Consider the following 57,671-nt stretch of genomic DNA (forward strand, 5'->3'; position numbering starts at 1 on the left):
CCGGATGGGTCACCATTTAATATGGGCGCATAGCTCAGCTGGGAGAGCACCTGCCTTACAAGCAGGGGGTCATAGGTTCGATCCCTATTGCGCCCACCATTTAAGTGCAGTTAACGGTACACGGTTACCGGTTGACGGTTCTTAGGGTGAGTATTTTGGGCCAAAAGCTCAAAAGATAGACCATAGTAATCAGCAACTGACAACTAATAACCGATAACTAAATACATGCGGGTGTGGCGGAATTGGCAGACGCACTAGACTTAGGATCTAGCGCCACGTGCGTGGGGGTTCAAGTCCCTCCACCCGCACCATTCACGCGGAAGTGGCTCAGGGGTAGAGCATCGCCTTGCCAAGGCGAGGGTCGCGAGTTCGAATCTCGTCTTCCGCTCCAATGTTTTTTTGCCATAGTATGGAGGGGTGTCCGAGCGGTTTAAGGAGCTGGTCTTGAAAACCAGTGACTTCGAAAGGGGCCGTGGGTTCGAATCCCACCCCCTCCGCCATCTATTTGCCCAGATAGCTCAGTCGGTAGAGCAGAGGACTGAAAATCCTCGTGTCGCTGGTTCGATTCCGGCTCTGGGCACCAAAAGAAAAAAATACCTGATACGAATTCGTATCAGGTATTTTTTATAATTTTTTGATTTACGCACCAAACTTGTCTAGGCGTTTAGCATTGGATAACAGCAGACCCATAAGATATTTGCTTTCAAAGAAGCCTAGGCTGCCAGTATTACATGCACTTTCATTGAATACCCTTACATCATCTACATCACAAAATTCACTATGGATAAGTGTCGGTACAGGATGCCAACTGTGTGCCCTCATTGAGCAGGGAGATGAATGATCTCCTGTAATGGCTAGTACGTCGGGTTTATGCTCTAAGAGGATTGGTAAAGCTTGATCTACTTTTTCGATACAACTTACTTTCCCATCAAAAGCACCATCTTCACCGGCTTGGTCAGTACCTTTAATATGAATAAAGAAGAAATCATATTTTTGGCGATGTTCCACATAGGTCTGAAATAGGTTTTCTATAGAATCAGGTGCAGGAAGTAACTGCATACCCAGTAAGGATGCAATACCCCTATACATAGGATAGGATGCAATGGCTGCGGATTCTAATAAATATTTATCTCGCATAGATGGAATTTTTGGCTTTCCAGAAAATCCTCGCATTAAAAAAGCATTGGCAGGATTTGTATCTTTTAATAAAGAAAATCCTTTCTCCATGAACTGATTTACAATGTGAGCTAGGAACTGAGAAGCATCATTTTGTCCTTTTGCTTTAAGGGGAGCTTTTCCCTCATTTAAAGGATCCGTATCATTAATAAGAGCACCCAATTCCTTGTCTTTAGATCGAAAGACCGTGACGAAGCGGTGTCCTTTGCCAGGTTCAATAATAATTTCTACACCATCAATTTCTTTGATTTCCTTTAGAATGTTACATAGTTCTATGGTTGTTTCAGTTGGGATTCGTCCAGCTCTTCTATCGGTGATAATGCCGTTGCTATCCATAGAAGCAAAATTGCATCGGGTGGCCACATCTCCAGCTTGTATTTCAAAGCCAATGCCTACGCCTTCCAATATACCCCTTCCAATGGTATGTATAAGGGGATCATAGCCGAAAATTCCTAAATGACCAGGGCCGCTGCCTGGTGTGATCCCTGGGAGGATAGGGATGGAACGACCGACGGCAGATGTTGCCGCTAGTTGATCTAAATTAGGGGTATGGGCGTATTCCAAAGGGGTTTTGTTTCCAAACTTTGGGTGACGAATATCGCCAACACCATCCATTACCAATAGTACAATTTTCGAGTTGTTTGTCTTAATCGTATCTGCGATTACTTGATCATAATTCATGATATCACCTCATTGTTTTAATTCTACACATACTTCTTATTAAGAAAGAGAATAAGTATACACTATGATTATCATGGTAAAAAAAATAGAAAAGTATACTTATCATATGGAGTTTCGCATGTAAGATATTTTTGAAGTATAGAGTATTTTTTACATACTACAAAATGTACGATGTTTCGTCATATTTCCCGGGCAATAGCGGGAAGTGTACGAATATGTAAAATTTATCGGATCATGACGATATGGTAGGGAAATAAGACGTATTGTTGATATTGGTAGGGGCGATTCACGAATCGCCCGTAGAACAAAACTCCCAATCCGCCGGCCTTCCTGAACAACGTGATGGATATCGTCTTATGTCTTTGAGATGCTTTTTTGCGCTCTGGATGGTGGCAATTGTGGCACTATCCATAATGGATATTCCGCTAACATTGGGCGATTCGTGAATCGCCCCTACAATTTTATTGATCTTGATCTATGCGACTGTGTCGCATCTTTTATTTATTGTGAACTATAAGCCTATATAAGAATAAGCTAGGGTATGCATCCTAGCTTATTCTTGTATAAATATTTTGAACTAAATAACGTTTTCCTCAAACTCGATAGCAGGTTTTGGTTCTTCGGTTAATACGATATTCAGCACAAGGGCTGCAATTGTACCTGCACTAATGCCGGAAGAGAAAAGGCTTTTTAATGCCTCGGGAAGTTGGGAAATGAAATCAGGTCTCACGGTAACACCAAGGCCTAAACCAAGAGAAATTGCCAAGATCAATAGATTTCTATTGGACATTTCCACGTCCTTAAGGGTCTTAATTCCAGAAGCAGCTACAACACCAAACATGATGATTCCAGCTCCACCCAATACAGGGTTAGGCATGATGGCTATGAGGGCACCGAATTTCGGGAAAATGCCTAAAAGCATTAAGATAACCCCTGCAACGACAACGACAAATTTACTCGCTACCTTTGTCAAAGGAATAAGTCCCACGTTTTGGCTAAAGGAAGTATTAGGCCCAGCTCCGAAGAATCCAGCAATAAAGCTTCCTACACCATCGGCCAAAATTCCTGCTTCAATCTCTTCACTGGTCAACTCTCTACCAGACGCTTCACCGATGGCCATGAGTACCCCAACCGTTTCAATGGTTGTTACCAGATAGGCAGTAATGAAAGGAAGTACAAATGCAAAGCTAAATGTTACACCAAATTTAAAGATTGAAGGGAAAGCAATCCAGCCTGCTTCCTTAATCGGTTCAAAATGTAGCAGACCTAAGGGTAAGCTTATGGCATATCCGAAAATCAGACCTAGAATAACAGCAGCAGAACTGACAATGCCTTTTCCATAGCGGTTTAACAGCATGGTGACGATCATAACAGCCATGGCAACACCTACATTTTTAATGCTGCCATAATCAGCAGCTCCGAAACCACCAGCTGCCCAGTCAATAGAAACAGGAAGCAGGGTAAGACCAATTAAGGTTACAACCGTACCTGTAACAATTGGTGGGAAAAATTTTCTTAATGGTTTAATAAATCGACTAAGTATAATTTCCACAAACGAACCTAAGATTGTAGCACCAAAAATTGCAGGCAAACCTCCTGCAAAGCCAACTGCGATAGAAGGACCTACAAAGGTAAAGTCTGTACCCATGACACAGGGGACTCTAGCACCACATTTACCAATTCCTTTTGCTTGAATAAACGTTGCAACGCCTGCCATAAACAATGCTGCACTGACAAGGTATGCCAAATCTGCAACTGGCAAACCGAGTACGCCTCCCACAACCAATGGAACAGCAACAATACCGCCAAAAGCGGCCATGATATGTTGAAATGCAAGAAGGATGCTTACCTGAAGGGGTGGCACGTCCTCGATCTTGTAAAGAACCTCAGAATGTACTGGTGCCGCGCGATTGTTATCCATAAAGTTACCTCCTGTTAATAAGTATTTTGTGAAGTTCTTTTAAGAGACCTCCTTTCTATGAAAAATAGACTTTTTAAAAAAATATGAATATTACATGTATTAGTTTCTGAATATTTAAAAAATACCTTCGTGTATAATTCATAATTTTATGTAGTAACATATATATTTTTTTATAAAACATATAAGAGAAATTGATGGAAATTCGGAAAACAGTACAAACTACAATTGTAGAAAGACTATAAATCGTATAATAAATAAAAATTATATGAATAGAATATGATTTATGATAAGATATCCATGTCATAATGTATATCTAAAGAAGATTGGAAGTGTAGGAGATCATGTTTGATAAAGTATTGCTATCGGAAAAAATTGCGAATAATATCAAAGCTTTAATCATAGAACAAAAACTGCAGCCTGGAGAAAAACTACCAAATGAGATAGACTTGGCAGGACAATTGAACGTTAGCCGTTCAACGGTTCGAGAGGCAATCAAAACATTGGTTTCAAAGAATGTTTTGGAAATTCGCAGGGGGAAGGGAACCTATGTATGTGAGAATCCTGGAATTGCAACAGATCCTCTAGGCGTTACCTTTATGAACAAAAAAGATCTGCTATTGTATCTTTTTGAAACGAGGCTAATTATAGAACCTGAGATGGCAGCCCTTGCTGCCCAAAGAGCCACAGAAAAAAATATTAAAGCCCTTGAAGAGGCATTCCATGTATTAGAAAACCAGATACTCGAGGGCAAAGACCATACAAAAGCTGATATCAAGTTTCATAATATCATTGCTAAAAGCACCCATAATCCGATCATTAGAAGAATCGTACCTATTATTAATGATTCCATTGTTGAAGGTTATCAGGAGACAAAAGATATACCTGAAAGTGGAGAAAAAGTGCTAGGTCACCATAGAAGGGTACTGGATGCGATTTTGGAAAAGGATGAAGCAATGGCAAGACAATATATGAGGGAGCATATCCAGAGTGGTATGAATCAAATCCTTCAAAAATAATTTACACAAGAATATACTTATAGCCTTTAATAGGTTGATATATTCCACATCATGATTGACAGTAAATAGCTACTATGGTAGTATGGTAAGGGGTCGTGTATAATAGATGAAATTATTCTTCTAGGGAAGTGAATATATGAATTTAGAAATAGAAAAGCAAAAAGATGGAACGTCAGTCGGTGATTATGTATATGAAGTCATCAAAAGAAACATTATTAACCTTAACATGGCCCCGGGGAATCGGGTGAGTGAAAAGGAGATTTCTGATCTTCTAAATGTTAGTAGAACGCCAGTCAGAGAAGCTTTTATTAAATTAGCCAAAGAAGGCTTACTCTACGTCCTTCCTCAGAGAGGAACTTATATTTCCTATATTGATTTAGATATTGTTGAAGATGCGAGATTTATTAGGGAGAGTTTAGAGAAGTCTGTACTTAAGATTGCTACAGAAAAGTTTCCAGAGGAGTTATTAGATGTTCTTCAAGAAAATATCAATACGCAAAAAAATCTAATAGAGCAGAGATTATTCTTTAAGTTTCTCGAGATGGATGAAGAGTTTCATAAAACGATATTTATTGGATGCAACAAAGCAAGAACATGGTCTTTTATAGAACAGATTAATTCAGAATACAAGCGTGTTCGGATGCTTTCCTTTATTGCAGATGTCAACTGGAAAAATGTCATTGGACAGCATATGCAGATTTTAGAGAGTATTAGAAATCATGATGAACAAATGGGACAGGAAGTAATTAGTAATCATATCAAAAAGCTGATATTTGATCAGATAGAATTAAAAGCAAAGTATCCTCAATACTTTAAAAGGGATTAAAAAACATACGAGCGTGTAAAATAAATGGTGTAAACTTCGAGGTTGATATCAAATTTAAATATCACTAAGGAGGGTACACCATTATGTCATTTAATGGATAAATCAACAAGTCAAAAGCATTAGACCTTATTGAAGAAGATAACTCGAGGATATTTCTGATGTCCAAACCATAGACCATGTACAATGCATTTTTAAAGAATTTATTGATGATATAATTGACTCAAGCATTCTAGTATGGTAGTATATATTATAGATGGAAATGTGGGATAAAAGATATTATGATATGTTAGATTTTAAGTGCATAGATTAGTGTATGGATGATTTAATTAAAACGTATAAGTGCTTTGTAGTAATAAAATAATTAACAAACGAATTCTGCTACAGGAAGTAAAGGACTTTTTTTAGATGTTAGAGAAAACGTTATCTTATGCAAACAAAAATGATTGGCATTTATGTAGAAATTCCTAGATGTGGGTACTGTTCTAAAGAAAATTTTTTTAGGAACTTTCTACAATGCAAATATTAAGTACAGAAAATAGGAGGGGGCAAAATGAAAAAAGGTTTTAAGTTATTATCATTAAGTCTTGTGCTAGTGTTAATTGTTGCAGGATTAGCAGGTTGTGGCATGAAATCACCAACAGAGCAGCCGGCAAAAGAAGAAGCAAAGCAAGAAGGAACAACAACAGAACCAGAGATTACCCTTGTATATGCAGAAGTTAATCCTCTAGATACGATTGTTGGTCAAACAGGCACTGCCTTTAAAGAAAAAGTTGAAGAACTATCAGGTGGAAAGATTAAGATTGATATTCAGGCAAGCGGTGTTTTAGGAGCAGAAAACGATGTGCTTGATGCGATGCTTGGTGGCGGCGGAACAATTGATATGTCCCGTATCTCAGCGTTTGCCCTTACACCTTATGGTGGAGAAAAATCAAAACTGCTTTCTATTCCTTATACATTTGTAAACCGTGAACATTTCTGGAATTTTGCTACATCTGACTTAGCGCCTGAATTCCTACTAGAGCCCCATGAAAATGGCAGCGGCGTTAGAGGTTTATTCTATGGAGAAGAAGGTTTCCGTCATTTCTTTACAACAAAAGAAGTGAAAGGCATAGAAGATTTAAAAGGCATGAAGCTAAGAGTATCAAATGATCCTGTTATGAATGGTTTGGTACAAGGACTTGGTGCTTCTCCTACAGTTGTATCTTTCGGTGAACTTTATTCTGCATTACAAACAGGGGTAGTAGATGGTGCTGAACAACCTATCGCTAACTATAAATCAAATGCATTCCAAGAAGTTGCACCAAACATGATTCTTGATGGACATACACTTGGAGCAGTTCAAGTAGTTATTACAGATGAAGCTTGGGATAAGCTTACAGAAGAACAGCAGAATATTCTTGTGGAAGCAGGTAAATATGCATCAGAATTTAACAGAAAAATTTCTGAAGAAGCTGAGAACAAAGTGTTAGAAGGTTTAAAAGCAGATGGTATCAATATTGTAGAAGTTAAGGATATCGCACCTTGGCAGGAAGCAGTAAAAGGTGTTATTGAAACTGAAACTGCAAAGCATAAAGATCTTTATCAAAAGATTGTTGATATGAAATAATATTCACAAAAGGATGGATTGTAACATAGTACAAGTAGCATGAATAGGATATGTTTATAGACACAGAGGGGGATTATACCCTTTGTGTCTAAATTTTTAAGGAGGTAAGGTATGCCTAAGATGTTTAATACAATTGATAGGATGAAACCAGCATATGATGTGGCTTATAAGGTGGTCCTATTCTTATGCAAGATACTTTTAGTAGTAGATATTCTTATTACTAGTTTTGCAGTGGCTGGTCGATATATTCCTTTTATTCCAGATCCAGCATGGAGTGAAGAAGTCGTTTTAACTTGTATGGCCTATATGGCAGTTCTTTCTGCGGCTTTAGCCATCAGAAGAAATGCACATATTCGTATGACGGCATTTGATAGTTATTTACCTAGAAAAGTGATCATTGCTTTGGATATTCTTTCAGATGTTGCTGTTTTAGCCCTTGCTGTGGTGATGATAACAGTAGGCTGGAAGTACGCAGTCCAAATCGGTTCCAAAGGATCTTATGTGAGTATGCCAGGTCTTTCTAGATTCTGGATGTATTTTCCAGTTCCGTTGGCTGGTATAGCTATGGTTCTTTTCGAAATAGAGATATTATATAATCATGTTAAAGGAATTTTTGTAAAAGAGGAGGATATGTGATGACTGCTGAAAGTATGGCAATATTGATTTTAATTGGTAGTTTTTTTCTAATGGTATTTTTAAGATTTCCTATCGCTTATGCAGTAGCCCTTTCATCGCTGTTCACTCTTTTGTACCAAGGACTTCCACTTACCACCATCGTTCAGCAGATGGTAAAGGGGATTAGTTCTTTCAGTCTTATGGCAGTACCTTTCTTCATCACAATGGGGGTTCTCATGGGGTCTGGTGGAATCTCAGAAAAGCTGATTGCCCTGGCCAATGCCTGTGTTGGCTGGATGCGAGGCGGTATGGCCATGGTAAACATCGTAGCATCATACTTCTTTGGAGGTATTTCTGGTTCTGCAGCTGCAGATACAGCATCCCTTGGCAGTATTTTAATTCCTATGATGGTAGACCAAGGCTACGATGATGATTTTTCAACGGCGGTTACCATCACTTCATCCTGCGAAGGGCTTTTGGTTCCCCCAAGTCATAATATGGTTATTTATGCGACGACTGCAGGTGGTATTTCCGTAGGAAGTCTTTTCCTTGCAGGCTATTTACCAGCCGCACTACTGGCAGTATCCTTGATGGTAGGTTCATATATCATTTCTGTGAAGAGAAACTACCCAAAGGGTGAACCATTTAGCGTGATGAATTTGTTAAGACAGCTTAGCGTTTCTTTCTGGGCCCTTGCAGCCGTTCTGATCGTTGTAGTAGGTGTAGTAGGTGGTGTTTTTACAGCTACAGAATCGGCAGCCATTGCAGTTATTTACAGTTTGATTGTTAGTGTATTTATTTATAAAGGTCTTGATTGGAAGGGTGTTTGGAAAGTGCTTGAAGATTGTGTGAATACACTTTCTATCGTGCTTATTCTGATTGCAACCTCTAGTATCTTTGGGTTTTTACTGACACGTTTGGGCGTTCCAACTTTAGCAGCAAAGGCAATTATCAATCTTACAGATAATCCAATTGTTTTGGCATTGCTTTTAAATCTTATCCTTTTGATTCTTGGATGTATTATGGACATGGCGCCGATCATATTGATTGCTACCCCAATTTTACTTCCAATAGCAACTTCAATTGGCATTGATCCTATTCAGTTTGGTATTATGCTTGTATTAAACTGTGGTATAGGTCTTTTGACACCACCCGTTGGGGCGGTACTATTTATTGGTTCTGCTGTTTCTAAAGTATCCATGGAGCGCGTTGTAAAAGCCACATTGCCATTTTATGTATGTATGATCATTACCCTTATACTCATTACCTTTATTCCTGGAATTAGTTTATGGATTCCATCGTTATTTAGGTAAAGAAAGATATGAAATATAGATTCACTTATCAAACAACAGCCTTCGATCTTTGGCAGTTATCCATGTATGGTATTTATGGTTCTATGGTAGGAGTATGTAATATTATATTTACAGTAGCCATGGGACTGCTAAGTGCAAAGTTTTGGGGAACTGTAAATGGCTTTATGAAAATAATTTTCATCATCGCAATTTGTCTATTTACGGTTATACAACCGGCAGTCATTTATATGCGGGCCAAAAGACAGGTAGCAACGTTCCCCCATGATATGGAGATTGGCTTTGATGACCATGGAGTTCATGTAAAAACTGAAAAACAAAGATCAGAATTAAAATGGAATACCATAAAAGCAGTATCAAAAAAACCGAGTATGATAGTTATATTTTCGACGACGAAACATGGTTTTGTACTAACGAATAAAGCATTAGGAAAACAAAAAGAAGCCTTTTATAGCTATGTAGTCTCAAAAATTAAAAAATAAATATATTTTCTAAGATATAAAGATGAAGCCGTACTTACAAAATATGTATTTACGACTTTGTTTTTATATGCTTTTAGAAAAATAGGATGAATAATAATGGAAGCTTCTTAGAAAGGTAGTTTATGAAATTAAGAATTATATAAAGGCATATTGACAAAAACACAGAAATATACTACCATACTAGTATATTTCTATGAAAATAGAGAGGAGATTACAAGCATGAAAATGACATTAAGATGGTTTGGAAGCAAACATGATACCGTAACCTTGGGGCAAATAAGACAGATTCCTGGCTGTGTAGGTGTTATTACCACTCTTTATGATACAAAGCCTGGAGAGGTATGGAGTAGAGAAGCGATCAGAGCCATGAAGGAAGAAATAGAGGCAGCAGGGCTTGAATTGAGTGGTATTGAGAGTGTAAATATCCACGATGATATTAAAATTGGTCTTCCTACAAGGGAGCAATATATTGCAAATTACATTGAAACCCTCGAAAATCTTGGCAAAGAAGGAATCGATTTAGTATGCTATAATTTCATGCCTGTATTTGACTGGACAAGATCAGATCTTGCGAAAGAAAGATCTGATGGGTCTACAGTTCTTTCTTATGATCAGGAGCTTATCGATAAGATTGATCCTACTAAAATGTTTGAAGAATTGGATGCTAATTCTGGTGGATTTGTTCTGCCAGGTTGGGAGCCAGATCGACTTGCAAGGGTAAAAGAACTATTTGAAATGTATAAAGAAATAGATGAAGAAAAGTTATTCCAAAACCTTGTATACTTCTTGAAGGCAATCATGCCGACCTGCGAAAAATATGGAATCAAGATGGCTATTCATATGGATGATCCAGCATGGTCTGTATTTGGTTTGCCAAGAATTGTAAATAATAAGGGAAATATTCAAAGATTATTAGATGCAGTTCCTGTAATGAATAATGGTCTTACATTATGTACAGGTTCTTTAGGTTCAAGCCCTCACAATGATATCCCAGATATGATCAGAAGCTTCAAGGGAAGAATTCACTTTGGCCATGTAAGAAACGTTATCCATCTTGCACCGGGTAAGTTTGATGAGGCGGCTCATTTATCTTCAGATGGATCTTTAGATATGTTTGAAATCATGAAGGCATTTCATGATATCGGTATGACTGGACCTATTAGACCTGACCACGGCAGGATGATTTGGGGAGAAAAGGCGATGCCTGGTTATGGTCTATACGATAGAGCTCTAGGTGCAACCTACCTACTCGGATTATGGGAAGCAATTGAGAAGTCAGCTAAAAAATAACCTAATGTAGATCAATCTATGGCTATATATTAAAAATTTAAAAACCTACCAGACATCTTTATTTTAGGAGTTGTTTGGTAGGATTATATGTATGGATATTACTTATGGATTTAATGGATAAGTATAACATGAGAGAAAGAGGTGGACTAAAATGAAGTTAAATTTAGATGCTTTAAAGAATGTTGCCGTTTGGGAGCATGCAGGATTTAAGCTCCCTAAATTTGATATTGAGAGAGTAAAAGAAAATACGATGACAAATCCTAACTGGATTCATTTTGGTGCAGGCAATATTTTCAGGGCACTTATGGCCAATGCCCAGCAAAACATTCTAAATGAAGGCAAAAGTGACAAGGGCATTGTTGTCGTAGGGGGAGAGGTCATAGAAAAGTTGTATCAACCCCATGACAACCTAACAGTTCTTGTTAAAATAAAGGCAGATGGAAGCATGGAAAAGACCATCATTGCTAGTATTATGGAATCATTGGTTTCTGATATAGAAAATAAAGAAAGCTGGAGCAGATTAAAAGAAATCTTTGAAAATCCTAGCCTGCAAATGGTAAGTTTCACCATAACTGAAAAAGGATATAGCTTAAAGGATGGTAAAGGTGAATACTTGCCCGATGTGACGGAGGATTTTAAAAATGGTCCTCGAAGTCCAGTCAGTTATATGGGTCAAGTAGCATCCCTGCTTTATGAAAGATATCTACATGGTAAACAGCCTCTAGCCCTAGTAAGCATGGATAATTGCTCCCATAATGGGACAAGACTTTATGAGGCAGTCAGCGCATTTGCGCAAAAGTGGGCGGAAAAGGGCCTAGTGGATGAAGGCTTTGAAGCCTATATGAGTGACCCCAAATCAGTATCTTTCCCATGGTCCATGATTGATAAGATTACACCACGACCTGATCCAAGTGTAAGAAAGATGCTGAAAGATGTTGGTTTTGAAGATGTAGAGGATGTAGTCACATCAAGAAATAGCTATGCAGCTCCCTTTGTAAATGCAGAGGAGCCCGAGTACTTGATTATAGAGGATCTATTTCCTAACGGAAGACCGAATCTTGAAGCTGGTGGTATCATTTTCACAGATAGGGAAACCGTTGGTAAGGTAGAGCAAATGAAGGTTTGTACTTGCCTTAATCCTCTTCACACAGCACTTGCCATATATGGGTGTCTATTAGGGTATAATTTGATTTCAAAGGAGATGGAAGATCCTGAATTAAAGACCCTAGTGGAGAAGATTGGTTATGTGGAAGGATTACCTGTAGTTGTGAATCCAGGCATTATTGATCCGAAGAAATTCATTGATGAAGTACTTCAAGTAAGGATTCCAAATCCATTTATGCCGGATACACCCCAGAGAATTGCAACAGATACTTCTCAAAAATTAGGTATTCGCTTTGGACAAACAATAAAGGCTTACACAGAAAGGGTCGATCTAAACGTTAAGGATTTAAAGCTTATTCCCCTTGTGTTAGCAGGCTGGTGCAGGTACTTAATGGGTATTGATGACAATGGAAATAAAATGGAGTTAAGCTCAGATCCGCTTCTAGCGGAAGTAATACCTTACGTAGCGTCTATTTCACTTGGAGATAAAGGCCCGTTCCATGAACAACTTAGACCTATCTTATCCAATGCTGCTATTTTTGGTGTAGACCTATATAATGTAGGGTTAGGCGAAATTGTAGAAAACTATTTTGAAGAGTTAGTAGCATCAAAGGGTGCAATCAGAGAAACATTAAAGAAATATGTTTATTAAACTATATAGTAGTTGGTAATTGTATATATTGTAACGAACAGAGGGCTGCCGAATAAGGCAACCCTTTTTATGAAATCAAGAAGTAAAAAGATCATCTAGATATATGAGGTTGCCATAGAGAATCTAAAGGATAGTGTGTCGCTTAACGTACAGGAATAATGGCGCCTTTTGCTGCGGAATTTACAAGCTTACCGTAGGAAAAGAGGTAACCTTTGAATTTTGTATTGGTATAGCACTGCACATCCTTACATCTTTCAGCGAAGTCTTCTGCTTCTACCTCGATGGTTCCTTGATTTACATCGATGGCAATGATGTCTCCATTTCTTACAGCACCTATAGGACCTCCCTCTGCTGCTTCAGGGGCAATATGTCCCACAAAGCAACCGTTATTTGATCCAGAAAAACGTCCATCTGTTATTACGCAAACCTTACTGCCTAGATTCATACCAACCAAGAGCTTCATCGCCTTATACATTTCAGGCATACCAGGACCGCCTTTTGGTCCTTCATTTCTTATGACAAGGACATCACCTGCTTTTATCATACCAGAAGTGATACCTTTTAACGCATCCTGCTCGCTCTCAAATACTACGGCAGGCCCTCTAAATGTATGGGCTTCCTTTGGAATTGCAGAAGGCTTCGTTACAGCCCCTTCCGGAGATAGGTTGCCTTTCAATACCGCAATACCGCCATTTATGTTGGATGGATTGCTCAAGTCTCTTATAACATCTCTATTTTTTATTCGTATCCTGCCAATATTCTCTTCCACAGTTCTACCTGTTAATGTAATGACGTCTAAAGCCAATGACGCTTCTAGTGACTTCATCACTGCCGGTATACCTCCTGCTTCGTGCAGATCAAGGAGGGTATAGGGACCGCCTGGAATTAATGGGGTAATATGGGGAACTTCTCTACTGATTCTGCCGAAGTCTTCAAGACTTAAGTCAATCTCAGCTTCATAAGCAATGGCCAATATATGAAGCACTGCATTGGTAGAACCTCCAATAGCAGAGTTCACTTTAATGGCATTTTCTAAAGAATCCCGAGTGATGATCTTTCGTGCAGTTAAATCATTCTTGATCAGCGACATGATTGCTTGTCCGCTTTCATAGGCTGCTGCCATGCGGGCGCTATATACTGCTGGAATAGTAGACGTACCAGGCAAAGTCATTCCCAAGGCTTCTGACAGACAGCCCATGGTATTGGCAGTGCCTAACATAGCGCAGGAGCCGATGGTCGGCACAGCATGATCTTCCAGCCATAAATAGTCTTCTTCGCTCATTTTACCGGATTGTAATGAGCCTAAAGATTGTTGGATGATAGAATGATCCACATATTCTCCACCATATGGGTTATTGGTCTTCAGCTTACCGGGCAAAGTGGGGCCACCATTTACCAAAATGGCAGGGATGTCTAGCCGAGCTGCTGCCATCAACATACCAGGAATAATTTTATCACAGGAACCCAGTAATACCATGCCATCGAAGCGATGGGCCTGCATCATCATTTCAATGTCATTTGCAATAAGTTCCCTTGTTGGGAGAACAAAGCGCATGCCGTCATGGCCCATGGCCATGCCATCACAGGCACCAATGGTACCGAATTCTACAGGGGTTCCGCCAGCAGCACGGATACCTTCTCTCACATGCTGGGCCAAACTTCTTAAATTAAAATGGCCTGGGCATATGGTACTAAATGAATTCACCACAGCGATGATCGGTTTTGATAAATCATCATCTGTATAGCCGCTTGATTTGTAAAGTGCCCGAACATTTGACCATTCAGGCTGACTAAGAATATCTTTACTTCTCCAATACATGGTTATACACATCCCCCTTCAGCTTTTACTCACAATATAACATAGGCATAGTTGTAATACAAGATGGATTACAAATTATTGAATAAATCACAGTTTTTATAATAAAATTTATATGAATGGATAAAAAAATAGGGTTAAATAAGAAAAAAATAACAAAAATGCTAATTGACAGCAGCAAAAGCATCATATAAAATGAAAACAAGTTATAAGTTGTCATACATGTTGGAGGGCGTTATGGAGCGGAGAAAATTAAACACTAGTGATATTGTCTATAGAACAATAGAAGAAAAGATATTAAAGCAGGAATGGACACAAGGGATGAAAATAGCTTCTGAAAATCAGCTGGCACAAGACTTAGGTGTTAGCAGAATCTCAGTACGTGAAGCGATAGAAAAGATGGTTGCCCTAAATGTTCTTTCAAAAAGGCAGGGAGAAGGAACCTTTGTCAATGAACTCTCCCCATCGATCTATTTAAACAACCTAATCCCCATGATTCTCCTTGAAAAGGATAATTTAATCGATATTTTGGAGTTCAGAAGATTAATGGAGGTTGACAGTGCACGGCTCTGTGCGGAAAAATGTGATGATGAGACCATTGAGTTTCTAGAGGAGTGCTATGAGGAGATGTGCAATAGCAAGGATGAACCCTTAAACTTTACCTATGCGGATTATAATTTTCATATGGGGATTGCAAGAGGTACTGGGAATTCATTAATTATTAAGGTAAATAGTATATTAATGGATTTATGGAAATTTCATCAGCAGGAAATTAATCGCTATCTTGGACCCTACGGCGGTCTGCATGAGCATAAAAAAATTCTAGATGCTATCAAGGACAGAGATCCAGATTTGGCAGCACTATTTATGAGGAGACATATTGAGCGGACGCTCACAGAGATTCGAAGAATAAAAGCTGCTGAAACCGACTCATCGGCTGTTACCGGACTTTAAAAGGGGGGGGATGTATATGAAGAATATCATGGTCAAATTCCCTAATTATACAGTTGGGGAAAACGTTTTGACGGATATTGGCAAGGTAACCAAAGCATATGGCAAAAGGATTATGGTTATAGGAGGAAAGACCGCCTTAGAAATGACACGTAATGAAATTCAGTGTGGACTTGAAAAAAACCAATTAAGCATCATTGACTTTCATTGGTATGGCGGAGAGTGTACAAATAAAAATATAGATCGTGCAGCAGAAAAAGCGAAGCAGGAAGGTGCGGAGGTTATCATAGGAGTTGGGGGCGGAAAGGCCATAGACACAGCCAAAGGTGCAGCTCAAAAAGCTGGATTGCCTGTAATAACTGTTCCTACCATCGCAGCAACCTGTGCTGCTACTACGGCCCTTTCCATTGTCTATACGGATAAAGGAGATTTTGAATCCCTGTTTCATTTGACTGAACCTCCTGTACATATTTTTATGGACAGCAGTGTAATTGCCCATGCACCGACCAAGTATTTACGGGCTGGCATTGGAGATACCATTGCAAAATACTATGAGGTGGGTATTACAACGAAGGGGAAAATGCTTTCCCACAGTGCTGCCATGGCCAAGGAACTGAGCAGTATGTGTGCATTTCCGCTTATAAAATATGGGGCAAAGGCTTTATCAGACAGCGAAAATAAGGAATCCTCTTTTGAACTAGAGCAAATCATCTTAAACAATATCATCAGCACTGGAATTGTTGCTATGCTGGTTGGTGATGAGAACAATGGTGCCGCTGCCCATGGACTATTCTATGGACTCACCCTATTAGAAGAAATAGAAAAAAATCACCTGCATGGTGAAGTAGTAGCCTACGGGGTATTGGTGCTCCTAGTGATGGATGAACAGAAAGAGGAGTTTGATAGGTTATATCCTTTCTACAAGCAGATTGATCTTCCAACCTGTCTAAAGGATATCGATGTGAAGAATGACAGGACATATCTGGAATCTGTATTAGAGAAGGCGGTTAATGCACCAGATATGTTGAAAATGCCGTATACTGTGACAAAAGATATGCTGTTTAATGCCATACAAGCATTAGAAAAACTAAATGATTAAATCTGGTTTAAACAAGGTACGCTGCGAAAAACCTAAAAGCTTCTGGTTTGATATGCAAAAGGAAGCTTTTAGGATTGTACGTAGAAAGCCTGTTTAAAAATAAAAACATTAAAAAGTGGGAGGGGTTCTTAGTGAAAAGAAGTTTGGCGATTTTATTAACGTTGATGCTAGTGGTAGGTCTTTTTGCAGGATGTACACCTAAGCAGGAACCAGCAGCAGAAACTGGCAGCGCACCAGCAGAGAGTAAGCCAGTTGAGAAAAGGGTTATGAGAATTGGTATTGGTCTAAATGAAGATCATCCCCAGTTTAAAGGCTTAGAGAAGTTCAAAGAAGAATTAAATAATAGAGTAGATACCATTGATGTTCAATTATTTGCGAATAGCGCACTAGGTGATGACCGTGCCATGATGGAAGGTCTACAGTTAGGAACACAAGAGGGCACATGTCCTTCAACGGCTCCAATTGGTAACTTCGTAGAGGAATTCAAAGTATTTGATTTTCCATACTTATTCCCAAATGAAGCGGCTGCAGATAAGATTCTAGATGGTGAAATCGGTCAAGAACTGCTAGATTCTTTATCAGCAAAAGGAATCAAAGGACTGGTTTACTGGGAAAATGGATTCAGACAATTGACAAACAGACAGGTAGAAGTAAAAACACCTGAGGATATGAAAGGCTTAAAAGTTAGAACAATGGAAAATCCAATTCACTTGGCTGCTTTTAGAGCATTTGGTGCAAACCCAACGCCAATGGCCTTCGGAGAGTTATTTACAGCATTACAACAAAAGACAGTAGATGGTCAAGAAAATCCAATTGCAACAATCTACTATAATAAATTCTATGAAGTACAAGGATATACGACATTAACGAATCACTTATATTCACCATTCGTATTTATGATTAGCCAAAAGTTCTGGGATGAATCAACACCAGAAGAGCAAGAAGCAATCATGGAAGCAGCAAAGATTGCAAGAGACCATGAAAGACAGTTAAACAGAGAAGCAAACGAAACACTATCAAAAGAACTAGAAGCAAATGGCATGAAGGTAGTAGAATTGACACCAGAAGCACTACAAGCATTCCAAACAAAGGCTCAAGCAATCTATGGTGAATTTGCCCAGGGTAAGATTGCAGAATACTTAGATAGAGTACAAAAAGAATTGGCGAAATAATAGGACTATGGACAGATGAAAAATTGGGTTGAATATAGCAGTATATTCAACCCTTTCATCTAGGAAATGGTGATGGGGATATTACTTTACAAGACCATTTGTGAGGAGCGATAAAATGAATCTATTAAAACGTATAGATGATAAATTTGAAGAATATCTTGCGGCAACACTCCTTTCTTTTATGACTGTTTTTATTTTTTTTCAAGTTGTATCAAGGTTTGTTTTTGATATGCCTCTGGCTTGGTCTGAGGAAGCAGCAAGGTTTGTATTTGTATGGACGATCTATATTTCTGCAGCCCTTGCGGTGAAGAAAAGAGAGCATATCAGCGTAGAAGTAGGGATTATGTTTTTAAAAGGCAAAGCAAAGAAAATAGCCCATGTGTTTGCAGATATGATATTTTTAGTATTTACCATGTTCTTATTAAAGGATGGACTGTATTTGGTTGAGCATCTAGGTGCAAATCGACAATTATCACCGGCCATTGGCCTACCAATGAATTTTGTCTACATGATCATTCCTTTAGGTTACGGACTAATGATGTTAAGACTGATTCAAAGAATTATCTTTGATGTACGACATTTGAATGATCCAACTGAAGAAAATGATGATGATAATCAAAAAACAAGTTTAAAAGTTTAAGGAATGGGGTGAGACCGTGTCAATATCATTGGTTTTATTTGGAGGTTTAACGATTTTCTTATTATTAGGGGTTCCAATTGCAATATCTATTGGTTTTGCTTCCCTATTAGGACTTATATTTAGTAAAATGCCTACGGTGTATTTGGCCCAAGGGTCATTTGTGGCGGTGGACTCCTTCCCATTGATGGCTGTACCTTTTTTCATCCTCGCAGGAAATTTGATGGAGACAGGGGGTCTGTCCAAAAGATTGGTAAGGGTGGCCAATGTACTGATGGGTTCGTATACAGGAGGATTAGCAACGGTAACGGTTATTGCCTGTGCATTCTTTGCAGCCATTTCTGGTTCTGGTCCTGCTACAGTGGCAGCCATTGGTTCAATTATGATTCCGGCGATGATCAAAAAGGGATATAGTAAAGATTTTGCATCTGCTGTGGCTGCCTCTGGCGGTGCATTGGGAATTCTGATTCCACCAAGTATCGTTATGGTTGTTTATGGAGTTGTAGGAAGTGTTTCTATCGGAGATTTATTTATCGCTGGGATAATACCTGGTATAGTCATTTCAGCAGTATTGATTGCAGTAGGCTATGTAATTTCTAAAAAGAATGGATACAGCGGGACAGGAGAGAAATTCTCGTTTAAAGAATTTGTAGTCGCCTTAAAAGATGCATTTTGGGCGTTACTGGCACCCGTAATTATATTAGGTGGTATTTATGGAGGGGTCTTTACACCGACGGAGGCTGCCGTAGTGGCCGTGGTCTATGGTTTTGTGGTAGGTGCCTTTATCTACAAAGAATTAAAATTTGATCAGATTTATAACTCTCTTTACAAAACCGCTATTACCGTGGGTTCAGTAATGATTATTATAGGGGTTGCCACAACCTTCGGGCGATTGATGACCATGTACCAAATACCTCATAAGATGGCAATGTTCTTGTCGACAATATCACAAAATAAGTATGTCATCTTAATGCTGATCAACCTATTCCTTCTATTCATTGGAATGTTTATGGAGACACTGGCAACCGTAATCATTTTAACACCGCTGTTGTTGCCTGTGGTTACAAACTTAGGGGTAGATCCAATCCATTTCGGTATTTTATTGGTTGTTAACTCTGAGATCGGTTTCTTAACGCCGCCTTTAGGGGTAAACCTATTTGTTGCTTCGAATATCTCAAAGATTTCAATTGAGAAGATAACAAAAGCGATTTTACCATTTATTATCGCCTTATTTGCAGCAGTTACTTTGCTGACATTCGTACCACAAATTTCAACTTTCTTACCAAGACTGTTGAAATAGGCATGTAGATGACAGCTATACTAGGAGGACTTCATATGTTAAAAAGCCAGAAAATGAGAAGTGTAGCCGTGGAAATGGATGCACTGAAAATGGGCATGGGATGGAGCAGTGGGGATTTAGATAAAACCCAAATCTTTCTTCAAAGTACTTGGGGGGACAGTCATCCAGGCAGCGTCCATTTAGATAAGCTGGTACTTGCAGCAGAAGAAAGATTGAACAAATTAGGCGCCAAGCCTGCGAAATATACAACAACAGATATCTGCGATGGTATTGCCCAGGGCCATGACGGCATGAACTATTCACTGCTTTCCCGGGAGATGATCGCCAATATGATCGAGATCCAAGCATTGGCTACGCCCTTTGATGGCGGGATGTTTATCTGCAGCTGTGACAAAGGGGTGCCTGCCCACTTAAAAGCCATTGGAAGGTTAGATATGCCATCCATCATCTTTACTGGAGGCGTAATGAAAGCAGGGCCAGATATGCTGACATTGGAGCAGATCGGCACCTATAGTGCTCAACTGAAGCGGGGAGAAATCACCGAGGAAGCCTTTAAAGAAAAGCAGCATACAGCCTGTGCATCCTGTGGTGCCTGTGCATTTATGGGAACAGCAGCAACCATGCAGGTTATGTGTGAAGCCTTGGGAATGACCCTGCCAGGAACGGCAGTAATGCCTGCAACCCTCCAAGAGATGGAGAATGAAGCCCAAAGGACAGCTGAACAATTGCTTGAAGTAATAAAGCTTGATATCAAGCCTTCACAGATCATGACCATGAAAGCCTTTGAAAATGCCATCATGGTCCATGCGGCAATTGCTGGTTCTACAAACAGTCTATTACACCTTCCGGCGGTTGCCCATGAGTTAGGATTAGAAATTTCACCAGATCTATTTGATGAGATCCATCGAAGAATCCCTTACCTGGCCAATATACGACCAAGTGGATTTTTCCCAGGGCAGTACTTCTGGTATGCAGGGGGTGTGCCTGCCATCATGGAAGAAATCAAAGAATTCCTTCACCTAGGTGTGATGACAGTGACAGGAAAAACATTAGGGGAAAACCTGGAGGAACTAAAGGAAAATGGCTATTATGAAAGATGCAAAGACTACCTAAAGGAACTGGGTGTAGAAAGAGAAGCTGTGATTCGGCCAAGGAACAATCCGATCCAGCAAGAGGGTGCTGTGGCAATTCTAAAGGGAAATCTTGCCCCTGAGGGTGCTGTTGTAAAGCATTCTGCTGTGGCAAAAGAAATGATGGAAGCAGTGCTAACGGCTAGACCCTTTGACTCAGAAGAAGAAGCCTTTGAAGCAGTGATTAGCAAGAAAATTAAGCCTGGAGATGCGGTATTTATCCGCTATGAAGGACCTAAGGGAACTGGTATGCCTGAGATGTTCTACACCACAGAAGCCATCGCCACAGACCCTGAATTGGTATCCTCCATCGCATTGATTACCGATGGAAGATATTCCGGTGCTACAAGAGGACCAGCCATAGGCCACGTATCCCCTGAAGCCATGGAGGGGGGACCTATTGCTTTGGTGGAAGAGGGCGACTTGATCAAGGTGGATATTCCAAATCGAACCCTCGAGATCATTGGCATCAAGGGCCAGGAGATGGCTCCTGATGAAATCGATAAGATATTAGAAGAAAGAAAAAAGCATTGGATCAAACCAGAACCAAAATTTAAAAGGGGTGTATTGTCCCTATATACGAAATCAGCAGTATCACCAATGAAGGGTGCATACATGGAATAGTACTTTCTAAAAATAGCCCGTCATAAGTGATGGGCTATTTATATTTTCACATCTAGGAGGAAGCATTATGAAAATAACAAAGCTAGAGTTATTTACCGTTGCACCAAGGTGGTTATTTTTGAAGATTGAAACAGATGCTGGCATTTGCGGGTGGGGAGAACCTGTAGTAGAAGGACGGGCTCATACGGTGAAAGCTGCTGTAGAAGAGTTGAGAGATTATCTTATAGGTAAAGATCCTTTAAGAATAGAAGATCACTGGCAAGTGTTTTATCGGGGTGGATTCTACCGGGGAGGACCTATCTTGATGAGTGCCATCGCGGGCATTGACCAAGCTTTATGGGATATCAAAGGAAAATACTATAATGCCTCTGTGCATGAACTGTTGGGCGGAGCATGCCGGGATAAGATAAAAGTCTATTCATGGATAGGTGGAGATCGGCCAAACGATGTTGCAGAAGCTGCATTGGAGAAAAAGAAAGCCGGATTTACTGCCATAAAGATGAACGCAACAGAGGAATTACATTATATCGATAGTTACGAGAAGGTCGAGGATGTCATTCAAAGAGTAGAGGCCATTCGAAAGGTGGTAGGGAATCATTTTGGCATCGGGATAGACTTTCATGGTCGCGTGCACAAGGCCATGGCAAAGGTATTGGTAAAAGCATTGGAACCCTATAACCTTATGTTTATCGAAGAACCCGTACTCACAGAAAATTTAGATGCCTTGAAGGCCATTGCATCCCACACTTCAACGCCTATCGCCACAGGAGAAAGAATGTACACCCGCTGGGACTTTAAAAAGATATTCGAGGATGGATATGTAGACATCATTCAACCTGATCTTTCCCATGCTGGGGGAATCACTGAGTGCAGAAAAATTGCTGCCATGGCCGAGGCTTATGATGTGGCAGTGGCACCCCATTGTCCACTGGGGCCAATCGCTTTGGCTGCATGCCTGCAACTGGATGCATGTACGCCAAATGCATTTATTCAAGAACAGAGCCTAGGCATTCATTACAATGAAGGCAGTGATCTGTTGGATTACCTGACAGACAAAACTGTTTTTCAGTATGAGAATGGATATGTGAATATTCCCACAGGGCCGGGACTCGGGGTGAATGTCAATGAAGAATATGTAAGGGAAGCAGCAGCAAGGGGACACAATTGGAAGAACCCAATATGGCGAAACGAAGATGGTACCGTAGCCGAATGGTAAACAGTTAGAAAAGCATAGATATACTTTGAATAAGGAGAAAGAACGATGGGAAAACAAGATAAGTTGAAGAGACTGGAGCATGAGGGGATCGTAGCAATATTAAGGGGCATCGAGGAAACGGAAGCAATGAACATTGCAAAGGCTTTGTATGAGGGTGGGATTCGATGTCTGGAGGTTACGTTTAATACCCCTGGTGCCAAAGAGATGATTTATAGAATGAAAGCAGCCTTTGGAGATGATTTATTGGTGGGAGGGGGAACCGTACTAGATGATGTAATAGCCAAGGAAGCTATTGAAGCAGGAGCAGAATTCATATTAAGTCCCAGCCTCCATCGTGAGGTTATCGAAATATGCAATCAGCATGGTGTAATCTCAGTGCCGGGCGTTTACACACCTACAGAAATGGTACACGGATATAAGTGGGGTGCTGACATTGTAAAAATCTTTCCAGCAGATATTCTGGGCCCTAAATATATCCAACAAGTAAGAGGGCCGCTTGAGGATATTCCAATCATGGCAGTTGGTGGAATAAGCTTACAGAATGCTGCAGCATTTATTGGTGCAGGGGCAATGAGTATTGGCGTGGGAAGTACATTGATCAATAAAAAGTATATAGAAGAAAAAAGATATGAAAAGATTACGGAATTAGCATCAGCATTTACAGCCATCGTCAGGACTGCGAAGGAAAAATAAAAGTATGGGTAAAGAGGTGCCGATTTATGGGTTATATAACAATTGATGTAGGTACAACCAATACGAGAATCAGATTTATCGAGGGCCAGGAGATTCTAGGAGAATATAAGGAGCATACGGGTGTAAGGGATACGGCCATCACCGGCAATATAGAAAAACTGAAAACAGCATTAAAAGATGGAATTTCCCATTGTTTAAGGGTTTGCAATAAAACGTTGGGAGATACAGAGAGGATTATTGCTTCGGGGATGATTACATCAAATTTAGGGCTCATGGAGATTCCTCACTTGGAGACACCAGTAAGCATAAGTGATTTGGGAAAAGCCATAAAAAGCCAAGTTTTTCATGATATTGTGGATCATCCAATATACTTTATTCCAGGTGTAAAAAATAAGGTAAAGTCTAGAGATATAGATAATTTTGAGGAAATAGATATGATGCGGGGGGAGGAGGTAGAGGCATTCGGTACTTTACAATTATTAGAAGAAAAAGGAAATATCCTGTTTGTTTCGCCAGGCTCTCACACCAAATTTGTTTTCATTGATGATAGACAGAGAATAGAAAAATGCAGTACTACCCTCATGGGCGAATTATTGTGGGCTCTATCGAGGGAGACAATTTTGGCGGATTCTATTCCAAGAAATCTTGTAACTTCAATAGATCAAGAATATGTTGAAAAAGGAGTTAAGGCTGCAAGAAAGTATGGTTTTTCAAAGGCATGTTTTTTGGTAAGAATTCTAGACTTGTTTACCGATGCTACTGAAAATCAACGGGCAAACTTTATTGCAGGGGCCGTAAGCTACTATGACATAGAATCTGTAAAAGAATATTTACAAGAGGGGCATCTGAAAATATTGATTGGTGGAGCTGTAATACTCAGGGACCTATATTGGGAGGCATTGAGAATCCAAGGCTATGATATGAAACAGGTGTTAAGGGTAGATCAATGGATTTTGGAAAAGTCCAGTGCAATTGGGGCAATAAAAGCATTTGAGTGGTATGAAAAGCTTAACCGTGAAAACAATAAAAATTAGCGTGGATTTTATGGATTTAAATAAAAAGTTTGCCATTGATTTTTTTGGGATATATTATATAATATAGTTATACGATGTCAGACAACACATCACTCAATTTCGGAGGTGTTTTATGAAAAGGATTGAAACGATTCAAAAGATCGTAGAGAGCGGCGTTGTGGCAGTTATCCGCGCTGAGTCAAAAGAACAAGGTATGAAAATTATCGAAGCAGTAAAAAAAGGCGGTATCAAGGCTTTAGAGATCACCATGACAGTGCCTGGAGCAGTAGATATCATTAAGGAATTATCTGAGGTTTACAAAAATGAAGATGTGATCATTGGTGCTGGAACAGTTCTTGATCCTGAGACTGCAAGGGCGTGTATATTGGCAGGTGCAAAATACATCGTTAGTCCAAGCTTAAATGTTGAAACTGTAAAGCTATGCAATCGATATAGAATCCCGGTAATGCCTGGGATCATGACCGTAAAGGAAGCGATCGAAGCACTTGAGTACGGCGCTGAGATTGTAAAGGTATTCCCTGGAAATGCGTTTGGTCCATCTATTATTAGTGCATTCAAAGGGCCTTTGCCTCAAGGAAACTTTATGCCTACAGGTGGTGTGAGCCTAGATAATGTGAAGGATTGGATCAAAGCGGGTGCCATTGCTGTAGGAACTGGCGGAGATTTAACGAAGGGTGCCAAAACGGGAGATTACGATTTGGTAACTGAAACTGCAAGAAAATTCGTTGAAGAAGTAAAAAAAGCGAGAGCATAGGGAGGAACATATAATGGCTAAAAAAGTAGTAACCATGGGAGAAATCATGTTAAGACTTTCTGCTCCTGGGTTTAAAAGATTTTCTCAATCAGATTCTTTTGATGTAGTATATGGAGGGGGAGAGGCAAACGTTGCCGTATCCTTGGCAAACTATGGCTTAGATGCACATTTCGTAACAAAGCTTCCAAAACATGAAATTGGACAGTGTGCTGTAGACAGTTTAAGAAAATTTGGTGTACAAACGGATTATATCGCCCGCGGCGGTGATAGAGTAGGTATCTACTTCTTGGAAAATGGTGCTTCTATGAGACCTTCCAAGGTGGTATATGATAGAGCGAATTCAGCGATTGCAGAAGCAGAAGCTAGTGATTTTGATTTTGATGAGATTTTTAAGGATGCAGAATGGTTCCACTTTACAGGAATTACACCGGCATTAGGTGAAAAAGCTGCCCAGCTTACGGAAGAGGCCCTAAAGGCTGCAAAAAGACATGGGGTAACTGTAAGTGTAGACTTAAACTATAGAAAGAAATTATGGACACCAGAGCAGGCAAAAAAGGTAATGACGAACCTTATGCAGTATGTAGATGTATGTATCGGAAATGAAGAAGATGCAGAAAAAGTATTGGGCTTTAAGCCAGGACATACAGACGTAACAAAGGGTGAATTGGAGCTAGAAGGCTATAAGGATATCTTCAAGCAAATGAAGGAGCAATTTGGCTTTAAATATGTTGTAACAACATTAAGAGAAAGCCATTCTGCATCAGACAACAGCTGGTCTGCCCTTATTTATGACGGTAGCGAGTTCTATCATTCAAAGAGATATGATATCCGAATCGTAGACCGTGTAGGCGGCGGAGATTCCTTTGCTGGCGGATTAATCTATGGTCTTATTTCAGGAAGAGACTTTAAGCAGGCATTAGAATTTGCAGTGGGTGCTTCTGCATTAAAGCATACAATCCCTGGAGACTTTAACCTTGTATCTGTTGAAGAAGTAGAAACACTCATCAAGGGTGATGCATCAGGAAGAGTACAACGATAATCACAGAGTGAATGGGGATGAGCACATGAGAACATTAGAACATGTAGGAATTTGTGCAAAGAATACAATCGCATTGAAAGATTGGTATGTAAAACTATTTGGGTTTAAGGTAGTATATGACAATAAGAAAGAGAATCCCACTTTCTTCCTTTTGATGGAGGATGAAAGCATGATTGAAATCTATCCTGCTGATGAGGATGGAACTGTGGTTTCAAATAAGCACCAAGGCGTTCGTCATTTGGCCTTTGGGACAGATCAGATCGAAGAGGAATATAAAAATTTACAGAGCGATAATGTAGAAATCATCGAAGAACTAAAGGCTAATCCAAATGGTGTAAAAACCGTGTTTTTCAGAGATATCGAGGGGAATATTCTTCACTTTATCCAAAGACCGGAAAGCCTATATTAAGTACTTTTTCTCCCTAAATATAGATATAGATGAAAGAAGAGCCTGGTGCATGCACAGGCTCTTCTTTCTTTTAGGTGATGGTTTAAAATGGATTGGGTAGTTAGGAACAGAATTGTAGGGAAATACGACACAAGACAGAGATTAGTATTTAGGTTGAGATTGTAGGGGTCGCATAGTATGCGACCCGTAAGAATGCCATAAAATCTAGGCGGGTTGCATACTATGCAACCCCTACGTTGAAAATCATGATCTGCCACATTTATGTCGCAACCTTTATTAATTACGAGAACCAAAAACTTGGTAAATACTTACTTTGATTGTTAAAAAGTAAACACAAAATAGTGATATGAATAGGTTGACGAAATAAGGAGAATAATATATAGTTTATATTGTGATATATCAGTGATATATCACAGAGATATTTGATATTATTTGTGGAATTATATTCCAAATTGTGCTGTATGCTGCAGGTCATTGTTCTAGTAAAAGATGGGGAGATACCCGTTTTTTTAGAGCGGTATGCAAACGTTTTTTTATCGGAAACAGAGACCTATGAAAGATTAAATTGTTTATATGCGCCCTGGCGCATAAATAAATAAATAAAAGAAAGGTAGATGAAGATGAAAAGAAAGATTGCATTTTTAATGGTAGCTATTATGATGTTGTCGTTATTGGCAGCATGTGGTGCTCCAGCAGCACCACAAGGAGATACTGCAACAGAGGAAGCTAAGCCTGTTGTTATTCAAATCGGTTATGAGAATAACCCTGGTGAACCCCTTGATCTAGCAGTAAATGAGTGGAAAAGACTTGTAGAAGAGAAAAGTAATGGAACAATGAAGGTTGAAGTATTTCCTTCAAGTCAGTTAGGATCTAAAAATGACATTATCGACCAGATGTTAGCAGGAGACTCTGTAATTACATTGGCTGATGGTGCTTTCTATGCAGACCGTGGCGTACCTGATTTCGGAATTGTCTTTGGACCGTACTTATTTGAAACTTGGGAAGATGCATGGAATCTTACGAAAAGCGATTGGTATGCAGATCAAAGTGCTAAGTTAGAAGAACAAGGATTAAAGATCTTAACTTCTAACTGGATGTATGGAGATCGTCACACCCTTACAAAAAAGCCAGTGAGAACACCGGCAGACCTTAAAGGCATGAAAATCCGTGTACCAAACAACACAATCCAAATCAAAGGCTTTGAAGTTCTAGGTGCAACACCAACACCTATGGCATTGGGAGAAGTATACACTTCTTTACAGCAAGGTACCATTGATGGACTTGAGAATCCACTACCAGTGTTATATAATGGAAAATTCCATGAAGTTGCTAAATATTTAACATTAGATGCCCACGTGAAAAACTTTACAACTTGGATTTGTGGTACAGAATTCTTTAATTCTTTAACACCTGAACAGCAGCAAATCTTAATTGAATCAGGAAACGAAGCTGGTATCTACAACAATGAAGTACAAGAAAAGGTAATGGCTGAGACTTTAGAGAAATTCAAGGCTGAAGGCGTAGAAATCATTGAAGTAAACCAAGATGAGTTCAAAAAAGCAGCTGAGTCTTTCTACTCTCTTCCAGTATTTACATCTCAGTGGTCAGAAGGATTATATGAGACTGTAAAAGAGAACATGAAGTAGTAAATACCTGAAAACTGGATAAAATTATTTTCTATCCGGAGGCAAGTACTTGCCTCCGGACTATATATTGAAAGGAGTACAAAATGAAGACAGAAAATAAAGCATTGAACTACCTGTTGAATTTAGATCTATTTATTACAGGGATTACCTTGGTTGTGCTTATTGCCGTTACTTTTACAGGCGTGATCACTCGATATTTTTTAAACAGTCCCTTTATGTGGTTAGAGGAAGTTCAGCTTTGGTGTTTTGTATGGATTGCCTTTTTTGGTGGGGGAGCAGCGTTTCGTACACATAGCCATGTAGCTATAGATGTTCTAGTAGATATGTTTCCTTCTAGTTTGAAAAAAATGATTGAAGTGTTTATTTATATTGTCGTGATGGGTGTTCTTGCGTACTTTATGATTCACGGAAGTAAACTTGTTGGACAATTGCTGAGAACTGGCAGATTGACAAACATTTTAGATATACCGTACCCTGTGATATATTCAGCATTCCCAATTGGTTGTGGGCTGATGATGATCAATTATACAATGATGACAATACAGTCAATTTTCGTTTCAAAGAATGATGTAAAAGGAGGCGAGTAAAAATGGGTATAAGTGTTGTGGGTCTTGCGGCCATTGTTATGCTGGCTTTTTTGTTTCTAAAGGTTCCCGTATTCATTTCAGTTTTTGCCGGGTCAATTACCTATTTTGCTTTAACGCCTAATGTTCCGACACAAATTATTGCACAGCGTGTTATTTCAGGAATAGAGAGCATTCCACTTTTGGCAGTCCCTTTCTTTATGTGTGCCGGCGTATACATGAACTATTCTGGTGTTACAAAGCGAGTGATGAACTTTGCTGAAGCATTGACGGGTCATATGAACGGTGGTCTTGCCCAGGTGAATGTATTGCTATCAACTTTAATGGGTGGACTATCAGGATCAAACCTTGCTGATGCGGCTATGCAGTCAAAAATGCTGGTACCAGAGATGGAGAAAAAAGGTTTTTCAAAGGAATTTTCTTCAGTGGTTACGGCAGCTTCAGCCATGATTACACCGTTGATTCCTCCAGGAATTGCCATGATCATTTATGGATCTATTGCCAATGTTTCCATCGGTAAGCTATTTATTGCAGGAATTGGACCAGGTGTTTTATTGTGTGCTTCGATGATGATTCTCGTTTCGATTATTTCCAAGAAACGTGGATACAAGCCAGTGAGAGAGAAGTTTATTGCGCCAAGGGAGTTCGCTTCTGCTTTAAAGGGTGCAGCCTTGCCTCTGCTGTTGCCGATCATTATCATTGGTGGAATTCGTATTGGAATGTTTACACCAACGGAAGCTGGTGCTGTTGCCATTATTTACTCATTATTCCTTGGTTTTGTGTATCGAGAAATGGGCATGAAGGAAGTTATTGCGGGATTAAAAGAAACCATCACCAGTACATCTTCTATTATGCTCATCGTTGGCGCTGCTTCTGCCTTCGCATGGATTCTTACAAAGGAAAGAATTCCCCAGCAGCTTACGGAAGTAATTATCAATACCATCTCCAATAAGTATGTGTTTCTGATGGTTGTTAATGTATTTTTGATCTTCGTAGGAATGTTTATCGAAGGAAATGCATCTATGATTGTATTGGTACCATTGTTGGCACCCGTGGCAAAAGCCTATGGCATCGATGAAATTCATTTTGCCATGATATTTATCTTTAACAGTGCCATTGGTTGTATTACACCGCCTATGGGAACTTTAATGTTCGTTACCTGTGGAATTACAAAATGTAAAATTAAAACATTTATCAAAGAGGCAGTGCCTTTCTACATTCTTCTATTTACATGTTTAATACTATTAACTTTCTTCCCAATTTTTTCAACCGGAGTCGTAAACCTATTTTATTAAGAGAAGGGGTTAAAATTAGCTTTTAAAATTATAGGATAGGCAGGATGTGGGCTATTCATCAGAGAATAATAAATAGTCCAATAGTGAATTATGGGCGCATAAAGAAAATAGAGGATGTATTTTAAATTTATGTAGCTAGGTGGGGTCATTCATGAAGAATACAAAAGAGAAGCAGTTGCCTTTAAAGGAAAAAGCATATACACTCATCAAAGAAAAAATAGTTAAATGTGAGTGGATGCCGGGTAGTGACATATCAGAAGCTCAAATTGCTGAAGTACTGGGGATTGGTAGAACACCCGTAAGAGAGGCAATTTTACGACTCAATCAGGAAAAGTTTATAACCATCTACCCTAGAAAAGGGATGATCGTTTCTCCTATATCTGCGAAAGACATCCATGAGGTATTCCAAATAAGAGAAATGGTTGAGCCATATATGGCAAGGTTAGCCTGTAAAAATATGTCTACAGAATATCTGCTTGGTTTAAAGGAAAAATTTGAAAATGTTAAGCTCGATTTAGGCAAGCCCATTGACATAAAGTATTTTGACCTAGATCTTGAGTTTCATAAATATATTGTTGAAGCTGGAAATAATCATCATCTTATAAGATTTATCAATGAGATATATGATCTAGACTTTAGAATTCGCGTGATGTCTACTTTAGAAATAGATGACATTGAAAGAAGATCGAGACCCGAGCATTTTGCGATCATCGAAGCTTTAATTGCAAGGGATGAAGAAAAGATAGAGGAAACCATACGGGAACACTTATCAAATGCTCGGGAAGCAGCCCTGATGAAAATCTATTAGTATAGAAAGTCACAGATAGGAAGTGTTGTATCTATTGGGCTGGGCTTAATGGGCAGTACAGGAGGAAAAATATGGAAAAAATGAAAGTGGTTCATATAAAAGAAGCGGGTAAAATTGAGGTTGTAGAAATAGATAGGCCTATTCCCAAAAAGGGAGAAGCCCTCTTAAAAATAAAATATTGTGGCATTTGTGGTTCGGACATCGCAACTTATACAGGTAATCAACCTTTTGCAACCTATCCACGAATTCCAGGTCATGAATTTTCTGCTGAAATCGTAGAAATTGAAGCGAATGATTTCGGTTTAGAAAAGGGAATGCATGTAACGGCAAATCCATACTTTAATTGTGGTTCCTGTTATTCCTGCCAGAGAGGAAAGGTAAACTGCTGTGAGTCCAATGAGACCATGGGTGTTCAAAGAGACGGCTCCTTTGCTGAATATATTACCATGCCTATAGAACGAATTTATGATGGGAAAGGATTATCAGCAAAGACGTTGGCATTGATAGAACCTTTCTCTATCAGCTATCATGCCGTAAATAGGGGAGATATACAAAAGGGAGATAACGTATTGGTATTTGGAGCAGGTGCCATCGGTATTTTTGCAATGATTTCTGCAAAACTAAGAGGTGCAAAAGTATATATTACAGATGTGTTTGATGGAAGATTAGAGCATGCAAAAATGATGGGCGCTGACGGAGTGATCAATAGTGCCAAAGAGGATTTAAAAGAAAAAGTCACAGAAATTACGAATGGCAATGGTATGGATGTATGTATCGAAGCAGCAGGATTACCTCAAACCTTTTTAAATACCATTGATTTTGCAGCTTTCGGTGGAAAAAGTATACTCATCGGCAACGGGAAAAAAGAAACCACCTTCAATCATTCTATTCTACTGAAGAAGGAATTGGATGTATACGGTTCAAGAAATAGTCTAAATGATTTTGTGCCATTGATTGATCTGGTATCCAGTGGTGCAGTAGAGATTGATAAGATGGTGACGGATGTATTTGCGTTAGAGGATGTTATAGATGCATTTGAAGTGTTAACAAATAATGATGGATCTAAGCTAAAGGTGCTGGTGAGATTTGACTGATGAACAAATGGTATATGAATAGAGTCAGAGCAAAGGCGTGTTCTTTTGAATATTCAAAAGAACACGCCTTTTTTCAAAAGAAGATACAGGAATTGTCGAAAAAGAAAGAGTGATAATTCGGATTATTTTTGAAATGAGCAGGAATTTCAGCCCAAAGCTTAGAAATGTATTAATAGGAGATAGTTAAGTTAATCACATGCCTTGATATAAAAATCTGATAGCTAGGGGTGTAGCTATGATATTACAGGAAAGTGGTATTACTATTCGGCAGGCCATGGAAATGGATTGTATGGATAAATCCAAAATCATCGCTGGATATGGAGGGATTGACAATACAATTACACGATTGAATATCATGGCCGACCCAGACATTCTCCATTGGGTAAATGAAGGAGAACTGCTGCTGACAACAGCATATTCCTTTCAGAAGGATGATATAGAGCTCCAGAAAAAGCTCATCAAGGAATGTAGTAAAAAAAGGTTGGCAGGTATTGGGATTAAGATATATCCCTACATTGATGGTCTTTCAAAAGAAGTAATGGATCTAGCAGATTCATTGGGATTTCCCATCATAGACCTTCACTATGCTACCGCGTTTACGGATATTATGACACCTATTTTTAAAGAAATATTCAATAAACAGGCAACCCTTCTGCAAAAGATGGAGGCTGTTCATAACGACTTAATGTCAGTGGTGTTAAAGGGTGGGGGTATTCGAGAAATCATTAAGACACTGAAACAAACCATTAAGAATCCTATCGTCGTGAGAGATCATCATTTTGATGAATATGTTTATCATGTGGATAAAAATGAAAGCGTAGACTATAAGCGTTTGATTGAACAGTGTACGGTATTTTTCGAAAATAACCATGAAAACAGAAAAATTGATATAAAGACAGAAAAGATGGATTTATTGGATGAGCATCCAGTGAAGAAAATGGTAATTCCAATCATTGTGAAAGGAAATATCCAAGGGCATATTTTGGTATGGGATACCATTCGACCCATTAGCAATTTGGATAAAGTGGCATTAGAATCAGCATCTACAATTATCGCATTGGAATTTTTGAAAAAGAGCTCCGTATATGAAGTGGAGCATCGATATAAGGTGGAATTCTTTGAAAGTCTCATTTCAAACGATGAGAGACGAAAAACTGCTGCAGTGAGCAGAGGAAATATCTATAAACTGGATATTGACGGGTATTATCAGATCATAAAAATTCACTTGATTAATGGGTGGGATGGAGATAAGAAAAAGAAGCAAGAGTCATTGGATAGCTTGAAGGCAAAGTTTATTTTAAATCTTGACAAGGTTCTTCTGAGTGAACAATGGCACGGGTTGATGATTAGCAAAGAGGATAAAGTATTCATACTGACCATGTTTTCCAGTGAGAAAGAAGCCAAACAGCGTATGAAGAAGCATGGCAGTAAAATTGAAAAATTATGCAAGGAGATTTTTAAAGAAGGGAACATTATTGTTGGCGTAGGCAGGAATTACAGGGGATTAGAGCAGGTATATAAGAGCGTGAAGGATGCGGATCGAGCGATTGAGGCTGGAATGCTCTTGAATAGAGATAAAATGATATATTTTGAAGACTTAGGTGTTTATAAAATATTATGTCATGATGGTTTAAAAGAGGAACTGAACAGCTTCTATCAGCAGACGCTAGAATCCCTCGTAGAATATGATCGATGCAAGAATACAGAGCTTTTAAAAACCCTACAGGTTTACTTTGAAACCAATGGCAACCTAAAAAAAATGTCAGAGGTATTGTTTACCCATTACAATACCATCTTATATAGGGTACAGCGGATCAAACAGATTACAGGCCGAGATATGGATAATGCAGAGGATCGATTTGATTTAGAAACAGCATTAAAAATCATGAAGATATTAAAATGTTCATAATTAATAATAAATGCCCTTGCTCTTTTCGAGCAAGGGCATTTGCTTGCTTATTCTTCAACCAAGGCAATAGCTCTTATAGGTGAGCCAGAACCATCTCTGATTTTTAGAGGCAGACCGAAAAATAAGAATCGCTGATTAACTACTTTATCTAGATTACAAAGGTTTTCAGTATTGGTAATGTCATATTCACCGCATATCAAATGTCCTGAAAAATCAATGTCGTCGGGGTGGTCGATGGCAGGCGCATCTACACCAATGTTTACGACCCCTTGCTCAGCCAGCCATTTGGCGCCTGCATAGCTTAGACCAGAATAAGTGGTCTGCCATTTATCCGTGTTAAAATTCCGATCGTAATGACCTGTATATAGCAGAATGATATCGCCAGATTGTAAGGTTTGACCAGATTTTGATACGGCTTTTTCCAAATCTGCTGGTTCGATAGATCGGCTTGGAGGCACGTGGGAAACATCGATACAGATCGCGCTGCCCCAAAAATGCTGGAGAGGCATTTTGTCAATGGTTAATCCTGAGGGTTTGTACTCCCATACAGCATCACAATGGGTGCCTCCGTGCTCACTGATCAATAGATTCCTCGCAGAAAAGCCCAGTTTTTTACTGCCAGTCATAGACATATTTTCCTCATGGCTCATATTGGTCATGATAAATGTTTTTTGGTGCATTGGAAAAACGGACATTCCTTGATAGATTTCTTGAGAAAGATCAATCAATTTTAGACCCATGGTTTCTCTCCTTCCTTATGGTATGATTGCGAAATACGCGGGTTGCATCATATGCAACCCCTACGTTTACATACATTCGTGTTCATATATAAGTATTAGATGGAATCAAATAAATTCCTGCTTTATGGTAAAAACCCAGGGAGTAGAGAGGGTTTACAAAGAAAGCAAAAATAAAATATTAAACCATTGGAATCAGCATTATTATGGGTATGTTGATGGGGAAAACACGACAAAAAATGCTATGAAATTTATAGAAAGAAAACAAAAAATAGCGATGTATATTTAGGTATCATGAGTGTCTTTTGTAAAAAATCTACAAAGGGTTTTAAGTATATTTTGAGAATTCAATAAATATATAAAATTATGAAAACTAAACAGATAAGTTAAAAGGAGGACTATAGAATGAATGAGAAACAGTATATCTTGGCGGTTCCTAACTTTAGTGAAGGAAGAAGAAAAGACGTGGTAGAGTCCATTGTAGATGCGGTTAGGAATATAGAAGGCGCTAGATTGGTCAGTTACGAGCCGGAGCATGACTTTAACAGGACTGTAGTAACTTTGATTGGAGAGCCTGGGCCGATAAAAGAAGCCCTTCTTGCTTTGGCTGGAAAGAGCTATGAGTTAATCAATATGGAAGAACAACAAGGTACGCACCCTAGAATTGGGGCCCAAGATACATTACCAATCTTTCCGTTTAAAAATATCACATTAGATGAGTGTAAGGCATTGGCGGAAGAAATCGGGGAAGAAGTATTTAAGAGATATGAGGTACCTGTATTTTTTTCAGGAGCAAATGCAAGAAACGAAGAACGAAAAGCACTTTCTTTTATTCGTAAAGGACAATACGAAGGCTTAAAGCTGGTAGCTCACACCGATGAAAGAAAACCAGATATTGGTCCTGCTGCTTTACATCCAACAGCTGGAGCAACCATCGTCAGCGCTGATTTAGAAGGATTAACAGCGTACAATGTGTTTTTGGCCACAGAGAATCTTGATGTAGCAAAAGCAATCGCCAAAGGCGTAAGGGGACCAAGCGGTGGATTCTCTACAATCAGAGCAGTTGGTATCAAATTCCCTGAAAGAGAAGGAACCGTTGTATCCATGAACATGTTTGACTGCGGTGCAACACCTCTCTATCGCGCTTACAATTTTGTGAGGGATGAAGCTGCTAGATATGGTGTAGCTGTCACAGGCTCCGAAATCGTAGGCCCAGTGAAGCTTGACTACCTATTGAATTCCTTGGAGTATTACCTAGGGCTAGAAAACCTAAGAAAAGAACAAATCTTAGAGACCCATTTGATGAAGTAAAGGACAGATCGAGATCAAGACTGAGATTGAGTAGAAGGCAGGTTAAGGCTGAGGTTAAGGCTAAAAGTGCTTGACATGATTGTATCTGCAAAATAAAATCCCGCTAACCGCTAACCGCTAACCGCTAACCGCTAACCGCTAACCGTGCACCGAGGATCAGAATCTAATTGCAGATTAAGTTCGTTACTTAAACTAGACCAAATTATATAGTACCGAATAATAAAAAGGGGGATACAAAATGAAATTTGATGTAATTGTTAAAAATGCGAGGATACCAAAGGGCGAAGACACAATCGTAACAAATATTTTGGTTGCTGATGAGAAAATTGTGGGATTTCTTCCAAACATCGAAGGCATTGAAGCGACAGAAGTCATTGATGCAGAAGGGCATTTAACCATTCCAGGCTGCTTTGACTCCCATACTCACTTTATGGATCCGGGATTCACCCATCGTGAAAACTTTTTAACAGGAACTTCCTCAGCTGCTGCTGGCGGACTTACCATGATCATGGATATGCCATGCTGCTCAAAGCCATCGGTTAGAGGTGTTGAAGAATTAGAATCAAAATTAAATGCAATCAAAGATAAAGCGATCATCGACTATGCAATGTGGGGCGGCGTAACGGGTGAGGATATCCGTGCAGGCAAGAAAAACATTATCAAAGAACAAGCGGACTACGGGGTATGTGCCTTTAAGGTATATATGACACCATCCGTACCAACCTATGAAAGGGTAACTGACCCTGAAATGCTAGAGGCCTTTAGATGGATAGCTGAAGTAGGATTACCAGTAGGAATCCATGCAGAGAATTTCGCGATGTGTGATTACCATGTAAAGAAATTCCAATTAGAAGGTAGAATGGATGGTCCAGCTTGGGCTGAAGCAAGACTTGTAGAAGCTGAGCAAGCTGCAATTGAGCTAGGTATAAACTTCTCAGAAGCAACTGGAGCTAGGTTGCATATTGTACATATGAGCTCCGGAATAGGCGCAAAATTGGTAGGCGCAGCAAAAAAGAGAGGTTTACATGTTACCTCAGAGACTTGCCCACACTACTTGATGCTTAACTATCAAGATGCTATGACAGAGCATGGGGCATTTGCTAAAATTGCACCTCCCCTTAGAACAAAAAAAGACAACGAAGAGCTATGGGAAGGCTTGCAAAATGGAAGTGTAGACTTTATGGCTACTGACCATGCCCCATATGAGATCGAAACAGAAAAAGCAGCTGAAGGCATGAACATCTGGACAGCTTTCCCTGGCATACCTGGTGTAGAAACTTTGGTACCAATTTTGGTTAGTGAAGGCTATAACAAAGGAAGATTGACCTTGACAAGACTGGTAGAGGTACTAAGTACAAGTCCAGCGAAACAATACGGATTATATCCGAAAAAAGGTGCAATGTTAATCGGATCAGATGCAGACTTTACAATCATCGACCTTGAAAAAGAATGGACCATTGATCAAAAGAAAACCTACTCCATGGCGAAATACAATCCGCTCCATGGAATTCAGCTAAAGGGTAAGCCTGTAAAGACTGTGGTTCGTGGAAAGCTCGTTTATGATGATAAAGAAGGCATTGTTGGAAAGGAAGGCTACGGCCAATTTATTAGAAGACAAAGCATTCAAAAATTAGATAAAACAATAAAGTTTTAAAGGCTATTCGCCACTCGCTGCTCGCTTCTAGCAAAATACGTCTTTTAAAAGGCGAGAAGCCAGTAGCCAGCAGCGAGGAGCGAAATCAGATCCAAGCAGTCTAAAAAAAGGAGGAATTGTAAATGCCAAGACATGCCATTTTGGTCATTGATATGTTAAATGATTTCGTAGGGGAGAAGGCGCCACTGCGCTGCCCTGGCGGGGAAGAGATCACACCAAACTTACAAAAACTTTTTGAATGGGTTAGAACCCGAAAGGACGACGATATTCATCTTGTCCATATTCAAGAAGCCCATCGTAAAAATGATGCAGACTTCCGGGTAAGACCTGTCCATGCTGTAAAAGGAACCTGGGGATCAGACTTTATTCCAGAGCTTTATCCACAAGAAGATGAGTATATCGTTCAAAAGAGAAGACACAGCGGCTTTGCCCACACAGATTTAGACTTGTATCTGAGAGAAGAGAATATGGATACAGTCGTCGTAACAGGGGTTTGGACCAATGTATGCGTGAGAAGTACGGCTTCCGATGCCCTATACAATGCATACAAAGTCATTACCCTAAGTGACGGGTGTGCATCTAAAACGAAGGAAATGCATGAACATGGGTTGGTGGATCTCAGCATATTTACAAAGGTTATGACCATTGATGAATATATTCAAGCTTGGGAGAATGGTGAAGATCCATGGATCGGCGGTGGAGATAAGGAAAACAAGGTAGAATAGACACAGAAGAAAAGAGGGATTTGAATCATGCGACTGGTTGTAGGAATAACTGGAGGCAGCTGTGCCATTTATGGCGTAGCACTGCTAAAGGCACTGGAGCAATTAAATATAGAAACCCATCTGGTGGTTTCTAGAATGGGCGAGTATGTGGTAGAGCATGAATGTGATATGAAGCTGGATGAATTAAAAAATCTTGCTGCTTATTACCATGACAATAATGACTTAGCAGCACCAATTGCCAGCGGTTCCTTCAGAGCTGACGGAATGATTATAGCACCATGTTCCATGAATACATTGGGCGCCATTGCCAATGGCATCTCAAACAATCTGGTAACCAGGGCGGCAGATGTAACCATCAAAGAGGGAAGAAGGCTGCTGCTTCTTCCCCGGGAAACACCCCTTAGTGTGATTCATTTGGAAAACATGCTAAAACTGGCACGTATTGGGGTAAAAATTATGCCTGCTGCACCTGGATTCTATCATCAACCGGAAACCATTGGAGACTTGGTTAATATTATGGTTGGACGTACATTGGATCAGATGGGTATTGAACATCGACTATCGAAAAGATGGGGCGAGGATTAAAAGTAGAGAGGAGGTAGGAGATGGAGAAACAAATGCTTAGGGCCAGTTTAGAGAGGTTGGAGAAACAGGGACATTTAATGTTATGCAATACACCTGTAGATCCAAAATTTGAAATGGGTGCCGTACTGAAGTACTTTAAAAATGAAAAACCGATGATGTTCAAAAAAGTAAAGGGAAGTAAAATGCCAGTGGTTGGCGGTTTGTTCGGAAATCGAAGTATTTATTATGAGATGCTGGGTATGACCCATGAAGAGAGGATCGGAAGAATTGCCAATGCCATAGCCAATCCAAAGCCTACAAAGCTCCTGAAAAATGGCCCTGTAATGGAGAATATTATCACAAAGAACATTAATCTTCCAAGCATGATGCCAATTCCTACTTTTCATGAAAAGGATTCTTCAAGCTTTATTACTGCGGGAGTCATGGTTGTAAGGGACCCTGAGAGTGGTAAGCGATATATTTCAGTTAGACGGTTTCAAATGAATGGCGGCAATAAGATGAGTGCCCTGATCGCATCACCGATGCTCACCAAGCAGTTTGAAGAGATGGAAAAGTTGAACAAGCCCTTGGAAGTAGCTGTTGTCCTTGGTTATGATTATTCGTTACTGTTGGCCTCACAAATCAGCAGCGAAACCTATGGCATTGATAAATATGAAATAGACAGTGCCCTTCGGGGTGAACCATTGGAATTGGTGAAATGTCATAGTGTCGATCTGGAGGTGCCAGCCTATGCAGAATTTGTATTTGAGGGCATTATGCCGCCGAATAAACGGGAGGACGAAGGACCCTTTGGGGAACTCATGGGATACTACGGGCCAAAGGGAAGTCATCCAATCATAGAAATAAAGACAGTGATGCATCGAAACAATCCTATCTTCCAAACCGCTTTTCCATGTAGAGAAGAACATTTATCCAATGGATTGATTCGAGAGGTGGAGATGTTCAGTGACTTAAAGCGTCTGGTAGATGTAAAGGATGTGAATGTAACCGTCGGTGGTGGCTGCAGATTCCATGCGGTAGTTTCTATTCATAAAAGATTTGAGGGTGATGGAAAAAGCGCAGTGATTGGTGCCCTCAGCAGCAGTAAGGATGTAAAGCATGTGGTGGTGCTTGATGATGATTTGAATATCTTTGATAAAGATGATGTGGAGTTAGCCCTTGCCACAAGGGTCCAGGCGTCCAAAGATGTTACCATTATCCCAGGTGCCTTAGGATCCGGATTAGATCCTTCCCATCACTTGCAAGGAATGACCGATAAAATGGGCATAGATGCAACAAAACCTTTAGGAGAAGAAGGGGTTAGATTTCATCGGGCGATCATCCCACAGTTTGAAAAGATAGATATCAACAAATATTTTCCCAGTATAAGCTTATGATAGACCGTAAGTAAACATAGGGTTTTATACTTTCTATACCATATAAAAAAGGTGGTTAATGAGGATGAAACAAGCCTTAGGAATATTTGAAGTGAGAAGTATGCTGGCAGCCATTCAGGCAGCAGATGCCATGGTGAAAGCAGCAAGTGTAAAGATTGTAGATTTTAACTTTGTGGGTTCAGGGATTGTTTCCGTCATCATCGAGGGAGAGGTTGCAGCGGTGAAGGCTGCTGTTGATAGTGCCATAGCATCAGCGGGGCATCTAGCAGAAGTAATTTCCACCAATGTGATTGCTAGACCCCATGATGAAGTGGAAAAAATCCTTGGATAGAATGATGGGGTGTTGATATGGCAAATCCATTGGCAAAATCAATTCTAGGCAACATTTCAGAAAGGTTAGAGGCGACAGCAGAGGGTGTCTCAGAGAATGGCGGAAAACTCAACCACAGAGAAGAAGAATTGTTAAAAGAGATCATTCACAAAAGCAATGTTTCCACAAGAAAAGTTGGCGTGATGAAACCGCTGAAGTGGGATGAATACCTTGAACACCACGACAAGGAGAATAAAGCAATCCAGCTAGAACCGCAGAAACAGCATAAAGTGACGATGAGCCTAGAGGAGTTTGGTAAACTATGCAGCAAGGGTGGAGGTGTAAAATGAGAGGTGCAGCTTTAGGATTAATAGAAACCATTGGTCTTTCCACAGCTGTTACAGCCTTGGATGCGGCTTGTAAGACGGCCGATGTAACCCTTGTAGGATATGAAAAGGTGATTGGCGCAGGGAAAGCAGTAAGCGTTACGGTACAAATCGTAGGGGATGTAGCTGCAGTACAGGCCGCGGTAAGTGCAGGCGCTGCAGCTGGTGAGCGAGTGGGCAAGGTTTTAGCTGCTAGAGTCATACCACGACCCCATGAGGAAGTGGATGAATTAATAAAACGATTTGAACAGAATTTAAAAAAAAGGGATAAAGAGGAGGAATAAATATGAGTCAAGCATTAGGTATGATTGAAACAAAAGGTTTAGTAGGTGCGGTAGAGGCTGCTGATGCCATGGTAAAAGCAGCGAACGTAACTTTGGTAGGCTATGAGAAAATTGGCTTTGGTTTAGTAACCGTAATGGTTAGGGGAGACGTAGGTGCAGTAAAAGCTGCCACTGATGCAGGGGCAGAAGCTGCTAGAAGTGTAGGAGAGCTTCACTCAGTTCATGTAATTCCAAGACCTCACGCAGAAGTTGAAAGAGTAATCCTAAAATCTGAATAATTCTTTAGATAAATAAAAAAGCGTATTGATTTGTATATAGAAAGAATTTCAACCGCTAACGGCTAACTGCTAACCAATGGGGGATTTACCTTAGACCGTGAACTCGTGAATGAGGGGTGATAAATCAAAGGCTATGTAGTCATATAAAGGGGTGTTTAAAGTATGAGCCGTCATCTTGTGAAGGAGATACTTACGGATATAACCAATCGCATTACTGTAGAGGAAGGTAAGAAAAATGGGCAGGGTATCCCGGCAGTTCTCCGAAAAAAGAAAGTCTGTGTCCTTTTCACAGGTTATGGTGAACCCTTGGATCAAATCCTGCTTGAGCTAAAAAAAATCAAAAGATATGGATATCAATTAATGATCGTTCTTTCAAAAGAGGTAGAACGGAATATGGGCATAGACTTTTTTCGCAAAGGCGTTTATCCCCAGCAGATCATCACAGAAGGTGATCAGGAGTACCTAATGACGCTGATGGAAGAGATGGATATGCTTCTTATGCCTACACCATCGCAAAATGTGGCAGCGAAGCTGAAACAAGGTATACAGGACTCCCTTGAGTCCGTGCTGCTTTGGAAAGCACTCTGGGATGGAAAACCTGTATGGACAGATGGTCAAAGAATGAGACTGCTCCATGGCAAACAAAGCATGAACCCGATATTAACAAAAATTGTTGAAGAAAATATACTATTTCTAAAGGAATCCGGTATTCAATTTATTGGAGAGCAGGGTTATATGAAGGAAATCATCGCTTTTTCTTCGGGGGAGGCCCAATCAGGTGCTGAAGTCCTAAACCCAATACCAGAATTCGAGGGAAAACAGGTGATTACGGAAAAAGATGTTTTAAATGTTGTAGGAAAGGCAGACCGTATTGCCATTTCAAAAGAGAGTATTATCACGCCGTTGGCCAAAGATACTGCCAAGGCAAAGAAGATCAAGCTGATAAGAACCTAATTTCCAGAGAAACACAAACAGAAGCGTAGTTAGGGAAGGGGAAGGGCCATGAAGATTGGAAAGATTATTGGAACAGTTGTGGCTACGAGAAAAGATGAGCGATTGACAGGACACAAATTGATGATTACCCAAGGTTTAGATTTAGAAGGAAATCCGGAAGGGGAAGCTGTCATCGCCGTAGACACAGTAGGTGCTGGAATTGGGGAATTGGTGATTTTCACTACGGGTACGGCAGCGAGATACGCTGCAGACAAGCCCCAATCCCCCATTGATGCAGCTGTTGTAGGAATCATAGACAATATCGATGTCTATGGAGAGCTGCTGAAAAAAGGGGATCGATGAAATAAGGAGGGGGATAGATGTTTAATGCTTTAGAAATAAAAAAAGCCATTGAATATAGAGAACTGATTGATGTACTCATGGGGGATAAGGTATTTGCGGATATTGTCTTACGGGGAGGCAATGTAATCAATGTTTTAACCAGGGAATCCTATATGGGAGATGTGGCCATAAAGGGAAAGTATATTTTGATGGTAGGAGATGCATCGAACCTGATCGGCAGTGATACAACGGTGATCGATGTGTCAGGAAAATATATTTCTCCTGGATTTATAGATTCCCACATGCATTTTGAAAGCAGTATGCTGACAATTTCTGAGTTTTCAAGGCTGTCTGTTCCTTCAGGGACTACTACTTTAGTGGCAGATCCCCACGAAATTGGCAATGCTCTGGGTCCTATAGGGATGAAAGCCATGGCTGAGGAAGCCAGCGTCGTACCAAATCATGTGCATTTGGTTGTACCTGCGTTAACACCAGATTGTCCAAGCTTGGAGACGGCTGGATATGATGTTACATCTAAGGATATGGAAGAAATACTAAATTATCCAAATGTCATTGGTATTGGAGAACTACAAGGTTTTAGCAATGCAAGACATGTTTATAGAAATACGCCGGAAATCATCACGGACTTGGTGGCATCCACCATCTATGCCCGCAGTATTGGGAAGATTGTAGATGGTAATGCACCAGAGCTCTTTGGCAATGAACTGGCTGCCCATATCATTGCCACAGGCGGAAAATGCTCTTGCCATGAAACCACCACAAAAGAAGAATGTGTGGAAAAGCTGCGGCAAGGGGTTTACGTGTTTATGCGGGAAGGTTCTACCCAGAAAAACATGGCAGAGTGCATCCGAGCCGTCACCGAAGAGGGATTGGACTCTAGAAGATGTATCCTGGCTACCGATGATATGGTGGCAGAGGACTTGGAAAAGCTTGGCCATATGAACGAAATCGTACGAAGGACCATTGCCCAAGGGGTAGATCCTATCGAAGCCATTCAAATGGTAACGATCAACCCAGCTACATATTTTGGCCTTGAGGATCGAGGCTGTTTGGCACCGGCAAAGCTGGCGGATATTGCTATCATCAGCGATTTGACCAACATGACCGTTGAAGGCGTATTCTTAGAAGGGAAACTGGCGGCGGTACAAGGAAAGCTACTTTTGGACATTCCAAAGTATACTTATCCAGATGCTGTAAAGCAGTCAGTGAAAAGAAAGCCAATATCAGAAGAAGATTTGGCAATCCAGGGAAATGGCGCAAAGGCAGATATACGATGTATAGAGCTAATCCCTGATCAAAACCTATCTGAATGTTTGGAGTTTGAACTGAACGTACAAAAAGGATTGGTGCAGTCCGATATTCAGAGAGACATTCTATACATTGCCTGCTTAGAAAGGTATGGCAGAAATGGTAACATCGGAAAAGCTTTTGTACAGGGATTTGGGCTAAAAGCTGGGGCATTTGCAGAAAGCGTAGCCCATGATACCCATAACATCATTGTGGTGGGAACAAACCTAAAGGATATGACAGCAGCCGTGAACCATGTCATCGAGATGGGCGGAGGTATCGCCGTTGTAAAGAATGGCCGTGTAATCAATGATATGAGGCTACCTGTTGGCGGGCTAATCACCGATGAACTATCAGGCCATGAAGTAAGTGAAAAAATAGCAGCCCTCGAGCATGCAGTGAAAAGTGAACTAGGAGGAAAGGTTCATGCACCTTTCATGCATCTATCTTTCTTAGCCCTATCCACCAGCCCTAAATGGAAAATTACCGACAAAGGGTTGATCGATGTAAACAATTTTACTGTTCTTCCTGCTGTAAAACAATAGGGATTGGCTAATGTAATGAATGGATTTAGATTCTTCCGATGGGTCATAGAAGCAATTACCCATTGGTGAATGATATTATTCTGACATCATATGAAGGGCCTATTCTCAATTCCCCTAGACAGCATAGGCGAATATTAATAGAAAGGAGGATTGCTTCGTCAACGTTCATTCCAAAATAATTTTTAAAAAATAGAGGGGGTCAAGGAATGAGTACACATGCAAAAACAGAGCAGTATGGTTTTCTAGAAAGAACCTTTAAGCTGTCTGAGCACAAAACAACTGTTAAGACAGAAGTGATGGCTGGAATCACAACCTTTATGACCATGGCCTATATTATCATTGTTAACCCTGGCATATTGAGTGCGACGGGAATGGATATAGGTGCACTATTTACGGCTACCTGTTTATCTGCTGCCTTTGCCACATTGGTCATGGCATTCTATGCCAATTATCCTTTTGCATTGGCACCTGGTATGGGACTAAATGCATTCTTTGCATTTACAGTCGTACTTGGAATGGGTTATTCATGGGAATTTGCACTAACAGCAGTTTTATTTGAGGGTATTATTTTCATCCTCTTAACATTCTTTAATATCAGAGAAGCCATTATTAACTGTATGCCAATGAATATTAAGCATGCGGTGAGTGTTGGTATTGGATTGTTTATCGCCTTTATCGGTTTGTCCAATGCAGGGCTTGTAGCTGCCAACGAGGCAACCAAGGTTACATTAGGAGATATGAGCAGTCCGCCAGTATTACTCGCCATCATAGGTTTGGTTATCACAGGGGTACTTTTAGCGAAAAACGTAAAAGGAGCCCTGCTGTTTGGAATTATTGCAACCACAGTGGTTGGTATACCAATGGGTGTTACGCCAATGCCTACAGGGATTATGAGTGCACCGCCGTCATTGGCACCGATTGCCTTCAAGTTTGATTTTAGTAGGATCATGAGTTTGGATATGTTGGTGATTATGTTTACATTCTTGTTTGTTGACTTATTTGATACCCTAGGAACCCTTGTGGGTGTTGCATCGAAAGCCGATATGCTGGATAAGGAAGGAAAATTACCAAGGGCCAAGCAAGCCTTATTTGCAGATGCTCTAGGAACAACCTTTGGCGCAATGATGGGTACCAGTACAGTTACAACCTATGTAGAGAGTGCTTCAGGGGTAGCTGAGGGTGGAAAGACAGGACTAACTGCATTAACGACAGGGGTAATGTTCCTACTGGCTTTACTATTCTCACCGCTATTAACCATCGTACCTGGTGCTGCAACAGCGCCTGCATTGATCTTGGTTGGATTGTTTATGATGTCGCCGATCAAGAAGATCAATCTAGATGATTTCACAGAAGCGATACCAGCCTTCTTGACAATCATCATGATGCCATTAACCTACAGTATCGCTGAAGGTATTGTTTTTGGTATCTTATCATATGTTATTTTAAAGCTTCTAACAGGAAGAACAAAGGACCTTTCCCTGCCAATGTATATATTGGCGATACTATTCATCTTAAAATTCACGATGTAACAAATGTCATGTTCCCCTGTCCCATCCAAGGGATAGGGGAACATATAATATGGAGATCTATGATGTATGGATAGGCTGATAAGATCCATTCATGATAGATCGCTATATGGACAAAAGGGGGATGAAATAAAATGACGGGTAAGACATTACTGATTCAAAATGGCATGTTGGTGACCATGAACAAGGGAAGAGAAATAAAACAGGCAGATATTTTCATTCGGGGGAATCGAATTGAAGCCATAGGACAACGTTTGCAGATGGAAGCTGATGAGAAGATAGATGCCCAAGGAATGGTTGTTATACCAGGGTTAATTCAAACCCATATACACTTGACTCAAACACTGTTTAAAGGGCAAGCCGATGATTTAGAACTCCTAGATTGGCTAAAGAAACGAATATGGCCTTTGGAAGGCGGTCATACAGAAGAATCAAATCATATTTCTGCAAAGCTTGGTATTGCCGAGTTAATAAAGGGTGGTACCACAGCCATTATTGATATGGAAACTGTAAATTATACAGAGGCTGCCCTAGAGGCTGTACTTTCTTCAGGAATGAGAGCCCATGTAGGAAAATGCATGATGGATTATGGAAAAGGGGTCCCTGACAGTCTCATGGAGAACACTCAGCATTCCATAAGGGAGAGTGAGCGAATTCTAAAAGCTTGGCATAAGAAAGACAGCGATAGAATTCAGTATGCCTTTGCACCAAGATTCGTGGTTTCCTGTACCGAGGAGCTGCTGCTGAAGGTTCGTGATTTGGCCCGGGAATACGGCGTCATGATTCATACCCATGCATCAGAGAATCAAGGGGAGATTGCATTGGTCGAAAAGGATCGTGGGATGAGGAACATCACTTATTTACACAAATTAGGGTTAACGGGTGAAAACCTGATCCTTGCCCACTGTATATGGCTAGACGAAGAAGAAATGAGAATACTGGCCGACACAGGAACAAAAATCTCCCACTGTCCTAACTCTAACTTGAAACTAGCTTCAGGTATAGCAAAAATACCGGAATTACTAGATATGGGTGCAAATGTGTCCATTGGTGCCGATGGGGCTCCATGCAACAACAATTTAGATATGTTTAGAGAGATGAGAAGTGCTGCGTTGATTCAGAAAGCACGATTGTTCCAACCGACGGTGATGCCTGCCCACAAAGTATTTGAATTGGCAACTCTAGGCGGTGCCAAGGCCATGGGATTAGAGAATGAAATCGGCAGTATCGAGGAAGGAAAGAAAGCTGACTTGGCAATTTTGGACTTGAGTGATATCCATATCGCACCCAACAGCGGTGTAGATATTGTATCCCAACTGGTATATTCAGCTGGAGCTCAGGACGTAAGGACAACAATTATTGATGGCAGGATTGTCATGAAGGATCGAACCCTCACCACCATGGATGAAAAGGGTATTCGAGAAGATGCCAATCGCGTGATTTTACAGCAGGTGAAGAAAGCGGGCATACAATAGGAAATATGAAGGGAATGAGGATGTGATGATTACAAAATGTATCAGACCATCGAACCTAGAGGAGGCATTGGAGCAATTAAATCAACAGGGGTATGATGGGAAGTTGATTGCAGGAGGTACAGATTTAGTGATTGAAATCAAGCATCACCCATATGAAAAAAGCACCTTGATAGATATTTCTCGTCTGAAGGAGCTCCGATTTATTGAGATTGGAGAGACCGAGATTTGTATCGGCGCGGGAACGAGGTTTTCTGATATCGTAAATCACCCAGAAATGAAAGGGATATGTGCTGGACTATGGGAAGCGTGTTCATCCGTGGGTTCTCCTCAAATTAGGAATGCAGGGACCATCGGAGGGAATATATGTAATGGATCTCCAGCAGCGGATTCAGTGCCACCTCTTCTGGCCTTGGATGCTCAAGTGATAATAAAGGATACGACAAAAACTAGAACGATGCCATTAAAAGATTTTTATATTGATAAAGGAAAGGTGGCCATAGAAGCCAATGAACTACTATATGCCATAAAATTTAGAAAGCCCAAGAAGGATGAGTATATTACCTTCGAAAAACTGGGCCTGCGTAAAGCATTGGCCATTGCTAGATTGTCCTGTGCCGTCTTTATTTCCCTTGGAGATGGAGACAAGATCGAGGACATCAGGATCGCCACAGGGGCAATGGGGGCATATCCTCAGCGAGAAGAGGCACTAGAGAAGCTTCTTATTGGAGAGGTCTTTGATGCACCTTTGATTGAAATGTCCACTCAAGAAATATTCAACATAGCAAAGCAGCGTCTTGGCAGCAGAAGTTCCGCCGTCTTTAAATGTGAAGCGATACAAGGATTGTTTGGTAAGGCATTACGGCGGGCAGCAAAGGAGGCAAAATCCTATGATTTCCATCAGTTTAACAGTTAATAAACAAGTATATCAAGTAGAGGTTGAGGAAGATTTGCGGCTTATCGACTTCATTCGTGATAAGTTGATGCTGACAGGTACCAAGGAAGGCTGTGGTGAAGGGGAATGTGGAGCATGCACCATCATCATGGACGGCAAAACCGTGAATTCTTGTTTGGTCATGGCATTTCAAGCCCATGGCAGCCGTATTACCACCATCGAAGGCGTTGCAAAAGATGGAGCCTTACATCCTATACAACAGGCATTTTTAGACGTAGGTGCCGTACAGTGTGGATTTTGTACCCCTGGTATGGTACTATCGGCCAAAGCCTTACTCGATGAAAATGAGGTGCCAAACCGCCACCAGATTCGAGAAGGAATATCAGGAAATTTGTGCCGCTGCACGGGCTACAACAAAATTGTAGATGCCATCGAGCTGGCATCATCCTATATAAAGGAGGGGCAGCAGGATGAAACCTCTTCAAGTGGTAGGCAATAGAGTTCTTAGAGTAGATGGTAAGGCAAAGGTACAGGGGGCTGCCCTATATCCCCAGGATATTAACATGGAGGGTATGCTCTATGGGGCCACCCTTCGATCCGACAAACCCCATGCTTTCATAACGATCGATCTAGAAGAGGCGGAAAAAATACCAGGCGTTGTAAAAATCTTAACAGCAAAAGATGTGACTGGCCATAACCATCATGGGGTTTTGTTCAAAGACCATGATGTACTTTGTGCTGAGAAGGTGAGACGGATTGGAGATCCCATGGCCTTTGTCATTGGAACCAGCGAGAGAATTGCAAAAGAAGCCTTAAAAAAGATAAAGGTACATTATCAGGAGATTCCTGCCGTGTTTGACCCCTTGGAGGCTATGGAAGAAAGAGCACCGAAAATCCATGGGGAAAGCAACATCATATATCATTATAAATGCAGGAAGGGAAATGTGGATGAGGCCTTTAAAGCATGTGATATAATTGTGGAGAGAGCGTACCAAACCTCCATGGTGGATCATGCGTTTTTACAGCCTGAAGCAGGCATTGCCTATATGGACGAAGATGGCAGCGTGGTGGTATTGGCGGCAACCCAGTATCCCCATTTTGATCAATTGGAAGTGGCAGAAGCCCTTGGCCTGCCAACTGAAAAGGTAAGAATCATCAACCCAGCGGTAGGTGGTGCCTTCGGGGGGAGAGAAGATATCACCATGCAAATTCACTTGGCCCTGGCTGCCTATTTGACAGGAAAACCAGTGAAGGTAGTTTATGGGCGGGAGGAGTCTTTTTATGCCCATTCGAAACGACATCCAATTATGATGAAATATAAGACGGGGGCAACGAAAGAAGGAAAGCTTCTAGCCATGGAAGTTATGTTGGTAGGAGACACCGGGGCTTATGCATCTTGGGCAATCAATGTCATGCGAAAAGCAGGCGTCCATGCGCCCGGGCCCTATGAGATTCCCAATGTGAAGGTAGACAGCTATGCTGTTTATACAAACAATCCCTTCTGTGGTGCCATGCGAGGATTTGGCGCCACCCAGACACCCATCGGTTCAGAACAGCAAATGGATATCCTTGCAAGGGAGTTGGGTATAGACCCTATACAGTTCAGGTTGATGAATTGTTTTCGGGTAGGTAGTGAGACGGCCAATGGACAAATTCTTCATGAGAGTATACCCCTTGTCCAATGCATCGAGGCTGTGAAGGATCGTATGTTTCAGGAATTGAGGTGATAGGATGAAAAAGCGAGGAAGGGGTATTGCTGCTGCTTATTATGGTACTGGTTATGGCAATGGGTTTCCTGATGTATCCAGAGCCAGGGCTGAAATAAGCAAGGATGGAAATATTTTTATCTATATCGGAGCGACAGAAGTAGGGCAGGGGGCAAAAACCATATTTTGTCAAATCACTGCTGAAATCTTGGGTGTAGAGACCCAAGATATTCATTTCGTCTGTGAAGATACTTCACAAACTCCAGATGCAGGTACAGCTGCAGCCAGCCGCCAGACCTACAATTCAGGAAATGCTGTAAAAAAAGCAGCGGAATCACTGTCCCAAAGATTGATGGAACAGGCCCAAAACCATCTTCAGCTTAATTCTGTTCATGGTTTGAAACTGGAGAACCACTGGGTTTATCTAGAGGATTTTCCTAAGAAGCGGGTACACTTTAAAGAATTAGTCAAGGAAGATACGCTTATCGTGGAGGAAACCTTCACGGCCCAGACTGTGAAGATGGATGAGGAAACAGGTGAAGGGGCTCCCTACTGGCCCTATACCTTCTGTTGTTACGGCGTAGAGGTTGAGGTAGATACGGAAACGGGAGAGATTCATGTGATTCACGGGGTCTGTGCCCAGGATGTGGGAAAGGCCATTAACCCTGAACTCATCGAAGGCCAAATCGAAGGAGGCTTTGCCATGGGATTAGGCTATGGCTTGATGGAGAATATTGGCCTATCAAAGGGAGAGATCAAGCACAACCGCTTTGCCAACTATCTAATTCCCACTGCATTGGATGTACCAGAATTGGAGAAAATAATTGTTGAGGATCCCTCATCTACAGGGCCTTTTGGGGCAAAAGGAATAGGAGAGCCTGTAATGATCCCTGCTGCACCCGCCATATTGAATGCAATCTATGATGCAATCGGTATCCGATTTTATGAGATTCCCGTAACCCCAGAGCGGGTATTAGTAGCAATAAAAGATGCCCAAAAGGAGGGGAAAGAATGACAAGCAATTTAAAAGACAGGATTGATATAGCTGCGGGGAGGAAGAAAGCACCGTTGGTGTTGAAAAACTGTCAGATTATTAATGTATTTACCGAAGAAGTCCTTCAAGGGGATATTGCTATCGCTGGAGAAACCATCGTAGGTATTGGCAGTTATGAAGGGGAAGAAGAAATTGATCTGATGGGAAGATATGTGGCGCCTGGTCTAATCGACGGCCATGTTCATATCGAATCTTCCATGGTGACCCCAGGCCAATTTGCCAGGGCCATCGTGCCTAGGGGAACAACCACCATTATTGCAGACCCCCATGAAATCGCCAATGTATGTGGACTAGAAGGAATCCGATATATATTAGATGAAAGCAAAGAACTGCCATTAAGCGTATTTATCATGCTGCCTTCATGCGTTCCAGCCACATCCTTTGAAAATTCAGGTGCTGTACTGGATGCAGAAAAATTGAAGGAGCTTATGGATCATCCCAGGGTATTAGGGTTGGGGGAGCTGATGGATTATCCAGCCGTCATCAATGGAGATCAGATGGTATTGGATAAAATTCAGATCGCAGGGAACAAGCTTATTGATGGTCATGGTCCTGCCATTGCTGATCAAGCCCTCAATGCTTATGTCACAGCCGGTACAAAAACGGAGCATGAGTGCTCTACTTTAGAGGAAATGTTGGATCGCTTGCGACTGGGTATGTATATACAAATACGGGAGGGATCCGCAGCAAGAAACCTGGAAGAACTCATTCGGGGTGTTACAAAGGAAAACTTAAGAAGATGCCTGTTCTGTACCGATGATCGCCATCCAGAGGATATTTTGGTACACGGACACATCGATAACAATATACGAACTGCCATAAAAAATGGGTTTCATCCTATTTCGGCCATTCGGCTCGCTACCTTGAACGCAGCGGAATGCTACGGCCTTAAGGGCATGGGTGCTATTGCACCAGGCTATAAAGCAGACCTGATCGTTGTAGATGATCTCCAGCACTTCAATGTGATGGAGGTATATAAAGAAGGTAAACAGGTAGCTAAGAATGGTACCCCATTGTTCCAGGTAGAGGCCCATGAAAATGCTGCTGTATTGAATACCGTCAATATCAGCAAGGTGGATCGATCGAAGCTGGAGATCCACGTGGAATCGGATATTGCCAATGTAATCAAAATCTTACCCCATAGTCTGTTGACAGAAAAGGTTGTACGGAAAATTGAAACAGAGAATGGAAAGTTTAAATTCCACAGTAGATTGGATATTTTAAAGATGGCTGTCATTGAACGCCATAGGGGTACTGGAAATATCGGTTTGGCCTTGGTGGAAGATTTTAAACTGAAAAATGGCGCCATTGCATCCACAGTAGCCCATGATTCTCATAACTTAGTGGTAATCGGTGACAATGATGATGATATCATGGCTGCCATTGAAGAAATTGAAAGATGCGGGGGCGGCATCACCATCTGTTCTGAAGGAAAGGTGCTAAAGACCTTGCCGCTGCCTATTGCAGGACTCATATCTGACCAAACCATAGAAGCAGTGGACGTTCAGTTGAAAGAAATGATGGAGGTTGCACGAAAGCTTGGTGTCAACGACAATGTAGATCCATTTATGACACTGTCATTTTTGGCATTGCCTGTTATTCCATCCATCAAACTGACAGATATGGGACTATTCGATGTAGAAACCTTCAGCTTTATGGACTTGAATGTAAAGGAATAGAGAAGGTATCAATCGAGATTTTAGATTAACAAACGTAGGGGTTGCATAGTATGCAACCCGACCTAGGGTTAGGCTGTTTCTTCGGGTCACGGGTCGCATGCTATGCGACCCCTACAACGTCACTTTATTCTTCAATTTAATATAATCAACTCAAATGCCATGGGATACCATGGTTTTTGCCTTTTTTAGGAAAAAACAGTCATATCAGTGACTTTTCAAAATAAAATACAATAGAGAAATAGACATGAGCGCGAGAAGGAGAAATAGGAGGGGATAGAATGGAGATTTATACTGTGGTATTGGGGGACAGCTTGTGGAGAATTGCCCAGAGATTTGGTGTAACCATAGAGGCTATTGCCGAGGTTAATGGAATAAATCCCCAGAAAAGCTTAATCATCGGTATGAATCTTGTCATACCTACAGGTGAAAAAATAAATATTATGGAATATACCGTAAGACCTGGTGATACCCTCTGGTCTATCGGGCAGCGATTTGGGGTAGACTATCTTGAAATCGCCCGTATCAACAACATCGATCAGCCATACCCCTTGACTGTTGGACAAAGGATTCAAATACCCGCTCAAGGCGAAGTATATATTGTAAAAGCTGGCGATTCTCTTTGGCGTATCGCCCAAAGATTTAACACTTCTATCAATAATCTTATTGCATGGAATAATTTGGCTTATCCCTATAGCCTTTTTCCTGGTCAGCGTTTATTTGTCAGGGTACAGAGAGAAGCTCCTACTGAAGAAAAGACAACAGTGGAGATATTAGGCTATTATAACCCTACTGCAGTACAAGATAAGACATTTATTATCAATACATTAGGGGATTATCTTACCTATCTTGGCATCTTCGATTTTCCTTTTACGGAGACTGGTGAAGTGATAGGTACCATCGATGATGAGATCCTAGAGGCAGCCAGAAACAAAAATGTTGCGGTACTGCCTGTTTTAACCAACATTATCCGTGGAAATTTTAGCAGTGAATTGGGAAGAACCGTATTGGCTCAAGAGACCCTTCGAAACAATTTAATAAACAATATTATGGACCTGCTGCAGCAGTATAATCTTATCGGAATTATTATTGACATAGAAAATTTATATCCAGAAGATCGTGGAATATTCACAGAGTTTATCCGTATTCTTTCGGATACCTTGCATAGAAACAATAAGATACTGATTTTGAATATGCCTGCCAAGTGGGAAGAATGGGCAGAGAGGGAATGGGTAGGCTTCTTTGATTACAATGCCCTAGGACCTATGATCGATATAGCTGCCATCATGACCTACGAATGGGGATGGCAATCGGGACCACCCAGGGCCACGGCACCTTTAGAATATGTACAGCGAGCCTTGGACTATGCATTGAACAACAATGTACCCAGAAGTAAAATTCAGGTAGGATTGACCCTTTACGGCTATGATTGGGAGCTGCCTGATACCCCTGAAAACTTAGCAAGAACTGTAACGCTTCCCATGGTATGGGACCTAGGCAGAACCTATGGCGCCAGTATCAGCTTTGACAACAATGTGAAACAGCCCTATATGAATTATGTAGACAGCCAAGGAAAGGCCCACACCGTATGGTTTGAAGATGCCCTCAGCCACTATCATAAATATCAGTTATTAAAGGAATATCAACTATTGGGTGCTTTCTATTGGATTCTCAATCTGCCCTTCCAAGCTACTTGGTACATGTTGAGCCACCTCTTTGATATTAAGAAATTATAGTAAAGAAGAGATTTAAGCAGTTGCTTAAATCTCTTCTTTGTCTTCGTTCTCTTTTCTTACCTTAAGACGATTGACAACCTTTCGAACACCTTCTACACCCATGGCGATTTCCTTTGCCATTTCCATCTCATGGCGGCTGTTTACAAAACCATTTAATGTTACCCGTCCATGAACTACGGTATGAATTATATCTGGGTAATTCAAATCTGTGGTGCTAAGAGCTTGGGTAATGCGGCTGTTTAAATTTGCATCATCATAAGCCACATCGTCAGACACTTTGATATTGTTCACCACATCTTTGATACCTCTGACTTCTGATGCCACGGACATAGCTGTATGGGCATCCATTAGAGTTTTTGTACTGCCAATAAGATTGGCAACACCATCTTCTACCTTTACACTAACTCCGATTAGATCTTCACTGCGTTGGCCATTCATAAGTCGCTGGTTTAGTTCTTTTTCCATATGTTTATCGGTGATATTGCTATCCATGGCAACGGTAATTTTATTCTCAATCTTTCTAACCCCATCTATGGATTTTACAATGCCTTCAGCCGTCTTTTTTTCTGCCAAAACATCTACCATGCCATACATGTGGACATAGCCATCCTTGCAGAATAGATTGATATCCATAGCGCTTGCTTGCATTTTTTCTTCCAGTTGATCTTTGGCCTGATCAACGATCAAATCATCCTTACCAGGAAGCTTGTCATTCTTTATTCTATTTTTCCTTTTCTCATCCATTCCATTTCACCCTTTCTTGGTCTTTAAAGTATTTTTCCACAAATAAGGTGGAAACATGTAATGAACGAATGAATCTTTGGCAGAAGAATAGGAATAATGGACAAAATTTATAAAAGTTATCATGACCGAAAAGAGAAAAAAGAAGGATTTTGATAAAACCTTAGAGAATTTTTAAAATACGGGTATGAAATATTACAATAAAATAATCTTTTTTTAAAAAGAGAAAATGCACAAAAAATCATGTACAATAAAGTATAGGGATAGTTGAAAAAATCAACATAAATACGAAATAATACTGTGGTCTACTTGATAGCTTTTCTCCATATATAATAAAATGGAATCATAAAATTTATGATAAACGTCGAGAGGTGTTTGGTGTGGAACAGGTTCTAGAAATGATCTTGGATATTGGGGTAAGAGATGTTATAGACATGGCGATTGTTGCCTATGTCTTCTATAAGCTGTTCATGTTGATTCGAGAGACACGGGCCGAGCAGCTCATCAAAGGAATTTTGGTACTGTTGATTGCTACTAGGCTCAGTGAGTGGGCGCGACTGTATGTGACCAACTGGATATTGGATAAAACCATTACACTGGGAATGATTGCCCTGCTCATCGTGTTTCAGCCGGAACTAAGAAGGGCATTGGAGTACATTGGAAGAAGTAAGTTTCTGACCAAATCCATCGTGGAGATTGCTGATGAGGAATTGAACCAAAAGCTCAGCGAGGTTGTAGAAGCAGTGGTGTCCTTATCTAGGCAGAAAATCGGTGCATTGATCATATTTGAGCGAGAGACAGGGGTGGGCGATGTCATAGAGACAGGAACCCCTATTAAGGGGGATATATCCACGGGGCTGTTGATCAATATCTTTATACCGAATACACCACTCCATGATGGAGCTGTCGTCATTCGGGCAGATAAAATCATGGCTGCAGGCTGTGTATTACCCCTTACAGAAAATCCTAATTTGAGCAAGGAACTGGGGACAAGACACCGAGCCGGCATCGGCATTACAGAGCGTTCCGATGCGGTAGCTGTCATGGTTTCTGAGGAAACGGGAGCCATATCCGTGGCAGTCGATGGAAAGCTTACGAGGTTTTTAGATGGAAAAACCCTAAAGAGAATTTTAAAGAATGCATATAAACCAGAAAATGAAAAGCCTTTGTTCAACTGGAAATGGAGGCAAAAAAATGAATGATTTTGTTAAGAATTTTATGGAAAAGAGTAGATTTTTTAGTAGAAACACAACGCCAAAGATCATATCAATCATTTTTGCCCTGGTGATGTGGCTCTATGTCATGGGTGAGGTAAACCCAGAAATGTCTAAGGAATTTGCAGGTGTTAATGTACAGCTCTTAAATGTTGAAACGTTACGGCAATCAGGTCTGGCGATCATCGGCCAAGAGGATTTTACTGTGAATGTCAAAATCAATGGCAGAAGAAACGATGTCTATACCATACGGCCCCAAGACATAACCATTAGTGCCGATTTAAGAGGCTTTGAAAAGGGCGTCAACAGTGTGCCGCTAAAGGTAAATGCACCGGCGAGTATTAAGTACGATATCTATCCGAATGAATTAAAGATTAGCCTAGATGAGGTGGTAAAGCAGCAAAAACCTGTGGAAATTGTGACCACAGGAATCCCGCCTGAGGGATTTGATCCTGCTGAGGCTGATGTAGCTTTAACAGAAGTCATCGTAGAAGGCCCTGCGTCCTTTGTGGCAAAAGTAGAGAAGGTTATTGGAGAAGTGAATTTTGATAACAAAGTCGATGATTTTTCTGGGAAGGTGCCGCTGCAAGCTGTAAATCAAGATGGTAAGCCTGTAAATGGCGTGGATGTAAAAACAAAATACGTAGATGTAAACTTACCACTCTATAGTGTCAAAGAAGTGAAAGTGGCCTTGGAAATGACGGGAAACCCGCTAGAGGGCTATGATATTTCAAGTGTTGCTGTAAGGCCTGACGTTGTGACCATCAAAGGCCCTAGGGACTTGGTGAAAGATATCAGTGAAATAAAATCAAAACCAATCAGTATTGATGGGTTGGTAGGATCCGTAGAGCGACCTGTAGAATTGATTCTTCCTCCAGGTATCACCCTTTATTTATCTGATAAGACGCCTGTCGTAAGCATTACCGTAGAGAAAATAGAAACACGGGAAATTTCATACGAAAAAGAAAGTATTATCATTGATAATCTT

Annotated in this window: 53 protein-coding genes and 5 tRNA genes (1 of these 58 running past the window's edge); 53 read left to right on the top strand and 5 right to left on the bottom strand. The window is 40.6% G+C overall.

Annotation, left to right across the window (positions count from 1 at the left end):
• The first annotated feature begins 23 nt into the window (after nucleotides 1–23).
• The 5 genes from K0R93_RS11115 (at nucleotide 24) to K0R93_RS11135 (ending at nucleotide 583) form a co-directional block, all read left to right on the top strand.
• A tRNA-Val gene (locus tag K0R93_RS11115) sits at nucleotides 24–99 on the top strand.
• Nucleotides 100–227: 128 nt separating this feature from the next.
• Nucleotides 228–311, top strand: a tRNA-Leu gene (locus K0R93_RS11120).
• Between the two features lie 5 nt (nucleotides 312–316).
• Nucleotides 317–391, top strand: a tRNA-Gly gene (locus K0R93_RS11125).
• Nucleotides 392–411: 20 nt separating this feature from the next.
• A tRNA-Ser gene (locus K0R93_RS11130) sits at nucleotides 412–500 on the top strand.
• 7 nt (nucleotides 501–507) lie between these two features.
• Nucleotides 508–583 (top strand) — tRNA-Phe (locus K0R93_RS11135).
• Nucleotides 584–639: 56 nt separating this feature from the next.
• Here K0R93_RS11135 and K0R93_RS11140 read toward each other — a convergent pair.
• Complete coding sequence (locus K0R93_RS11140) at nucleotides 640–1,857, bottom strand: 2,3-bisphosphoglycerate-independent phosphoglycerate mutase (protein ID WP_300301215.1); 1,218 nt, start codon at nucleotides 1,855–1,857, stop codon at nucleotides 640–642.
• Nucleotides 1,858–2,434: 577 nt separating this feature from the next.
• Nucleotides 2,435–3,778, bottom strand: a complete 1,344-nt coding sequence (locus tag K0R93_RS11145) for a nucleobase:cation symporter-2 family protein (protein ID WP_300301216.1) — start codon at nucleotides 3,776–3,778, stop codon at nucleotides 2,435–2,437.
• Between the two features lie 341 nt (nucleotides 3,779–4,119).
• Here K0R93_RS11145 and K0R93_RS11150 point away from each other — a divergent pair, with 341 nt between their 5' ends.
• From K0R93_RS11150 to K0R93_RS11185, 8 genes are all read left to right on the top strand, one after another.
• Entirely contained in the window at nucleotides 4,120–4,794 is a 675-nt protein-coding gene (locus K0R93_RS11150; RefSeq protein ID WP_300301218.1) for a FadR/GntR family transcriptional regulator, read from the top strand.
• Nucleotides 4,795–4,930: 136 nt separating this feature from the next.
• Nucleotides 4,931–5,620, top strand: a complete 690-nt coding sequence (locus K0R93_RS11155; protein WP_300301220.1) for a GntR family transcriptional regulator — start codon at nucleotides 4,931–4,933, stop codon at nucleotides 5,618–5,620.
• Between the two features lie 550 nt (nucleotides 5,621–6,170).
• Nucleotides 6,171–7,226 (top strand): TRAP transporter substrate-binding protein, encoded by a 1,056-nt coding sequence (locus K0R93_RS11160; RefSeq protein WP_300301222.1) that lies wholly within the window; start codon nucleotides 6,171–6,173, stop codon nucleotides 7,224–7,226.
• A 111-nt stretch (nucleotides 7,227–7,337) separates the two neighbouring features.
• Entirely contained in the window at nucleotides 7,338–7,862 is a 525-nt protein-coding gene (locus K0R93_RS11165) for a TRAP transporter small permease (protein ID WP_300301224.1), read from the top strand.
• On the top strand, nucleotides 7,862–9,154 hold the full coding sequence (locus K0R93_RS11170) for a TRAP transporter large permease (protein WP_300301226.1): 1,293 nt from the start codon (nucleotides 7,862–7,864) through the stop codon (nucleotides 9,152–9,154). Before K0R93_RS11165 ends, K0R93_RS11170 begins: the two co-directional genes overlap by 1 nt.
• Nucleotides 9,155–9,162: 8 nt before the next feature.
• Nucleotides 9,163–9,633: a YcxB family protein gene (locus K0R93_RS11175; protein ID WP_300301228.1), complete on the top strand. Its 471-nt coding sequence runs from the start codon at nucleotides 9,163–9,165 to the stop codon at nucleotides 9,631–9,633.
• Between the two features lie 219 nt (nucleotides 9,634–9,852).
• The gene (gene uxuA, locus K0R93_RS11180) at nucleotides 9,853–10,923 is read left to right on the top strand and encodes a mannonate dehydratase (protein ID WP_300301230.1); all 1,071 of its coding nucleotides are present in this window, start codon (nucleotides 9,853–9,855) and stop codon (nucleotides 10,921–10,923) included.
• Nucleotides 10,924–11,074: 151 nt separating this feature from the next.
• Nucleotides 11,075–12,679 (top strand): mannitol dehydrogenase family protein, encoded by a 1,605-nt coding sequence (locus tag K0R93_RS11185; RefSeq protein ID WP_300301232.1) that lies wholly within the window; start codon nucleotides 11,075–11,077, stop codon nucleotides 12,677–12,679.
• Nucleotides 12,680–12,821: 142 nt separating this feature from the next.
• On the opposite strand, the gene ilvD (K0R93_RS11190) is transcribed toward K0R93_RS11185, so the two are convergent.
• The gene (gene ilvD / locus K0R93_RS11190; RefSeq protein WP_300301234.1) at nucleotides 12,822–14,498 is read right to left on the bottom strand and encodes a dihydroxy-acid dehydratase; all 1,677 of its coding nucleotides are present in this window, start codon (nucleotides 14,496–14,498) and stop codon (nucleotides 12,822–12,824) included.
• A 234-nt stretch (nucleotides 14,499–14,732) separates the two neighbouring features.
• Between ilvD (K0R93_RS11190) and K0R93_RS11195 the strand changes: the two genes are divergently transcribed.
• The 18 genes from K0R93_RS11195 to K0R93_RS11280 all read left to right on the top strand — a co-directional run bounded on the left by K0R93_RS11195 (nucleotide 14,733) and on the right by K0R93_RS11280 (nucleotide 33,889).
• Entirely contained in the window at nucleotides 14,733–15,449 is a 717-nt protein-coding gene (locus tag K0R93_RS11195; RefSeq protein ID WP_300301236.1) for a FadR/GntR family transcriptional regulator, read from the top strand.
• A 16-nt stretch (nucleotides 15,450–15,465) separates the two neighbouring features.
• Nucleotides 15,466–16,545 carry an iron-containing alcohol dehydrogenase family protein gene (locus tag K0R93_RS11200; protein ID WP_300301238.1) on the top strand — a complete coding sequence of 360 codons (1,080 nt, stop codon included), beginning with the start codon at nucleotides 15,466–15,468 and terminating at the stop codon, nucleotides 16,543–16,545.
• Between the two features lie 131 nt (nucleotides 16,546–16,676).
• Entirely contained in the window at nucleotides 16,677–17,717 is a 1,041-nt protein-coding gene (locus tag K0R93_RS11205; protein ID WP_300301240.1) for a TRAP transporter substrate-binding protein, read from the top strand.
• Between the two features lie 115 nt (nucleotides 17,718–17,832).
• Nucleotides 17,833–18,357, top strand: a complete 525-nt coding sequence (locus K0R93_RS11210; RefSeq protein ID WP_300301243.1) for a TRAP transporter small permease — start codon at nucleotides 17,833–17,835, stop codon at nucleotides 18,355–18,357.
• 16 nt (nucleotides 18,358–18,373) lie between these two features.
• Nucleotides 18,374–19,654 (top strand): TRAP transporter large permease, encoded by a 1,281-nt coding sequence (locus tag K0R93_RS11215; protein WP_300301245.1) that lies wholly within the window; start codon nucleotides 18,374–18,376, stop codon nucleotides 19,652–19,654.
• 35 nt (nucleotides 19,655–19,689) lie between these two features.
• The gene (gene ilvD / locus K0R93_RS11220) at nucleotides 19,690–21,408 is read left to right on the top strand and encodes a dihydroxy-acid dehydratase (RefSeq protein WP_300301247.1); all 1,719 of its coding nucleotides are present in this window, start codon (nucleotides 19,690–19,692) and stop codon (nucleotides 21,406–21,408) included.
• 67 nt (nucleotides 21,409–21,475) lie between these two features.
• The gene (dgoD, locus tag K0R93_RS11225; protein WP_300301249.1) at nucleotides 21,476–22,624 is read left to right on the top strand and encodes a galactonate dehydratase; all 1,149 of its coding nucleotides are present in this window, start codon (nucleotides 21,476–21,478) and stop codon (nucleotides 22,622–22,624) included.
• Between the two features lie 45 nt (nucleotides 22,625–22,669).
• Nucleotides 22,670–23,317: a bifunctional 4-hydroxy-2-oxoglutarate aldolase/2-dehydro-3-deoxy-phosphogluconate aldolase gene (locus K0R93_RS11230; RefSeq protein ID WP_300301251.1), complete on the top strand. Its 648-nt coding sequence runs from the start codon at nucleotides 22,670–22,672 to the stop codon at nucleotides 23,315–23,317.
• 26 nt (nucleotides 23,318–23,343) lie between these two features.
• Nucleotides 23,344–24,351: a 2-dehydro-3-deoxygalactonokinase gene (locus tag K0R93_RS11235; RefSeq protein WP_300301253.1), complete on the top strand. Its 1,008-nt coding sequence runs from the start codon at nucleotides 23,344–23,346 to the stop codon at nucleotides 24,349–24,351.
• Nucleotides 24,352–24,463: 112 nt separating this feature from the next.
• Nucleotides 24,464–25,105: a bifunctional 4-hydroxy-2-oxoglutarate aldolase/2-dehydro-3-deoxy-phosphogluconate aldolase gene (locus K0R93_RS11240; protein ID WP_300301256.1), complete on the top strand. Its 642-nt coding sequence runs from the start codon at nucleotides 24,464–24,466 to the stop codon at nucleotides 25,103–25,105.
• 13 nt (nucleotides 25,106–25,118) lie between these two features.
• Nucleotides 25,119–26,144 carry a sugar kinase gene (locus K0R93_RS11245; protein WP_300301258.1) on the top strand — a complete coding sequence of 342 codons (1,026 nt, stop codon included), beginning with the start codon at nucleotides 25,119–25,121 and terminating at the stop codon, nucleotides 26,142–26,144.
• A gap of 25 nt (nucleotides 26,145–26,169) precedes the next feature.
• Entirely contained in the window at nucleotides 26,170–26,553 is a 384-nt protein-coding gene (locus K0R93_RS11250) for a VOC family protein (RefSeq protein WP_300301260.1), read from the top strand.
• Between the two features lie 620 nt (nucleotides 26,554–27,173).
• Nucleotides 27,174–28,199 (top strand): C4-dicarboxylate TRAP transporter substrate-binding protein, encoded by a 1,026-nt coding sequence (locus K0R93_RS11255; protein WP_300301262.1) that lies wholly within the window; start codon nucleotides 27,174–27,176, stop codon nucleotides 28,197–28,199.
• 83 nt (nucleotides 28,200–28,282) lie between these two features.
• Nucleotides 28,283–28,786 (top strand): TRAP transporter small permease, encoded by a 504-nt coding sequence (locus K0R93_RS11260; protein WP_300301264.1) that lies wholly within the window; start codon nucleotides 28,283–28,285, stop codon nucleotides 28,784–28,786.
• 2 nt (nucleotides 28,787–28,788) lie between these two features.
• A complete protein-coding gene (locus K0R93_RS11265; protein WP_300301267.1) occupies nucleotides 28,789–30,078 on the top strand; it encodes a TRAP transporter large permease in 1,290 nt (429 codons plus the stop codon).
• 151 nt (nucleotides 30,079–30,229) lie between these two features.
• Nucleotides 30,230–30,886, top strand: coding sequence for a GntR family transcriptional regulator (locus K0R93_RS11270; RefSeq protein WP_300301269.1), 657 nt, complete (start codon nucleotides 30,230–30,232; stop codon nucleotides 30,884–30,886).
• Nucleotides 30,887–30,957: 71 nt separating this feature from the next.
• Nucleotides 30,958–31,980 (top strand): zinc-binding alcohol dehydrogenase family protein, encoded by a 1,023-nt coding sequence (locus tag K0R93_RS11275; protein WP_330685145.1) that lies wholly within the window; start codon nucleotides 30,958–30,960, stop codon nucleotides 31,978–31,980.
• A gap of 235 nt (nucleotides 31,981–32,215) precedes the next feature.
• Nucleotides 32,216–33,889 carry a PucR family transcriptional regulator gene (locus tag K0R93_RS11280; RefSeq protein ID WP_300301271.1) on the top strand — a complete coding sequence of 558 codons (1,674 nt, stop codon included), beginning with the start codon at nucleotides 32,216–32,218 and terminating at the stop codon, nucleotides 33,887–33,889.
• A 47-nt stretch (nucleotides 33,890–33,936) separates the two neighbouring features.
• Here the strand turns inward: K0R93_RS11280 and K0R93_RS11285 are convergent, their stop codons facing one another.
• The gene (locus K0R93_RS11285) at nucleotides 33,937–34,629 is read right to left on the bottom strand and encodes a cyclase family protein (protein ID WP_300301273.1); all 693 of its coding nucleotides are present in this window, start codon (nucleotides 34,627–34,629) and stop codon (nucleotides 33,937–33,939) included.
• A 402-nt stretch (nucleotides 34,630–35,031) separates the two neighbouring features.
• On the opposite strand from K0R93_RS11285, the gene ftcD reads away from it, so the two are divergent.
• The 20 genes from ftcD (at nucleotide 35,032) to K0R93_RS11385 (ending at nucleotide 54,728) form a co-directional block, all read left to right on the top strand.
• Entirely contained in the window at nucleotides 35,032–35,937 is a 906-nt protein-coding gene (gene ftcD, locus K0R93_RS11290) for a glutamate formimidoyltransferase (RefSeq protein ID WP_300301275.1), read from the top strand.
• A 238-nt stretch (nucleotides 35,938–36,175) separates the two neighbouring features.
• Entirely contained in the window at nucleotides 36,176–37,591 is a 1,416-nt protein-coding gene (locus K0R93_RS11295) for a dihydroorotase (protein ID WP_300301277.1), read from the top strand.
• Nucleotides 37,592–37,713: 122 nt separating this feature from the next.
• Complete coding sequence (locus tag K0R93_RS11300; RefSeq protein ID WP_300301279.1) at nucleotides 37,714–38,316, top strand: cysteine hydrolase family protein; 603 nt, start codon at nucleotides 37,714–37,716, stop codon at nucleotides 38,314–38,316.
• 27 nt (nucleotides 38,317–38,343) lie between these two features.
• Nucleotides 38,344–38,901: a UbiX family flavin prenyltransferase gene (locus tag K0R93_RS11305; protein WP_300301281.1), complete on the top strand. Its 558-nt coding sequence runs from the start codon at nucleotides 38,344–38,346 to the stop codon at nucleotides 38,899–38,901.
• A gap of 20 nt (nucleotides 38,902–38,921) precedes the next feature.
• Nucleotides 38,922–40,277 (top strand): UbiD family decarboxylase, encoded by a 1,356-nt coding sequence (locus K0R93_RS11310; protein ID WP_300301283.1) that lies wholly within the window; start codon nucleotides 38,922–38,924, stop codon nucleotides 40,275–40,277.
• A 64-nt stretch (nucleotides 40,278–40,341) separates the two neighbouring features.
• Nucleotides 40,342–40,608, top strand: a complete 267-nt coding sequence (locus K0R93_RS11315) for a BMC domain-containing protein (protein ID WP_300301285.1) — start codon at nucleotides 40,342–40,344, stop codon at nucleotides 40,606–40,608.
• 17 nt (nucleotides 40,609–40,625) lie between these two features.
• The gene (locus K0R93_RS11320) at nucleotides 40,626–40,937 is read left to right on the top strand and encodes a hypothetical protein (RefSeq protein WP_300301287.1); all 312 of its coding nucleotides are present in this window, start codon (nucleotides 40,626–40,628) and stop codon (nucleotides 40,935–40,937) included.
• The gene (locus tag K0R93_RS11325; protein ID WP_300301289.1) at nucleotides 40,934–41,257 is read left to right on the top strand and encodes a BMC domain-containing protein; all 324 of its coding nucleotides are present in this window, start codon (nucleotides 40,934–40,936) and stop codon (nucleotides 41,255–41,257) included. Before K0R93_RS11320 ends, K0R93_RS11325 begins: the two co-directional genes overlap by 4 nt.
• 2 nt (nucleotides 41,258–41,259) lie before the next feature.
• Nucleotides 41,260–41,535 (top strand): BMC domain-containing protein, encoded by a 276-nt coding sequence (locus K0R93_RS11330; RefSeq protein ID WP_300301291.1) that lies wholly within the window; start codon nucleotides 41,260–41,262, stop codon nucleotides 41,533–41,535.
• A gap of 162 nt (nucleotides 41,536–41,697) precedes the next feature.
• Nucleotides 41,698–42,489: a hypothetical protein gene (locus tag K0R93_RS11335; RefSeq protein WP_300301293.1), complete on the top strand. Its 792-nt coding sequence runs from the start codon at nucleotides 41,698–41,700 to the stop codon at nucleotides 42,487–42,489.
• 48 nt (nucleotides 42,490–42,537) lie between these two features.
• On the top strand, nucleotides 42,538–42,831 hold the full coding sequence (locus tag K0R93_RS11340) for a EutN/CcmL family microcompartment protein (RefSeq protein ID WP_300301295.1): 294 nt from the start codon (nucleotides 42,538–42,540) through the stop codon (nucleotides 42,829–42,831).
• Between the two features lie 17 nt (nucleotides 42,832–42,848).
• Nucleotides 42,849–44,663, top strand: a complete 1,815-nt coding sequence (ade, locus tag K0R93_RS11345; RefSeq protein WP_300301297.1) for an adenine deaminase — start codon at nucleotides 42,849–42,851, stop codon at nucleotides 44,661–44,663.
• A gap of 206 nt (nucleotides 44,664–44,869) precedes the next feature.
• A complete protein-coding gene (locus K0R93_RS11350; RefSeq protein ID WP_300301299.1) occupies nucleotides 44,870–46,192 on the top strand; it encodes an NCS2 family permease in 1,323 nt (440 codons plus the stop codon).
• Nucleotides 46,193–46,323: 131 nt separating this feature from the next.
• Nucleotides 46,324–47,664 carry a 5'-deoxyadenosine deaminase gene (locus K0R93_RS11355; protein ID WP_300301302.1) on the top strand — a complete coding sequence of 447 codons (1,341 nt, stop codon included), beginning with the start codon at nucleotides 46,324–46,326 and terminating at the stop codon, nucleotides 47,662–47,664.
• A 25-nt stretch (nucleotides 47,665–47,689) separates the two neighbouring features.
• Complete coding sequence (locus tag K0R93_RS11360; protein WP_300301304.1) at nucleotides 47,690–48,577, top strand: FAD binding domain-containing protein; 888 nt, start codon at nucleotides 47,690–47,692, stop codon at nucleotides 48,575–48,577.
• Complete coding sequence (locus tag K0R93_RS11365; RefSeq protein ID WP_300301307.1) at nucleotides 48,552–49,055, top strand: (2Fe-2S)-binding protein; 504 nt, start codon at nucleotides 48,552–48,554, stop codon at nucleotides 49,053–49,055. The genes K0R93_RS11360 and K0R93_RS11365 overlap by 26 nt, the downstream gene beginning before the upstream one ends.
• Nucleotides 49,027–50,283 carry a xanthine dehydrogenase family protein molybdopterin-binding subunit gene (locus K0R93_RS11370; RefSeq protein ID WP_300301309.1) on the top strand — a complete coding sequence of 419 codons (1,257 nt, stop codon included), beginning with the start codon at nucleotides 49,027–49,029 and terminating at the stop codon, nucleotides 50,281–50,283. The genes K0R93_RS11365 and K0R93_RS11370 overlap by 29 nt, the downstream gene beginning before the upstream one ends.
• 4 nt (nucleotides 50,284–50,287) lie before the next feature.
• Nucleotides 50,288–51,277 carry a xanthine dehydrogenase family protein molybdopterin-binding subunit gene (locus K0R93_RS11375; RefSeq protein WP_300301311.1) on the top strand — a complete coding sequence of 330 codons (990 nt, stop codon included), beginning with the start codon at nucleotides 50,288–50,290 and terminating at the stop codon, nucleotides 51,275–51,277.
• A complete protein-coding gene (gene ade / locus K0R93_RS11380) occupies nucleotides 51,274–52,995 on the top strand; it encodes an adenine deaminase (protein WP_300301313.1) in 1,722 nt (573 codons plus the stop codon). Before K0R93_RS11375 ends, ade (K0R93_RS11380) begins: the two co-directional genes overlap by 4 nt.
• A 278-nt stretch (nucleotides 52,996–53,273) precedes the next feature.
• On the top strand, nucleotides 53,274–54,728 hold the full coding sequence (locus tag K0R93_RS11385; RefSeq protein ID WP_300301316.1) for a LysM peptidoglycan-binding domain-containing protein: 1,455 nt from the start codon (nucleotides 53,274–53,276) through the stop codon (nucleotides 54,726–54,728).
• Nucleotides 54,729–54,752: 24 nt separating this feature from the next.
• On the opposite strand, the gene K0R93_RS11390 is transcribed toward K0R93_RS11385, so the two are convergent.
• Nucleotides 54,753–55,472 (bottom strand): BON domain-containing protein, encoded by a 720-nt coding sequence (locus K0R93_RS11390; protein ID WP_300301318.1) that lies wholly within the window; start codon nucleotides 55,470–55,472, stop codon nucleotides 54,753–54,755.
• Nucleotides 55,473–55,849: 377 nt separating this feature from the next.
• Here K0R93_RS11390 and cdaA point away from each other — a divergent pair, with 377 nt between their 5' ends.
• Entirely contained in the window at nucleotides 55,850–56,671 is an 822-nt protein-coding gene (cdaA, locus tag K0R93_RS11395) for a diadenylate cyclase CdaA (protein WP_300301320.1), read from the top strand.
• Nucleotides 56,664–57,671, top strand: partial view of a CdaR family protein gene (locus K0R93_RS11400; RefSeq protein WP_300301322.1) — the 5' portion only. 249 nt of this gene lie beyond the right edge of the window; 1,008 of the gene's 1,257 nt are visible here — the first part of the coding sequence; it begins with the start codon at nucleotides 56,664–56,666; its stop codon lies off the right edge, out of view. The genes cdaA and K0R93_RS11400 overlap by 8 nt, the downstream gene beginning before the upstream one ends.

The organism is Anaerosolibacter sp., assembly GCF_029240175.1.
GTDB lineage: Bacteria > Bacillota > Clostridia > Peptostreptococcales > Thermotaleaceae > Anaerosolibacter.

Bases quoted from the DNA above. Each gene is read 5' to 3' on its own strand.
- K0R93_RS11240 (WP_300301256.1), top strand. From the start codon at position 24,464: ATGAAAAGGATTGAAACGATTCAAAAGATCGTAGAGAGCGGCGTTGTG.
- K0R93_RS11280 (WP_300301271.1), top strand. From the start codon at position 32,216: ATGATATTACAGGAAAGTGGTATTACTATTCGGCAGGCCATGGAAATG.
- ade (WP_300301313.1), top strand. From the start codon at position 51,274: ATGACAAGCAATTTAAAAGACAGGATTGATATAGCTGCGGGGAGGAAG.
- K0R93_RS11255 (WP_300301262.1), top strand. From the start codon at position 27,174: ATGAAAAGAAAGATTGCATTTTTAATGGTAGCTATTATGATGTTGTCG.
- ilvD (WP_300301247.1), top strand. From the start codon at position 19,690: ATGTTAAAAAGCCAGAAAATGAGAAGTGTAGCCGTGGAAATGGATGCA.
- K0R93_RS11270 (WP_300301269.1), top strand. From the start codon at position 30,230: ATGAAGAATACAAAAGAGAAGCAGTTGCCTTTAAAGGAAAAAGCATAT.
- uxuA (WP_300301230.1), top strand. From the start codon at position 9,853: ATGAAAATGACATTAAGATGGTTTGGAAGCAAACATGATACCGTAACC.
- K0R93_RS11310 (WP_300301283.1), top strand. From the start codon at position 38,922: ATGGAGAAACAAATGCTTAGGGCCAGTTTAGAGAGGTTGGAGAAACAG.
- K0R93_RS11335 (WP_300301293.1), top strand. From the start codon at position 41,698: ATGAGCCGTCATCTTGTGAAGGAGATACTTACGGATATAACCAATCGC.
- K0R93_RS11210 (WP_300301243.1), top strand. From the start codon at position 17,833: ATGAATCTATTAAAACGTATAGATGATAAATTTGAAGAATATCTTGCG.
- K0R93_RS11155 (WP_300301220.1), top strand. From the start codon at position 4,931: ATGAATTTAGAAATAGAAAAGCAAAAAGATGGAACGTCAGTCGGTGAT.
- K0R93_RS11305 (WP_300301281.1), top strand. From the start codon at position 38,344: ATGCGACTGGTTGTAGGAATAACTGGAGGCAGCTGTGCCATTTATGGC.
- K0R93_RS11365 (WP_300301307.1), top strand. From the start codon at position 48,552: ATGATTTCCATCAGTTTAACAGTTAATAAACAAGTATATCAAGTAGAG.
- K0R93_RS11175 (WP_300301228.1), top strand. From the start codon at position 9,163: ATGAAATATAGATTCACTTATCAAACAACAGCCTTCGATCTTTGGCAG.
- K0R93_RS11195 (WP_300301236.1), top strand. From the start codon at position 14,733: ATGGAGCGGAGAAAATTAAACACTAGTGATATTGTCTATAGAACAATA.
- K0R93_RS11140 (WP_300301215.1), bottom strand. From the start codon at position 1,857: ATGAATTATGATCAAGTAATCGCAGATACGATTAAGACAAACAACTCG.
- K0R93_RS11150 (WP_300301218.1), top strand. From the start codon at position 4,120: ATGTTTGATAAAGTATTGCTATCGGAAAAAATTGCGAATAATATCAAA.
- K0R93_RS11370 (WP_300301309.1), top strand. From the start codon at position 49,027: ATGAAACCTCTTCAAGTGGTAGGCAATAGAGTTCTTAGAGTAGATGGT.
- ftcD (WP_300301275.1), top strand. From the start codon at position 35,032: ATGAATGAGAAACAGTATATCTTGGCGGTTCCTAACTTTAGTGAAGGA.
- K0R93_RS11295 (WP_300301277.1), top strand. From the start codon at position 36,176: ATGAAATTTGATGTAATTGTTAAAAATGCGAGGATACCAAAGGGCGAA.
- dgoD (WP_300301249.1), top strand. From the start codon at position 21,476: ATGAAAATAACAAAGCTAGAGTTATTTACCGTTGCACCAAGGTGGTTA.
- K0R93_RS11340 (WP_300301295.1), top strand. From the start codon at position 42,538: ATGAAGATTGGAAAGATTATTGGAACAGTTGTGGCTACGAGAAAAGAT.
- K0R93_RS11315 (WP_300301285.1), top strand. From the start codon at position 40,342: ATGAAACAAGCCTTAGGAATATTTGAAGTGAGAAGTATGCTGGCAGCC.
- K0R93_RS11260 (WP_300301264.1), top strand. From the start codon at position 28,283: ATGAAGACAGAAAATAAAGCATTGAACTACCTGTTGAATTTAGATCTA.
- ilvD (WP_300301234.1), bottom strand. From the start codon at position 14,498: ATGTATTGGAGAAGTAAAGATATTCTTAGTCAGCCTGAATGGTCAAAT.
- K0R93_RS11200 (WP_300301238.1), top strand. From the start codon at position 15,466: ATGAAGAATATCATGGTCAAATTCCCTAATTATACAGTTGGGGAAAAC.
- K0R93_RS11275 (WP_330685145.1), top strand. From the start codon at position 30,958: ATGGAAAAAATGAAAGTGGTTCATATAAAAGAAGCGGGTAAAATTGAG.
- K0R93_RS11325 (WP_300301289.1), top strand. From the start codon at position 40,934: ATGAGAGGTGCAGCTTTAGGATTAATAGAAACCATTGGTCTTTCCACA.
- K0R93_RS11350 (WP_300301299.1), top strand. From the start codon at position 44,870: ATGAGTACACATGCAAAAACAGAGCAGTATGGTTTTCTAGAAAGAACC.
- K0R93_RS11250 (WP_300301260.1), top strand. From the start codon at position 26,170: ATGAGAACATTAGAACATGTAGGAATTTGTGCAAAGAATACAATCGCA.
- K0R93_RS11320 (WP_300301287.1), top strand. From the start codon at position 40,626: ATGGCAAATCCATTGGCAAAATCAATTCTAGGCAACATTTCAGAAAGG.
- K0R93_RS11390 (WP_300301318.1), bottom strand. From the start codon at position 55,472: ATGGATGAGAAAAGGAAAAATAGAATAAAGAATGACAAGCTTCCTGGT.
- K0R93_RS11285 (WP_300301273.1), bottom strand. From the start codon at position 34,629: ATGGGTCTAAAATTGATTGATCTTTCTCAAGAAATCTATCAAGGAATG.
- K0R93_RS11245 (WP_300301258.1), top strand. From the start codon at position 25,119: ATGGCTAAAAAAGTAGTAACCATGGGAGAAATCATGTTAAGACTTTCT.
- K0R93_RS11375 (WP_300301311.1), top strand. From the start codon at position 50,288: ATGAAAAAGCGAGGAAGGGGTATTGCTGCTGCTTATTATGGTACTGGT.
- K0R93_RS11230 (WP_300301251.1), top strand. From the start codon at position 22,670: ATGGGAAAACAAGATAAGTTGAAGAGACTGGAGCATGAGGGGATCGTA.
- K0R93_RS11360 (WP_300301304.1), top strand. From the start codon at position 47,690: ATGATTACAAAATGTATCAGACCATCGAACCTAGAGGAGGCATTGGAG.
- K0R93_RS11355 (WP_300301302.1), top strand. From the start codon at position 46,324: ATGACGGGTAAGACATTACTGATTCAAAATGGCATGTTGGTGACCATG.
- K0R93_RS11160 (WP_300301222.1), top strand. From the start codon at position 6,171: ATGAAAAAAGGTTTTAAGTTATTATCATTAAGTCTTGTGCTAGTGTTA.
- K0R93_RS11185 (WP_300301232.1), top strand. From the start codon at position 11,075: ATGAAGTTAAATTTAGATGCTTTAAAGAATGTTGCCGTTTGGGAGCAT.
- K0R93_RS11300 (WP_300301279.1), top strand. From the start codon at position 37,714: ATGCCAAGACATGCCATTTTGGTCATTGATATGTTAAATGATTTCGTA.
- K0R93_RS11235 (WP_300301253.1), top strand. From the start codon at position 23,344: ATGGGTTATATAACAATTGATGTAGGTACAACCAATACGAGAATCAGA.
- ade (WP_300301297.1), top strand. From the start codon at position 42,849: ATGTTTAATGCTTTAGAAATAAAAAAAGCCATTGAATATAGAGAACTG.
- K0R93_RS11165 (WP_300301224.1), top strand. From the start codon at position 7,338: ATGCCTAAGATGTTTAATACAATTGATAGGATGAAACCAGCATATGAT.
- K0R93_RS11330 (WP_300301291.1), top strand. From the start codon at position 41,260: ATGAGTCAAGCATTAGGTATGATTGAAACAAAAGGTTTAGTAGGTGCG.
- K0R93_RS11145 (WP_300301216.1), bottom strand. From the start codon at position 3,778: ATGGATAACAATCGCGCGGCACCAGTACATTCTGAGGTTCTTTACAAG.
- K0R93_RS11385 (WP_300301316.1), top strand. From the start codon at position 53,274: ATGGAGATTTATACTGTGGTATTGGGGGACAGCTTGTGGAGAATTGCC.
- K0R93_RS11170 (WP_300301226.1), top strand. From the start codon at position 7,862: ATGACTGCTGAAAGTATGGCAATATTGATTTTAATTGGTAGTTTTTTT.
- K0R93_RS11265 (WP_300301267.1), top strand. From the start codon at position 28,789: ATGGGTATAAGTGTTGTGGGTCTTGCGGCCATTGTTATGCTGGCTTTT.